The sequence below is a fragment of the Microcoleus sp. K4-B3 genome, assembly GCF_036704615.1.
In the GTDB taxonomy this organism is placed as follows: Bacteria; Cyanobacteriota; Cyanobacteriia; order Cyanobacteriales; family Microcoleaceae; genus Microcoleus.
In genome coordinates this window covers 1-56,333 of the sequence record NZ_JAUBSF010000029.1, presented here as the reverse complement: position 1 = coordinate 56,333, position 56,333 = coordinate 1, and the positions used below count along the sequence as shown (strand labels likewise).

Genomic DNA, 56,333 nt, shown 5'->3' with positions numbered 1-56,333 from the left:
GGACGCCGTATGCAAACTGGTCAAGGAATGGCGATCAGATAATCTGTCACTCCTCAAGCAAGGAAAATCTGAAAAAGATTTAGCAAGTGCGTTGCTGGAAGCCGTAGATGACGGATTGCTTGATGAATCGGAAGTGCCTGAAGAAATCCTGGCAGTCATGAAGCAAATGGGATTTGCCATTTACCGTCTCGCTTACCAAAAAGCAGATACCGTTATTTCAGGCGATCGAATGAAATCTCTCGCTCAGGAGAACGAAATTCTTCGGCAACAACTCAAGGATTATCCTCAAAATCAGTACGAGTTGAATTTTTACAAAGGGGAGTACGAACGCCAACGCGATGAACTGAGGGAAGCGTACATGAATCTGAACAAGCAACAATTGGCAGATTCTGAAGAATTTCGTCATCGGTTGGATTCCCTACAAGCCGATCGCAGCGAATTACAAGCAAAACTTACAGTTTCCGAACAACGTTTGCTGGAAGTTGCTGAATTTAAAACAGCAGCCCGCGATCGAATCTCTGAAATCTCTAAACTCAACGGTCAAATCGAAGCACGGGAACGTGAAGTTTCTAGCCTTCATGCTCAAATCCAAACTCTCCAAGCACAAGTTGGTGAGAAACAAGTTCTTGAATCTCAACTAGAACAAGTGAGAACTCAGCTAAGAGAAGCTTCAACAACAATCACTAACCTGCAAAGTCAACAGAAAGTTAGTGGCGCTTTACAAGTCGATCGAGTTTTAGATGATTCAGATGATGAGCTAGTCACTGATGCTCAGCTTATGGTGGAAAACGAAACACTCCATGCTGATTTGTCGGATGCTCTTAAAGAAATTGAAGATTTGAAAGCACGTCTCGCTGAAACTCAAGTCGCTCAATCTGAATTTCCCTCTGAATCTCAAGCTGAATTACTTCCTCAAATACTCCACGAACTACTCCCTGAAACGGTTTCAAACTTTGTTGACCCTCTTTTAAAACCCGTTAACTCTGACTCTGACCCTGCTATCTCTGACTCTAGTTCAGAACCAGTTGAGTCTGTTGAATCTGTTGAACCTTCAGCTAAGTCATTTGAACCTGTTTCCAGAAACAAAAGGCAAAAAGTTGCTGTGCCTCAATGAGTAACAGAAGCAGAAACAGAAACAGAAACAGAAACAGAAACAGAATAGAAACAAAAAGCTCAGTAACAGTTGCTGTTACTGTTACTGAGCTTAGAAGGGAGAATGGGTATTTTCAGAGATCTAATAAGTCTTGGGTGGGTAGCTCAAGACTTGTAGCAAAATTGGTGACTCAAAAGCTCGATTGCTGGGTAGAGAGTAATTAGCAATTGATAATTGGATTAAAGACATGATAGATCAAAAAAAAGAAATTCAGCTAATGTTATTGGCGCGATTTCCTTTGCTGTGGGTGGTAAGCCCGGAGGAAGAACCAGCAGAAGAAATCTTGTGCGAAGTAGTCAAAGCCGTTGAGGGGCAAATCTATTTCTGGGACTTTGCTCGTGGCTGGACAGATAATGGCACGGGCAAGGGAAACCCGATGCAAGCACTGGAGCGCATCAGTAAAGCGCCGCCAATGGAGCAAGTCACTGTATTTGTCATGAAGGATTTAGGGAGTTTAATAGCCCCCGGTGCCAATGGTCAGATAGCTATGAACCAACTAGCGATCGTCCGCGAACTGAAAAACCTGGCATTTCAAATTGCCCGCGACCGCCGCTGTCTCGTCATCCTCTCCGACCAACTCCGAATTCCCCAAGAGCTGTCTCAAGAAACGACTGTGGTAGATATCTCCTTACCAGGCATCGACGAGATATCAGAATTGCTCACTCGATTAGTCGAGCCCCCCGACCTCAAACTCAATGCCGAACAACGGCAGCAGTTTATCAAAGCTTGTCAGGGGCTGACCCGGTGCCGAATATCTCGCGTCCTTGCCAAATGTTTGGTACGTGGTAAACGAGGCAAAGTCGATAGTACCGCCCTAGCTGCGGTCATCGAGGAGAAACGCCAAACCATCCGCGAGACGGGCATCCTAGAATTTATCCCGCTTGAATCTGGGTTGGAAGTAGTCGGCGGACTCGAAATTCTCAAACAGTGGGTCAAATCTCGCTCGCGTTCCTTCACTGACCAAGCCCGCGAATATGGTTTACCAAACCCAAAAGGTGTCTTACTCGCTGGCATTCAGGGTACAGGCAAAAGTCTCCTCGCCAAGACGATCGCCACGGAATGGAAACTCCCCCTGCTGCGCCTCGATGTCGGTCGCGTGTTTGGCAGCATGGTCGGGGAAAGTGAAAACCGCATCCGGCAGGTAATTAAGCTAGTCGAGGCGATCGCACCATGCGTTTTATTCCTTGACGAAATTGATAAAGCCTTCGCCAACATCACCAGTGGCATGGATGGTGACTCCGGCACTTCCCAGCGAGTATTTGGAACGATACTCACTTGGATGCAAGAAAAAACTGCGCCGGTGTTTGTGGTCATGACCGCGAACCGCGCCGAAATCCTCCCCGCCGAGTTGATTCGGAAAGGCCGCATTGATGAGGTGTTTTGGGTGGACCTGCCGAATCTCACAGAGCGGGAAGCAATTTTCCGAGTTCACCTCACCCGCGTCCGACCCGATCGAGTCAAGTCAGGCGATTTCAATTTGAAGCTGCTGGCAGAGCAATCGAAAAATTTTTCTGGGGCTGAAATTGAGCAAGTTGTCTACGACGCGATGCAAAATGCGTTCAGCGCTGGGGTTGAGTTCAGCCAACAAGACTTACTCGGTGCGATCGTCGGTTGCGTCCCTCTGGCACGGATTGCCGAATCGCAAATTGACGATTTGAAAACTTGGGCAATTCGATCGGGTGCTAAATCCGCCAGCATTCCTGATGTTCAAATACAACCAAATTCATACTCTCGTCTTTCCCTTCTTCAGGTTGACGATAATTAATTATTGGATTTCTCTAGCTTTTTTAAAACTAGAGAAATTAGCAAGAAAGTTAGGAAAAAGTCACGTAATGCTTCGCTGTGGGGGGGTGATGTTTTGAATGTGGAATCAGATTATGGCAATGATGGATGCCGACACCCTCTTGCAGAACCTAAAACACTTTTGTGGTACTGAGCAATATTACAAGCACTGGCTTGGTCTTTGTTACACCGAGGGAGTCCAATACTTGGCTAAGAATACTCAATGCTTTTGGTTAATTGATGCGATCGCCTCTCATCAGCCAAAAGCTTTAAAAAATCAAAGGCTAAAAGAATTCCAACTCTGGTTCCTTCATGTTGGGAAAGAGCATGAATTCATCAAGCCCACAGGACACAATGCAGCGGTTTTGACCTGTTGGGAAGATTCACCCACCGCCTCAACGAAACCCGCTATTATTCAGCAGATACCTTTTACTGATTTTCCCTTGAAAGAAATCAAGCTTTATCTAAAAGAGAAAATCCTTCTGTTGCCTGACGAAAATTAAGCCTTAAAAGTCTGTCCCGTCTTCCCCTGCTGGACACTGGACAGACTTTCGCACTACATCATCCACACAAATTAGGAGCATCGCAATGACTTTGGACACAGGAATTACAAGAGAGGAACAACTTCGATCACTCCAAGCACAAGTTAACGAAATCTTTGCAGAAGCAATCAGTAACAAAATAACGTTGGAGGTTTTTGCTCTTGAGATTTGGGTAAATGCAGTAAAGCAGGAAGCACCTTATGTGGCGATCGCCTCGCGAATGATTAACTTAGCCACAGGCTTAGCTCAGGATGAAAACCTGGCATTTCTCCGGTTTTTGGCTAAAGAAACACTTGCCCAAAATGTGGCTAAAAGTCAGTGGGCAGTACAGTTAATTTATAACGGTTTAGTCATCAACAACCGTTCCTAACTTATTCCCGGTATAAAACGATGAAGCCTTGCCAAATCTGTAGTGGTCAACTTGTTTTTCTAGGCAAATTAGGATTACTAAAACATTTCCAATGCAGGCACTGTGGCATGAGTTTTTGCCAACATCCAAAAATTATCAGGGATGAGTTCGATGGCGCTATGCGCCCCGCAAGCTACGGATTATTTCTCTCAGATACTAAACATGGAACTGGCACAAACTAAGCAATGCAAAAACTGCCCCTGGAAAGAAGACAGAGATTTGAACACAATCCCTGGCTATAGCCGAGAAAATCATCAGAAACTCTATCAGACGATCGCCAACCCAGATATTGATTTCTCAGATGTCGTCTCCCAGCTCACAAACCCCATGCGAATCATGGCTTGCCATTACTCCACCGCCGACCTCGAACTCCCCTGCATTGGATGGATTTACAACCAACTTCGGAACAATAATCTAGCTCTGCGAATGAGACTAATCCGCTCATCTCAGATAAATAAACTTGAGATTGACGGCGCACAACGAGCAAGTTTTGCTGAAACTTTTGAAGATTAACCTCAATCCAAAATCCAAAGTGAAGCTAATAATGCTTCGCTTTGGAGGATTGACTTTTACTCTTATGAGGAAACCAAAATGTGTTTAGAAACTGAACAACTCACTGAACAAGCTACTGAAGCAGAAATCCGAGAATTCAAAGATGAAATCAAGAATATCGTGAACAGTGCCGGAAAACGGCGCTTGAGTATCAGAGAGTTTGCGATCGAAATTTGGGAAAATGTGCTCTTACAAGATGCCCATTATTTAGCATTTTCAAGCCTCTTATTGGAAAGCGCTACAGGTTTACCACTAGAAGTCTGTTTTACCAAAATTGAGGAAATGATGATAGCTAGTCTATTGGATGACTCAGAGACAACTCAGGCAGCTATAACTTTCATGGCTGATGGATTAGTGGAATATCAGAAACCTATCCCGAAAAACACTACTTAATACTTCGTTGTTGGTTGTTGATTTTAAAAATCAGGTGCCATTATGACTCAAAAACAAGCCTCACTTCCTCAAATCCCTACTGATGAAGAAGCGGAGCTAATTCAATCCAGAATTGATGAAATTTTTGAATTAGCCAAATCAAATATGTGGGATTTTGAACAGTTTGCTAAGAAAATTTTGGCGGGTTGTGTTGCTTGTGATTCTGGTTATGTCGTTATCGCAATTGACCTAATTAACACTGTCACAGGACTAAAAGGTGAATCTAATCACGCACTCCTTTTCTTTTTTGTGGATCAAGCCAACAAATTAGATATGGGAAGCATCAATAAAGCTCACCTCTTGTTTCAACATGGGTTACTTATCAAATCCATTCAGGCTGAGCAAGGAACTTTGTAGCTACTTTCAGTTAGGGAAGCTATTACCTGCTTTTCTAACCGTCTTAATCACAACATCTACTTATCAGGAGAAGGAAAGATATGACTTCACTTCCTCAAATTGAAGAAGAAATTCAAGAAAAAGCTCAAAAAATCCAAGAAGAAGTTGACAAAATTTTTCACCTAGCACGAGACAACAACTGGAATTTTAAACAGTTTGCTAAGAAGATTTTAGCGGGAGCCGTTGAATCTGATTTGGGATACTTCGCTATTGCAGCTCAACTTGTTCAGAATGTCACCGGATTAGAAGGCGAAAACGCAATTCAAATCCTTAAGTGTTTACTTGCCGATGTAGCCCAGTTAGATAGCGTGAAAATTGAACAGACGCAAACAATGTTTGTCTACGGACTAATCATCAACAAAATCAAAGCTCATCCAAAGTATCGACCATGAAAACTCTCAGAACTGAAAGCAAGATTGAGGGCGAAAGCAAGTATAAACCTGATGATAAGGTTGGGCAACTCAAACTCTCGATCGCCCAAAATCTAGTTCCAAAAATAGGGACAATTCCACGAAACAACTACAGAATCATTGTCCTTGATCCTCCGTGGTTTTTTGGACTAAGGGAACATCAGAAAACTCATCGAGGGCGGTGCAAGTACCCAGCGATGACCGAGAGACAGATTCTAGATTTGCCGATAGGAGAAATAGGAAATGACCATTCCTACATCCTTCTGTGGACAACCAACAATCACCAATTCTTAGCCTTCAAATGCCTCCTAGAGTGGGGCTACCAACATAAAAGTACGTTCACTTGGGAGAAAGTGACGATCGCCGGAAAACCCCACATGGGAATGGGGCATTATGGCCGCAACTGTACCGAGCACTTATTGGTAGGAACAAAGGGTAATGCTCCCAGCATGACTGCACTCGGAATGACCAATGTTCCTAACATCATCCGTGCCCGTCGTCGGGAGCATTCAAGGAAACCTGAAGAGTTTTGGGTGATTGCTAACACTCTCGCTGACAAATTAGAAAATTGCGAGAAACTTGGCAAACTCGATACACCTTCCAGAATTGAACTCTTTTCCCGTGAGCCACGCCTTTTCTGGGATTCCTGGGGGGCAGAAGCTGATTAATCAACTGTGGGAGAGGTAGCTCTCTCCCATTAGTGCTTCGCTTTGAGATGTTGATTGACTTTTCTGTAATTCACCGTTTTTAGCAATCAGGAGCCGTCCAGATGCGATTTTACGTTTTAGTTAACTCAACAGGAATTGAAGAGGTAGCAGCAACCGAGCTACCACAAATACCAGAAATTCAAAAGCTTGTAGGAATCCCAGGGGAAGAAGCGTTCTTTGAGGCGGTCTACCACTGTTATTCTGACCCGTCACTTGCTGTCTTGGTTGACGATGACTTCTTGCGGAAGGCTCATCAGCCAACTATGCTTACTCCAAAGCGCGTGATTCTTCAGGGACAAATTCTTGTTGTGGCGATCGATCCTCAGCAAGAAGATTTCTGTCTGTTGACTCAGCAGCAGGTAGAGTTGGTAAAACGAGAAACCAAACTCTATCAAGCAAATTCACGTTAACTATAGCAAAATCATGCCCCCAATCCTGGGGCGTGATGGCAACTAGAGAGAGCAGCTATCAAGGAAACAACAACCAAGAAAATGGATAACAATCTGTACCGAAGAATAATTCAGTATGCCAGGGTAATTGCTGGGGGGGATGAATTACCGTGGTCAGGGCTGTACACTTCCCGAAGTGTCTACAATATGCTTAAAAACTCTGAACCTCTTTACCCAGAAGACATAGGTACTCAATTAGACTTATCCGCCGAGTACGTTAATCAAATCATTTTGGCTTTGCAGAATGGTGGAATTGAAATTAAGTCAGTTCCGACAGAAACCATCAATGGTAGACCCAGAGTAAAATATACGATCGACACGTCTATGCTCTATTACGTTTTAGTTTCAGACCAAGGTTTGGAAGTTCGATTCTCCAAAAACCAAGTTTTACCTGATATTCAAAGACTTCTGGGTTTAGATATACAAGTGGAAAAAAAAGCCTTCTTAGAAATTACAGGACATCAGTTTATTGACAAGAGTTTGGTGATTTTAAGTAATGCTGGTGCGGAGGGTGAAGTAAATTTTGTCACTAAAAACGGACAAGAGTTGCGAGGTTTACTTGTGATTCTTGGGATGGACACAAATGAAAAGTTTTTCTTAATAAGTGCAACTCAAGTTAAATCCGTAATCCCTCAACTTCTTAGAAACTATGGCTGAAGTATCGTAGCTTGCGGGCGTGTATTAGCGCATCGGTAGTCAGTAGCTAGCATCAATTTTAGCGCATTTACGTAGAAGTTGCGCCCACAGCAAGTAAAGTAATAATTTCTTAGTCAGAGGTAACACCTATGTCCACACAAGAACCCACCGAATATGATGCGATACTCAGAAAGCTTTTAAATTCACCCAATATAGAAGTACAGATTGCTGGAATATCTGAAGCTCTCAAATATGGCGATACTGGTTTCGATTTGATAGTTGAGCTGCTTCAGAATGAATCGATCGACCCAACGGTGATATCTGTTGCTAGTATTTGCATCAGCAAGGCTTTGAGGGAAACTGTCATCACCAAAGACTTTGGCTGGTATCTTTTAGGTTATCCCCACTCAAATGACCCCAATGATACATTGTGGATTGCTTGCAACAAGCTCCTCGCTCGAATCAAAAACACCTACAATCAGGAATGGTTCTTCGGAGGCGATTCGCAAAGTATTTGGTTTTCGCCGGGGAATTGGAATGAAATAGATAAGAACGATATCAAATATCTCCCGTTAAATCCTTTGTTTACAATTTTGTCTGCTGAGAAACTTAGACGACAAATTATCCTAGAATTGGGACAAGATTACAACTACGCTTCTAATAGTTATGCTGAAGAAGTAACTCGTAGAAATATTCCGCAACCCTTGAAGGACAGAATTCTAAATCAAGGGCTTCATCGGAGTCTACTTCCTATTTTTGAAGAGCTTTTAGGTGTTTAATTAGCCACCGATAGCCCATTTGATTGCCCGTTTCGCGCTTTCTCCCCAGCAGCACCAGCGGGAGCAATACCCCGCTATGCTTCGCTTTTAGGGTGTGAGTTAGTTGAGAAAGCACACAAAATGGAAGATTATTTGGCGGAATGGACGATCGACCAGAAAACCTACAATTTAGCTTTAGCTTTTGCTTCAGAGCAAGCTGATTTGGAAAAAGGTCAACGAGTTTTCTATAATACGCTAACAGTGTGGGCGGTCAATCATCTCTTGGGATGGATAGAATTTGAAACCATTTTAGACAAAAATAAGAGTGAGAATCAGGTAATTCAAGGAGTTTTAGATGTTGGTAATTTGATGCTATCAGTAATCGGAAAAATTGAATGTTGTAGAATTGGTGAAAGAGAAACAGAGATTTCTGTTCCAGTCCAATACGATCGCATTGCCTATATCTTTGTCCAAATTCCTGAATCATTGGATAAAGTTAAACTTTTGGGCTTTTTCCCGGCTGCCGGCATCCACGGCGATACTGTAGAAATTTCCGTTGCCGACCTTCAGCCATTTGATAACTTGTCGGAGTATTTGGAACGCATTGAATTAGAAAGTGTGTAATTTTTTGCAAATGGGAAAGTAGTTAAATGCTGGCTACTTTCCTGCTACTCCTAACAGCACCCTTAAATGATATGAAAAATCAACTTGAGGAAATATCGATCGGACAACTAGCATCAGTTCTTTGTGTGGCAAGTACAATGTACAGCTCTGTACTTCGTGATTATAAGCATTTTCCGGTACTGCCCATTCTCCCCTATCCTCCCCACTCAGATTCAAAAGTAATAGGCTTTGATGACCTACATCTGCACTACGACTACCGTTTCTGGTGGGATGGACTGGCTGAAGAGGTTTTCAATGATTTGATCTATGAAAACCCTTCTGACTGGCCATCTCGCATCCAGCGGGCTGAGGACGTGATTGGTGAACCGTTCCTGAAAAAGATGGTTTGCGTTCGAGAGATGCCATTTCTGCATTCCTCCTACAGTTTCATTACTGCTTTGGAGGAAGCCTACAAAGACCACACGCTGACCAACGACATTTGTCCGCACCAGGGCTACAAAACTTTTCCAAGTCTCTTAGACGGATGCCAGAGGATATGTCCCGGACATGGACTCGGTTTCCGAGATGGCAAAGTCTGCAAACGCAGTCAATAAATTATTTGCGGGATAGGCGATCGCCACCGCCACCTCGCCACCTTCCGTATCATCTAGAATGCGATTGTTCAATGGCGACTCCAGGCGAACGCTACTGACCAAATAAATTGTCGGGGCGATCGAACAGCAAGGAGCGTGGCAGCTTTCCAATGATGCTGAAAGAGTAAAATTATCTTCAACTCAAGCGTTAATTGGGGCTGCGGAATTGTTGTTTTGCCCAATCTAACAGTTCGTCGTAGGTGGAATAAGCGCACAGTATCCGTGACTTATCGCCTTTTTTCCTTATGGCAATCACTTTGCCTCTTCTATTTTCATAACCAGGTTGTCCGGTTATTTCTTCTAACTCTAGCTCAAAGAATTTAAGGGCTTGAATAAATTGAGAAATTTTATTATCTTCCATTAGTTCATCCTCCGTCAATTTAACTTGTTTATTTTATCACTGCACCAATTATGAAAACGAAACTCATTCGCGTGTTTGAACAAACAAAATCCCTGGCTTTGACCGTTCTTGAATGATGTCGCGAAAGCTCGCCCCCCGATTAGAGCAAAACGAACCGGGGAGCGTGGAAGCTTCAAGGAGGCTGTCAGAGTCAAGCAGGATTAGCCCAAGCAAAACCAGAGCTGATGTACGTGCAACAGTCGGGTATACACCCAAGTGTCAGAAACAAGCTTTGGTGTATACCCAACAAACTTTAATCGTCCTTTTCCTTCAAAGTCTTATTCTTTGGTAAATCGTCCTTTTCCTTCAAAGTTTTATTCTTTGGTAAATCGTCCTTTTCCTGTGGGATGTTGAAAGTGAAGTTGAAAGTAAAGTTGAAAACTCGAGAGTTTTTTTCGTCGGGCTCCAACTTAGTCTTCTGTGGGTTCAAGCGAGCAGCAATCCAAGGAACAAGAACTTGGTCCGTCATGTTAATCAACAAAATCAGGAATGGCATCAGACTCGGATAGATCAAATCTAGGTTGGGCAGACCAGGGAGAGTAGGAGTTTGTTGATGGGGCTGCTCTGTGTGACAAATAGAAGGATTCTCCTGAATCTGTGAATCAGGAGTTGTAGTCGGTAAAGAGTTGGGCTTCATAAACTAAACCTCGTTTGTGGTGTCCGGCCGGTAAAAAAGACTGAGTAACTTGGCGCAAAAGCAAAAGGGGTCACAACCAAATATGGCTTTTGCGCTGAGACGACAGTCTTATTGGTATGATTCAGTCTTTTCTAAGCTCGACTACAGAATCCGGATTGATCGCACCACGGTAAAAAACTAGAGTTCGTTTAGCTGTAATCAAGTGCAGCAAAGAGCCGAGAGCGATCTGTCGATAATCTTGTTAGAGGGGTTGCCTGACGGTCATCAGCCTGAAAACGATCGTGCTTGAGTTCTCTCGCCAATTCTGCCAATTACCCCGCAGCAAGCCTCCGGGCATGATCGCAAGAGCGAGAGTCAGTGGTAGTAGCGCGTTCTTCGGATTACCGCAAACATAAAAAATGATGCACGCAAAACTTCGGGTATAGACCAAGAAAAGGTATACACCAAAGAGTGACAACTGAGTCTAAGCGTTCGGGTTAAGGCTGACTTTTGCTTTTCTTCCAAAGTTTGACCAATTGTCGGAAATTCTCATTCTCATCGTCTGTCAGCAGTGCTTTAACCGCTTCCTTAACTCCCAATCGATGCACTTGGCAATAGACATCATGGGCTGCTGCGGGGTCATTGTCCGCGATTGCTTCGAGTGCAGATTCAACCAGTTCTAGTTCGTTTTCGTTGAGATGTGAGTCAGCAGCAGATTCTAAAACTAAATAACGCCTGTCAAGGAATTTTGGAATTGAAAAACCCCAATAGTTACCGAGTGCAATTAGCCCGGTTCCTCACCCCCCGGAATTCTCCAAGGATCGATGCCGTTTTCTCTGAGTGAACGCTCAAAGTAGTCGCGCTCGGCTCTGGCTTCATCGTCAACCTAGAACGCTTCTCTGATATTTTGTTCTAGCTCAAGAACTCGTTGGCTCAGAAGGTCGTTTCGTTCAGTTTCGGTGCGGGTAACGCCGAAAGCTTCGTCAAACCGACGTTCGAGAGATTCGGTAAGCAGCGCCCACGAAAGGAGAAACGCCTTACGATCTCCCTTGTAGGCACGAGTTAGCCAGTAGGCAGTAACCTCGTTGCCCCAGCTCCGACTCAACTTCAACTGGCTCCGGGGTGTAATCCGTATATGCCTCTCCCAGTAAAGCTTTAGAACCATTCGAGTTCAAAAAACGTAATGCGTAAACCGGAGGCTCATCAATTGTTTCCGCCGCCTGTGTCTGGCTCATCCGATAACTGCCATATGGCAGCATAAACCCATCGACTGTGAGAGAACCTATTTGCACGAGGCTCGAACGGCTCTAACTGATTCGGTCATATTTTCTCCCGTGTTTGACCTTTACTCGAACACTTGCTGATTGTTGTCGCGGGCTTCTTGTGTTGTGCCAACGCTTTCGCAAACCGCTGCGGAGTTTTAACCATTCGTTACATGATATTATCGTGTAAATCCAAACGATTCTTTCTCCCTAGTTTACCATAAGATATAAGGTGAGCTAGGGACAGTTATGTTGGTAATAAAAAGACGTTCTATCGATAAATTTGTAAAACCTGTGAAAGCACGCGAGTTTTGTAGGCTGTGGTTCAATGCCGATGCCCAGATGGAAGCTACTAGGGGCTATAGAGCGGAATGCGTTCGCTTGTTGAGTCGTATCCTAGCCGTGCAAACAGAGACTATTTCGAGTAAATGGGGAAGCGGCATTGATTTCGAGAAAATGCCTGAACAGTACGAACGAACCCTCGCTTATGCCAATTCTCTTCGTTCTATCCTTGACGCAGCGGGCAACAATCCCGAACTCTCCAACATCATTGCCGAGCGCCTCAAACAATCGCAGTAGTAATTCACCGGAAAGTAATACCAGATAGTATACGGTAAATTCCTTGACCGACCACAACGCAGGTTTTAGTGTTGGAATGACGCCCTGGTGCAGTGGTGCAAACACTTTTCCCAGGACTTCTCCCATTCGCTGATAACACCAGCTACCAAGGAGCAACCTTATGTTCGCAGATTACGGGCAGCCATCGCAACCCGCCCGACCAAGCTTTGTAGAAATACCCAATCCCCGCGTCACGACCACAATGGGACGCATGGAAGTGACCGACGTTCGCCCTGAAACTGTCACTGGTCGCCTGCTGGATGACCAAAATAATTTGCTACAGGAAGACGGACAGCCAGTTTACATCTGCGTTCGGAAACACGAGATTGTGTGTCCCACCGAACGAGCCAACATGATGAGTTGGTGGGAACTGAGGGAACAAGCGGTTGCGGGACACACAGCGCCCCGAAAATATTCCCTCGAATCCTTGATTAATCGCTTGGATGGACTCAATTTAGATGAACTCTACGCTTTACGAACCTTCGTCAGTTTGGAAGCCGACCCGTTTCAAGCGTATTCGGGTAGCGTCAACAGCGACTTATCCCACTTGCAGGCTTGGTTCCCGACAGTGCGAGTTCTTGAGCGTGTCGAACAAAACCAACTAGCAAGCGCGTTGTGCTGGCGAATAGCTAGCAACTCCAACGCATCAAGCGCACCCACACCAGGCGACGGGAGGGACGATCGATAGCGATAGTTTTTTTCATCAACACACCAGTGAGGCATGACTATGACCAACGGCAATGGGTCTAACGGCGTGTCGCCTAACGGTGATACGCCCCAACCCGATCCAATACAAAAGTTAACGGAATACGTCGAATCTGTGGAGATTTCTCTGGAAATCCAGGAAGATAAAACAGATGTCATTGAAGATCAGGTGGCAAATCTGACTGAGCAGATAACCGAGTTAAAACAAGAAATAAAAGACATATATGGAGATGAAGAGGACTGGGAACGTATGTCAAAGACTTGACGGGCTTATCATACGCCGTCAGGCTAAAAACCGATTGCAACTGTCTAAGCTGGAGCGAACCAAGCGCTTGCGAGATGAAGCTGCTTTGACCCGACCTTTTAGAAAGTCTCCCCTGCTAGACTTCGTTGAAGACTTGGTACACCGTCCGCCGAACCATGAACAGATGCGCCAGCTTAAGGAATTGCTCTTAGAAGAACAGAAGGCGATCGCTAAACTCATTGCCTTAGTTGACCAGCACCTAGAGTAGTGGTCTGCCGTTCTCGTCGAAACAGCCCAGCCACACCCGCTGCTGGGCAAGTTTTGTTTTTTGTGGATGAGGGGCAAGAGCATTCGGGAATTCTTGATTTTGCTTGGCAAACACGCTGCTTGGATTAGCTGTAAATGGGCAGAGTTTTCGGTTATCCTGCCAGAATTAAGTGAGTGGAAATGAGAGTTTCTGAAACAGCTATTCCAACCAGAAACTCCTGTAAAGCATTCCAGAAAGCGACAGACTGGTATCATGCCCTTGAGTTAACCTTTAGAAACATTGGGGAATAGCATGAAATTTGAGTAAAAGTCAAGCACTCCATTACCAAGAAATACGGTATTCGCCATTGCTTTTATTCCTCTCAATGATGCAATAATAGAACGGCAGAGATAGGGAATCTGCGATTATGGAACTAACAAAGTACAGTTGGTGGGGCGAATCCAACGAACCACCACCGCACCTGAAAACTAAAAAGCAACTGGGTGAGCTTGGTTTATCCCCTCTGAAACCTTCAGGCGTTATCGAAACGCGAAAATATGACGTGTTCCTCTACGATATCCATAATCCTGAATGTTGTCGCCCTAAAAGAACGCCATCTCCCAAGCAGTTGGAAACCCTGGCTGCCAACCGTCTCAAAGCCAAAATCAAGCGGGATTATCGAGAATGGTATCGCGAAGTAGGTTTCATAGAAAAAGATAGAGTGAGTGCTGTTCTTTGGGCAAGAGAACAATTAACTCAGAACGATTGGGTGATTCTGGATACTGAAACAACGGGGTTAGATGATGCGGAAATTGTAGAGATAGCAATTATCGATCGTCTCGGTGAAATATTGCTGGATAGGCTCATAAAACCCACAATTTCCATACCCGTAGAAGTAACAGAGATTCACGGCATTAGGGATGCAATGGTAGCCGATGCTCCTACCTTTCCTGAAGTCTATCCTCGCATTGATGCAGCTCTTAAAGATAAACGAGTGTTAATCTACAATTCTGCTTTCGATATCAAAATTTTAAATTACTGCTGCAAATTGCACGGTTTGCCAATTCTAAAATTTAAAGAACGCTCAGACTGCCTCATGGAATGGGCAGCACAGTGGGGAGGAGATTGGAGCTACTATTACGAAGATTATAAGTATTTTCCCCTGCCTGGTGGAGGACACCGAGCGTTAGCAGATTGCATGGCCGCTTTTGAGCTTATTAAACGAATGGCAGCGGATTCGGATCAAATCAATTGCCCCGTGCCGATTCCTCAGAAAAATTCATGATATCCCAATCAATGCCATCATCAGGGAACAGGGATAATTGCCCAGGCGATACGTTGGACTGACCGCGGTTGTGATAGGACAGGTGACACGCGGTACACAGAGCGATTAAGTTTTCAGGGCGGTTGTCCTCCGGTATCCGGTTGCGATGGTGCACCGCCAAAGTTAAAGCACACCGTTCAGATTTGGTTAAGCCGCTTTGTTTGCCGGGTCGGAGCTTACCGGGTCGGAGGCATTGTTGATGGCACTTAGCACAACGCCAGCCTGCGTTTTCTTTCACCGAGAGCGCAATCTGTTGCCAATTGTCGGGATACCTTTTGGGTTTAGGCATAGCTTGTTTCTCTGCAAATAGGGCGATCGCTTTTGCTGTTACCGACTTAATCCAGTTTAGAGAGCTGCGAATCCCCTAAAGATGCCGCTGCTATAGGTTTCCAAGTTTGCTTCAATCCATTGAGCGGTTTCGAGATATCCCAAAGCTACGGCTTGAAGTCGAACAGTGTTTGCATGGAACATATTGGTCGTGTTTGCTTCTCGAACTGCATTAATGCCTTCCAGGATGCGTTCTGGGATTTGAATCGGTTCCTCTGACTCTAGGGAACTAGGCTGTTTTCCCAAGAAACCGAGATATTCCTTTACCCGCAGCTCGAAGTTAGCCTCAGCTTCTCCTAAATTAGTGAAGTATCGGCCGTAGTAGAACCCACCATCCTGAGCATTGTAAAAGTGCGTTACCCATTCTTCATCCTTGCGCCATTCTCTGAGAGTAATGTAACCTGGGGCTTGCCCGCCGTCGCCGGGAATGGGATGTGATTTTAATATGGAGGGGCTTTGAGCGTTCATAAACAATTTGTGTGGGGTGAACTAGGAGAATTTGTAGTCGATCGGCTTGGGCAACTTGAAAACTAAGTAGCAACTGTCGCAGGGGTGTAGAACTTGTTGTGGGTGCATCGCTATTCTTTCATCGGATTAGCTAAGCACGAGGTTTGAGAAATTGTAAAAGTTCGTCTCCATGTTTTCCAATCGGGTTATAGCCAATTGGTAGCCAAAAGTAATCCGAACCCCAATAATCGCCGTCAAAATCTTTGAGCCACCAATCGTCATCTACACCGCCCAAACAAATCTTTTCTACGTTGAAGTAAAGCTTAATTCGTTGAAAATTATTAGCCATCGGTTGAACCATCAATCAAAAAGCTGGGGGGTACTCACCAGCAGGTTGCCAGTTACTATTAATTAGCCTACCCGTTCTTGCTGCACAGTAGTTCCTGTCCAAAAAAGAGCGGCGCTTGGGTTCTGAATTACCCGTCTGCTGTATCAGCGTTTCGCGTAACGGGTGGTGGCTGCTAATCAAAAACTCGTTCCTGGTACTAAGCCTTTCGAGATAGCGTTTATGGGGGAGCTGGTCGAATTTACCGCCCACCCCGCGATTGCAGCTAACGCAAGCTAGCACGAGATTCCAGATGCCGTCAATGGGATGAGCGATGTTGTCGTTAATGAGAACGCGGGGGAAAAAGTGGTCTACATCCGTTAAATCGGTCGCACTGCTGATAATCGAAATATCGCCAAAGCAGTAGAAACACTTACCTTTTTGATAGCCATTTAAAGCACCGCGACACGAGGTAATGTTGACACGGCGAGCGCGACTCTGAGTAAATAGCAGGCTTTCGTCGAGGTCGCAACCAATGGAGATTAGGTTGCGGGATACTTTCAACTCCCATGCCGTTTCCACCAACCGCCACCGCGCGTCAACCTCTTGGGGTAAGTTCTGCCCCTGGTTTCCTTCCAACATCCCAAATAACTCATCGGTCAGAGCGATCGCTTTAGCACCCCGGCTTTCACTGCTGAAGAAACGCACAGGTGTCTCCGCTTTATTGACGTTGTGAAACGCATCAATTACGCAACTGAAGCCAAGCTTGACTGTTACCTCAACTAACTGCTCCTTGCTGATAATGCCTGCGTTAAAATCCTGGCAAGTTCTTAAATATTTGCTGGACGGCGATGTGGTTTGCTTTGGAACTAGGCTCAAGTGTTCGCAAAGGTTCCGTGCAAATGGCTCTGCCAACTCCTCCAAGGTGATGATGCTTTTACCACCGGGCGCTAGCTCCAACAACGACTGAGCTAGCGCAAACTTGTACGAGGCGACGTTCTTGCCAAAGAGAATGATGCCCCGCCAATAATCTTCTATTGATGGTGCATCTCCCCAAAACTGTGACATACGCGCCTTGACAATAGTTCGTAAACTAACTACACTAGCTAGCAGGTTATCAAAAAGGCGATCGCCCGAGTCCGGTCAAAGTCAAGAGCGATCGCCCTGTACCCAAAGCAAGTTCGGATACAAGTATGAAAGCACAGATTTACGTCAACAGGCACATCACTGCCGCCAATAAAAAAGCTAGCAAGCTGAGGGGAACCTTGGTGGACGAGCGGGCCATCAGCATCAACACTTACTTGGGGTCGGTCTATGCCAAGCGGGTAGAGTTCACAGGCGGCTGCGTGTTGGTTCAGGATGCGAGCAAAGCTCGGTGTTCGGGAGCGACTATTTGGATTGAAGCTGCATTCGAGAGTTTGGTGATAGACGGGGTAGCAGCAGACCGATCGATGTTCAAAAAGGAGGGAAGATGACAGTCATTCAGACAATCCAACAATCAAAGCGTATTTAAAAATACCTGCATCCCGCGCAAGTTGAAATCGACAGTTTCTTCACTAGCAAGATATTAGATATGTTCAAAGGCAAAGAATACATGACCGGGCGGCAGCAAGTCCTTGTTGCAGAATTCGAGGCTGAAATTGAATCGGAGTACGCACTTTGTATAGCTCAGCTCCAAAAAGCCAAGCAAGCGATTGAATCGGGTACGACAGGCTTAACCGAACAAGAGCAAAACTTAGCCAATTCCGAAATTGACGCGCTCCGCAAGTATTGGCACGAGCGGTTAGAAGCTCTCATCAATCTTGCATCCTGGAGAGCGCCACAATTGCTCCAACAATTAAACGAAAAATATCTTCAGGATATTCATTGACGCACCTTTGTGCAACGGCAATCTATTCATCACCTAAACCAATAACTCGGAGCCTAGCATCATGTATCACGAATTAGTCGAAAGACTCGCGCTTATACTAGCCAAAACGGAGGGATGGGAAATTGAAGATATTCATGGCAACAATCCGAGAATGAAAGTGTATTTAAAAATGGCGGCAGCCTGCTTGGGTGAAATAGACAATTATCTCGAAGAACAAGCGGTTGAATTCGCAGATTTAGAAGTTAATGCAAGGTATGAGATGCCTCACGCTTTAGACCAACAGTAATGAGTTTATATTAGTGCAATTAATCCTAGTTACACTAATCTAAATAACCCAATAGCTTCACAGGTAAAAATGTTCACTCTACTTCCCCAAGCGGAAAAAATCAAAACGCTTAGAAAATAATGCTGTATTTAGTTCAACTCAAATTAGAGGGCAAAACTTTTTTTTCTTATCGCAATTCAAATGGTGTATGGATACAGTGTCTCTCTTTTTCCGAAGCTACTCCATTCAAAACACACAAAGGGGCTTGGGATGCACTCAAGCGAGTTCACAAATATTGCAATGAATCTGGGTATGACTCATTGCAGAAAGCAGGCTATGAAATAGACGTGATTGCACTAACTGAAGCTGAGGTTCAAAGTCACATCTCTGAAGAGGAGCAAAGAAGGCGAACTTACATTGTTGAAGATAATAAAAGGAAAATTTACCTATACGGACGCGAAGCTGAAAAGCAAGTGATGGAATTTTTCCTATCATCTTCTATCGGTACCCCAGTCAGGATTTACAAAAGGTTCTCATTTGATTGGGAGTTGGCAGAAATTACTAATATCAATTCAGATCGCTTTGAGGTCAAGGGTATTGAATTTGAATTACTTACAGGTAAAAATCCTGAGTTTTTAGCTTTACCTCCTGATGATGAGGTGAGCGAAGCTATTATCTCTCAGCAATTGCTAGAAGATTTTACAGCAAACTACTGGAAATGGAATCTGACCCCGGAACAGCAAATTACTATTGCTAAAATCCTCGCAACCTCTTTCGTAAATTCCTAACACTCCCTCAATTTAATAGTCAAAACAGAAACAACAAAGAGCAACAAAATGAATCAACCCAATCAATACGATACGGTACTCGGTGGCAATAGCCTTGGGCCACCCCCAGGAAGCGCGGTTATGGGAATAGCTAACAGATACTCGGAACCAGAACACCGCCAATTTTGCTTGGACATGGCAGCAGCTCAGTTGCCAGTCACTCATTATGATGGTCGCTTCTTTTGGTCGGGCCCATCTGCGATAGTGGATGACCTCCAAGATGTTCTCGGCGCAACTAAAGTCAAGTGCGTTTGGGATGAGCTGGATTCTCGGTTTGTGGTGTATCCCAGAGCCTACAGCAGCGAGGCGATCGCTCTAATGCGAAGTTTAGATGAGGCAGACATTCTCAGCATTTACTTTTTTGTGAAAGCAGGAACGCAGCCACACAAAAGACTGGCAGAGAATTGCTTGAAAACTATCCATTCAGAATTGGGTTTAAAGGTGGAAATTTTAAAACTTATTACAAGGGAGGGTGTTTCATGACTAAATACGTTCAATAATTCAGACATTTACTCAAGGTTTAAATGCCTTGCAGGTAGAATCATTACAACCAAAATGAGGAAAACAATCAATGAAAGTACCAGTCACTTGGGAAGATGCCCAAAGCTTGCCCATCCCTGCGGATGATGAATTAGAACTCGTAGCAGGGTTAACAATGCAAGAGCAAAACTTAAGTGCCAAATACTTTGCTAAACTTATTCACAGTTAATCACCGAGAGGAAGTTTCATGTTTGCTGTCAAGCGGGCGCTAAAATTAAATAACAAGGAAGCGACGTTGATGGCAAAACACGCAGGATTCCGGCGTGTAGTATTTAACTTTGGGTTAAGTTTGCGGACTCAAATGTATAGTGAAGGGCAATTCACGGACTCAAGGATACTCACTGAAGTCAGAAAAGTTCTCACCAATCATGTCAAGAAACAGCCTGAATTCGCTTGGATGAACCAATTGTCTAGCCGAGTTTACCAAAATGCTTTGATTGACTTGAAGGATGCGTTTAGTCGATATCGTTCTGGAAAAGCAGGTCATCCGAAATTCGCTAGTCGTCGAGACGGTCAATCTTTTTCAGTTGATTCGTCTAACGGCAAAGTTTTGCTAAATGCTGGCAGAACTATTAAGATTCCTACATTGGGAACTTTTCGACTTGTTGAACCATTAGAATGCGCTTACGTGTCTCAAACTTTTACGATTTCAAAAGAAGGAAATCGGTGGTTTGTTTCTTTCTGCATTGATGCAGAACGTCTCCCGGTTCAGCAGTCTGAAGGTTCTGTAGGAATTGACATCGGCATCAAGTCATTTGCTACACTGTCAACCCAGCAGGTTTTTGATGCACCAAAACCGTTGAAGCAAGCGAAAACCAAGCTTGCTACCTTGCAGCGCAAAGCATCTAAACAGGTAAAAGGCTCTCGAAACCAGCGTAAAACCTACAAGAAAATTAGCCGACTCCACGCACGGATAGCTCGCATTCGCTTAGATTTCCTCCACAAGTTGACCACTTATTTAGCTAAAACTTTTAAGCTAATTAAGATTGAAAATTTAAACGTCAAAGGAATGATGGCGAATCATAAGTTAGCTGGAGCAATATCTGACCTTGGGTTTTACGAATTTAAACGTCAACTCGATTATAAGTGCCAAATGTATGGAGCTAATTTGGTACTGGTAGACCAGTGGTTTCCTAGTACCAAAACTTGCTCGAATTGTGGCAACAAAAAAGATATGCCACTAAGCGTTCGGACTTTCGACTGTCCTGCTTGTGGCATATCTTTGGATCGGGATTTTAACGCAAGTTTGAATATTTTAAATTGGGAACCCTCGGCTTGAGGGGAATAGCCTACTTATCTTGGGATTAGCCGTCTACCCAACAGCGTAGGAAGTGAACTCGAATTGTGTCTAAAAATGAGTTTAGACAAGTTTAGATAAGTTTCACGAAGCAGGTGTACAGAGTATACCGAGATAGAGGAGGAAGAGCTCTTTTTGATGGCTCTTGTTACTATTTTGCACGCCAAGCCGGTTTCAGAATTCCTGAAGAAAAGTTTCCAGAGTTTTTGGAGTTCTGTAAAGCCAAATGGACGCTCATAATCCAGTACCTAGAAACCGAGTATCGAGTCCGCTAGTCGGTTAAGTTGCAACACAATTAAGCTTTAAGTAGGCGCTATCTAAAGCTTGGTTGCCACATAGTAGAGAAGAACACAGATTATGTTTGTAGCTCAATCCATCAGACAACCCGACCAGTTTTACTACGCCCATACTTTGTCGAGTGCTAAACGCTGGAAAACGCGCAGGGGTGCTGACAAAGCTGTTGCTTAATACCCCAACGGTTACGTAGTAATCGCAGAAGCAGAAATAGGTTCGCCTGAACATCAAGAGCTGTTTCTGATAGCTCGCACCCAAGTAGAAAAAGCAGCAGAACAGGCTTATCGGAATCATAGTTCCGAGGCTTTCTCACCCGAATACCCTGACACTTATTTTGAAGAATTGGCGGTGCGGGCTTGGGAACGCTATCAGCAGCAGCGGTTGCAGGAGGCTGCGAGTTGAGCTTGTACGCCACCACATTCAAAAAGGATGTCCAAGTGCGCTACCCTCGATAAATTAGTAGAAAATACTTTTTGCGTTAAAGGGCAGATAAATGACAATAAACAAGCCTCTTCTGGAAACTTTGCAGTCCATTATTGCTACAAAAGAGTTCAGGCTTGTTAATGCAGACAGCGCTCGGTGGAATATTACCGATGCAAAAGGAGTTATTTATGCGACAGTTGCCGAACGACTTTACGGCGGTTGGGAATATACTTTAGCTGAATCACTCGAACTATCAACACTGGACTGGATTGAAAAGCAAATAGATTTAGTGCTTTCGAGCGGCTTCTTCATTCGCGTTACGCAAGGAAGAAGCAACAAAATGTACTACGTTATTCGTTTTGGTACTAAAGAGAGTTACTTCTATGTTACAGAATTAACTAATGGCTTTAAACTTGACCTTAGCAACGAGATACAAAATGCCAAGCAATTCAAAACATCTGACAGTGCCTTGAAATTTATGTCGTGATATGTGACACCCGGAATTCGTGGCGCTAATGTTTATAATCAATATGAGGTTGCCATCGTAAAAATAGAACAAAGGAAAAAAAATGCCTAAAAATTCCTGGACATCCGAAAAGTTAGAACAATTCCTAGTTCCTAATGGGTCAATTCAATTGAACTATCAATGTATGGCGATCGTTCAGCAGCGGTTGCAGGAGGCTGCGAGTTGAGCTTGTACGCCATCAGATTCAAAAAGGATAGCAAAGTGCGCTATGCCACCGAAACGCAGGGAAATCCCGAATACAACGCCATTGATTCGGCTACTTTGGAAGGAGCAAAGAAATGGAAAACGGAACGGGGTGCTAAAAAGTATCTTGAATCTCATGTTTTGGTGGGGCGGCAAGGTGAAAAAATCCAAGCCCGGTGGACTGAGATCGAAGTTGTGGAAATCTCAGCGCAGCAACAATGGCATACCAATAATCCAAGCGTTATCAAAGAAGCCAAAGCTAAGTACGATAGCAAGCGCCCCGTGTACTCGTTTCGCCCCAAGCCTGAGATTCTAGAATGGTTAGAGAAGGAGCGATGTGAGGATGAAAGTGATGCCGATTTGCTCAACCGGAAGCTGGGAAAGTTGATGAATCTGGAACAACAATCAGGAGGAGATTGTGGACGTTGAAACAATTAAGGCAACATTACTGTCAGAAATCGAACAATTAGAGGAATCGTTGCAGATAATTGCGCGCCGGGTCAAAGAAGGCAAGGCAATAGGTTCGCACACGAATGTGGATGCTTCCAAAGTTAACAATTTGATTGGCAAATATCAATTGTTGGTGGCGATGTCAAACAAAGTAACCGAAGTAACCGAACAACAAAGCGATGAACAATCCAACTGAAACTACCGATATAGAGCAATTCAAAGGATACTTGCAAGATTTAGTTGCTGTCATGAAAAAAGTACCCGGCAGAACGAATTGGAAGTACCGGGGCTTTGAGGAATTGGTTTTAGAGTGCGGAAGGGTGATGGAACCCAAACCGCTACCCAAAAACATCAAACAAGGTCAACCGAGATTGTGCTACGCCAACTGCCAGCGCTTACTCTTAAAAAACCGCAGCCTCACTTACGTGGAGGGTTATGCAATGGCGCAAGGCGTGTCTATCCCGCTGCATCATTCTTGGCTGCTCGATGCCAACGGATACGTCATCGACCCGACTTGGGAAACTCCCGGCTGCTGTTATTTGGGCATTCCCCTGGCGACATCGTGGGTAAAATCAATTTGGGATTCTCGAAAGCAGAAGGGGTACAGTGATGAATTGAGCATTTTGCAGGGGAATCATCTCGAAGATTTTTCGATTTTCAAACAAGGATTTCCGGCAGAGGCTCTTGCTTAACTTTCCATTACTTAAAGACCATGCCCATCAACTCTAATTATCAATCCACAAAAGAGGAAATTAGGAATGACTAATTACATCAACACTATGGAGCTGGACGAACTAACTCACGATTTTTTATCCAGTTTGCCTTCTCACACGCACATGAGTTGGACGGAGTGGCAGAAAGAAGCAGAAGCCTACGGGTTGAATGAGAATGAGATTGCTGAATTACAGCAGTACCTTGAGGTAAACAAGCAGCTCACATCCCCTATGAGATTTGCGGGTCGGCAGTGGTGGCTGACTAAACAGGAAATCGAACACGTCGAACTAATCAAGCAGTATTTTCCTAGCAATTGGGAAGATGAAGTTTTAGATAGGATGCAACGAGGCGATTTGGGGTACTTAAACAAAGATTGGCGGTTAAAAGAAAGGAAGCAAACTAAGCGAGTTAAACAACAATAACAGGCGCAGCATAAAAGATGGTTGAAGGGGGTGGATTCAATGAATATCGCAGACGCAGCTAAAGAATTTGCAATTGCCCAACACGGCACTCAAAAATACGGCGATCGTCCCTACTCGTACCATCTAGCTCAAGTATCTCAATTGCTGGCTGAATTCGGGTATGCAGGCGATGAAGCGATTGCAGCAGCAGGATGGCTCCACGATACGCTAGAAGATACGCCAACAACTTATGAGATGCTTGTGTCTGAATTTGGGGAAGAAACGACCGATATTGTGTGGGCTGTAACCAGTGAGCCGGGGGGAAATAGAGTCGATCGCTTTCGTAAAACTGCCTTAAAAATTCAGTCCAACAAAAAAGCTTTGATTGTTAAATTGGCTGATAGAATCGCTAACACCGAAGCTAGCCTCCAAAGCAATCCCAAGCTCTATAAAATGTACGTCAAAGAGTTTCCCCTATTCAAAGAACTGCTGTACAATCCCCAAGATGTCGAACTAATGCCCTTGTGGAATCGATTGGAAAGCTCGAACAAGTAAACTCAATAGAACAGGAAATTTACCGTGAATACCCTCACCAAAACCGTCTCAGGAGAGCAGATAAAGCGCTACTTAGAAAGTGTAGTTGCAGCAATCGAAGTACCGCTCGCCAGAGCAAATTGGAAGTATCAACGCTATGAAGAATTAGTCCTAGACTGCGGCTTCATTATGGAACCCCAGGCGCTACCCGAAACGATCGAATGTGGCGCACCGAAGTTTGGTTACTGGAATTGCCAACAGTTAGCATTTGCCGATAACAGCCTCACCTACGTCGAAGGATACGCCCTTCATGCCGATGTTGGATTTCCAATTAGCCATGCTTGGTTGCTCACACCCGATGGATACGCTATCGACCCAACTTGGGATTCTCCCGGTTGCTATTTTGGAGTTCCGCTCTCTACAGCATGGGTAGAGTCTGTTTTAGCAACCCGCACTCGCATGGATAATCTCAGCATATTTGATGGCAATTATATCGAGAAATTCTCGCTGCTCAAAGATGGATTGCCGATTGATGCTTTTGCTAACTTATTGCGGTGAACTCAACGCTGCGGATTATCTATCGCTTGCATCGTTCCTTTGATTGTTCCACAGCAATTGTACGAGCAGTTGCAAGTGTTCGAGTTCGGGCTCGAAGCCACAAGCCTCTTCCCAAGCCTCGGTTAAAGCTGCCCATCCTTCGGGAGTGTCCGGTTTTTGGCGCATTAGGGCGATGAAGTTGGTGGCGGTGCGCGCTTTTGCCGGGTCAATCCCCAACCTCACCAGTTGCAGCTCGAATGGGGGATGGCTGCTGTTGGCGAGGATGTCAGCGTAGTCGGTGTCCAGCAAATCGATTTGTTCGAGCGGCGAGTCAGTCATTTTCTGTATTCCATATTTCTTAGTGCCTCACCATCATTTCACGCTTGTCTGACTCTTGAGCGATCGCCAAGTGAGAGCACACAAAATAGACAGCAGCAGAAACTCGCTTGACGAGCGCACACAGTCCCGGCGCCCCCTGGGTTTTTTAGTTGGTGATTCCTGGGATGACGAGTGTTGGTGAGGAAACTTGAAAACCAGTGGCTACACAACTTCGCTATTTCGCTTGCCTGACTGGGAGTAGCGATGGGGTACGTATTTCTTTACACTGCGTTCTCGAACAGTGTGTATTTTGGCTTTACCTATTCACTTGCACACTAAGTTTAACGAGAAATATAAGTAGAAATCATCAAAAAGTTCTCTTTTAGAAAACTGCCTTTAACTACAGCTATGTTAATCACAAAATCCTAATATTTTAAATGCTTTAGCTTCCCAAGCTTCGTAGGACTCTGGACAAGTCAGGAGAATATGAACTCCCCGATTTAGAATATCTTCTAGCGAGGTATTTAACGGAATCTCCTGAATTTGACTATTTTCCGGTAACGGGACTTCATAGCGCTGCGAATCTGGTAAAAAATTCTGAATATTATCAATAGCTACTTTTACTATAAGGTCTAATAGAGCCTCTGAACAGATAAAGTTGAAATCATATTCTTGGGGATAAGCTTTTTTGTAGTTCTCCCAGGCGCAACCTATTGTAATTACACTCTGTTCGTTTTGTTGGTTAGGAGTCAGTGCTTTATAGCAAGCATATACTCGTGCTGACAAAGGCGGATGTTCGTCCCCCAAATCAACATCGAAGGGCTTGTGGCCCGACCGAAGTCCCATATCGACACATGAGATGTAGTGAGCTGCTCCACAAGCAAAAGTGCCGAAAATGTCACAGAAAATTTCATTCAATCTGTCTGTATTCCAATACTGCACTGCTTGGTCAATTTGTTGATTCCGTTCAATTTTTCGCTCAGGAGTTATTCGTCCAGACTTCTGGCGCAACTCATTGAAGTGTAAGTAAACTAAGATACCGAGATTTTCAGCTATTTCGTGAAATTTCTGAAAAACATCATGTCCCAGCTCATGATAGAGCCCAGGCATTTCTAATAGTGAAACTGCCTGTTGTGGTGGTGCAGTAATTAGTGGAGCCTCTGGTGGAGTTGGAAGAATAGCGAGTGGACCCTCCAGGTTTACAGCGATATCCTTGATCCAAAAAAGACCACATCGCTCTGCGCTTAAGAGGAGAAGTTTTCTTAAAGCTAAGTCAGCTTCGCTTTCCTTCTGAAGTGCTGGTAAGTAATGATAGTTAATGATAAAAGTAGAAAATTCAATGTCATGAATAATCGGAAGTGCTCTAGGAAGCAGCCTTGAATGACCAATTTCTACAATCGACTGAAGGCGTTTGTGAAGAGTCTGTGCCTGTTCTAGCTGCCCTTGGAGATAATTTACCAACCATTGATGTTCTACTTTTTTACTTCCAAGAGTCTGAAGCTCTTTATTAAGTCGAAATAAAACGACTGCGTATTCAGCGGTCTTGGCTTTGAGATACTCCAAATTTGCCATAGCTTAACGGAAATAAAGGCGCTGGAGGTCTTCAGCAAATTGGCTATCTAAAAGTGAGAGAATGTCTTCTAGAATTGGCATATCTGCATCTCTTAGTTGCTCGGAAGCTTGTAATCTGTTAGCAAGCTTTTTAAGATCCTGCTGCCAGTCTTCCAGAGGCTTCTTGTGATTCTTAATCCGATAGACAAGCACCTGAATATCTGTTGGAATGGCTTGACCTTCTCCCAGTACCGCTTCCAGACGATTGACAAAATTGTGAAGGATATGCCGGCTGCTCAATACATCTTCATCTGAAAAACCCAGGTCAACAGTTTTACCCAGGGCTTCAGCCTCTAGCGCCAGTAGAGCTGAGTTTAGTTCGCGGAGCAGTTGCTGCTCGCGATCGAGATGTCCAGATACGAACCCTAATTTGCTCATAAGTTCGCTTCCTCCTTATTAAGGATTGTATCATCTAAATTATCAGATTCAATTTCTTGTAACTCTTCTTCATCTTCCTCCTCAATTTGCGGGCGGAACGTTTCGCGCAGAGCTTGATCCGTCCACCGGATGGTTACTGGAAGTGCAATCTCGATATTTGGCGCGTTCCAATTTAGGTGTGTAAGATAATACGCATCTTCTGCAATATCTTGGAGGTTAAAATTACCAATGGTTTCCACAACTTCCAAGAGTAAATTGCTGGCTGTTTTACCACGCGAACTATCCCATGTTCCAGGTCTACCCGTAGTGGTTAGGATAATCCTTTGCGAATCTAAAATCAAGTAAGTCCCAAACAGCGTATTTTGCAGGAATTCTCGGCTATTTTCCTCTACCACAGTAAACAAACGCACAGGTAAGTGACTCTTACGAATTTCTACGACGGCACAGCGAAAATCTTCTGGTAAAATATCCTCCTTTTTTAGACGTGCTACTGTTTCTTGGAGCGCTAAGCTTTCACTAGGCCACCACCGACCATCCCGATGAATAATAATGCTTTTAATTTGATGACCATCTTGAACGATAGACCGAATAGTTTCCTCAAGACGCTTGCGTAACTCTGGCTTCTTGATAGCTTCGTGCATTCGCCCTCTTACGGTAGAGTTCCCGAAGTGTTGCTGGATTAGCCTTCCACCTGTTCCGTAGAGAAAATGATATCCAACTTTGCCAAACAGCAAATCGATACCAATGTGCAAATCGTGATGTAACGGATCTGCTATAACCCAGGGTTGGATACCAGCTTCAGTTGATACCGCTAGAGCTAGATTCTGTAACTGACTCGCAGCCAGTTGAGAATTGTGTTTCCTTGCAATGTTCCAAACTACTCTTTCAGTCACGCATTGGGACAGAACGGGGCTGAGGGCTTCCTTCAATTCACCATGTACGGTTTCTAAGAACTGATCCCATAGAACAATAATTGCTAAAGATTTAGAATTGCTCGATCGTACCTCTGCCAACATACGAAGCAATGAGCTTCCCCTACGTTCGTGGCGCCCAATTTGATACGCTCGTTGCTGGACAATCTGAGGAGATTGTCCTGTCTGTTGTTTAATTTCATCCTGTAAGTCTCGCACAAAAGTCTCGCGAGTGTCCCTCTCAAGTATTTGTGGATATAACAGAATTAAGTTAGGAATCGGCTCATTGTGGTATGCTCCATTTCTATAAAGTGTTGATAGCTTACTTGATGCCCAACCCATAATCCGCTTATCGAAGAGCTGATTTGTCTTAGGAGGAACTGAACCATTAGGAAATGGCTTATGAATTTCACCCTTTCCAAGTTCTAAGCGCGGAGGAATAAAAATGGTTCTTTCTTTTTTTAAGTAAGACTGCTGAATGGAAACTGATATATCTTCATATTTCACGTCAGACAGTTCGTTAAGGAAGGTTGAGATAGTATTGACTCGTTCGTCTGGAGCCATCTGAGAACGAATTGAGCATTTCCGAATTCCTTCATATTCGGTTGTGAAAATAGGAAAAAGACGCGAAATAGGTACTGCTATAGATGTTTCTTTTGCCCGATCTTGTACAAGAATTGCTGCTTCCTTGGGATGAACGGTGATATTTGGATAGCGGGAACAATAGTATTCGTATATAGTTTTTTCTGGCAAATCAAAAGTATACTCATTGATAGTTTTTTCTGTATTTCCTGTATAACGACACGGAATTTTTACAGCATTATTATCACGTAAAAAATAAGCCCTTTCATCAGCTCGAATGGTTAAATCCAGGTGTTTTTGTAAAATATTCTGCTTTTCCTCCTCCGTATACTCTTGTAGAGATTTTTTGCTAACGTATTTCGTTCGTATATCAGCAGCCAAGTGAATCCCGCCATCTTGCAATAAAACAATACCAAATTTTAGTCCGCGGTAAGCATTAATAATATCTCTTTCTACTCCTTCGTTCTCAGGAACTTGACGAAAAAATAATGTCCAATCAGACCGCCAAAATTTATCTTCAAAAGCCTGAAAAATATCTGTAAAAGGTCTTTCCAACATTCGACAGACCAGCTCTCTCTCACTTCCAACAGCCTCTTCAATGGTTACTTCAAAGGTTTTATCTGTCACTTCAATATGATAAACCTTATCAGGCACATCTGTGATTTCCACAGTATGGCCTACAGAAGGGCTACTTCCATCAGGAATTAAAAATCCAGTTCCATCAAAACGTGTCGTAGGATAAACTGGGCAGCGCAATTCTTCACGCCATAATCTATCAGCCCACCGTTGGATTCTGATAGATTTATTATTATCTTGCGGTACTTGCTCTAGCACTTTCAATAGACGAAAGCGGTAACGTGTCTTTTCAAGACCTAGTAAGGGATATAGTGTTGCTGCAAGGTGTCTATTTGGTTCTATTTTATTCATACTTCAAGCACTCTTTGGCAAAGTTTTTTAAACTGGCATTGCTGACAAATTCTAACAGAGTTAGCAAAATCAAAATCTTCTAAGCTAAATTTTATTTCACCATCATTATTGCTAAATCGCTGAACGTAAGCAATACTACGACGTATGGAGGAAAGCGTATATTCCCGTTGTTCTAGATCCATTTTAAATGTCTCATGCTTTACCGGATCGCTTCCAAAATAAACTACGTGAGCCTTAATACTTTCTAAAGGATACTCTAAAGTCAAGTGAGGCCAAAGTTGGTACACACTTACTTGGAATTCCGCTTGCGAATTTCGTCCTGATAGTATTGATGAAGAGTTCCCTGTTTTCCAATCGAAAATCGTGAATTTTTTATCGGGAGTAACCAAGGCGAGATCTACTTTAGCTATGACTTGGACATTATCAATTACAAAACCTGGTGCGTGAGAACCGTAAATATTAGGTTCAATCCAGATTTGCTTTGCACTTTGAACTGCTTTTGTAAGTTCGGTCTGTTCTACCCAAGCAGTAAATCGGTTAACTAATGCTTCGAGAAACTGGAGTATTACCTGAGAGTTTTTAGCTGAAAGTTCCAGGTCATATTCATGCTCAAACAGTGCTAATCCACCAGCCTTGTCAATTAACTGAGGAGTCTCGCGAAAACTTCTACTCTCAGAAAAAGCCCATTCTTTTTCTATCTTATTTTTTAAACTCCTAAGCCATGTTTTAGATAGCAAAGAGTCTCTCCGTAGAATACGTTTGAGGGAGTTAGCAACTACAGAATGGAAAATATTTCCCTGCCACATAGGGATATTTGTTAGCTTTTTTAAAAAGGCTATTTCCTTGAGTGTAGTATCTCGGCTGTTAATTCTAGCAGGTGCAAGATAGTCGAAGTAATATTGTCGTTCACAAGTATTCAGGACTTGAGCACGACTAACCGACCAGTTATTTTTCAATTTTTATACCCCCTTTTTTAATCAATAGCTCTTGTGTTAATGAATAGTACGGTTACTTCCTACTGTTTCTTACTGTACACTGCTGCGACCATCGCCTCAAACCGAATCATCCATCCACCCGCAAGCCGAACAATCCCAATGAACCGGGGGCGTTTCATACTGGGGGAACGGGCGTTCACACCGGGGACATCGGCCGGTAAACAGTGGGTGCGTGTCCAAAAGTTCTAATTGTTGCTCTCGTGTCCACCGTTGCCGGGGTTGCAGAATCAATTCGCCGTTGTAATAGGTCGCGCCCTCGGGTTCCCACAGTTCCTCCGGTTCGGCGTTAGGGTTTTCTCGAAAGTCAATGCAAGTATTAGTGTTAGGGCCTGTGGGATGCACGGCACAGATGAGGTATGGGTTGCGGCCGTAGAGGAGACAGCGATCGCACTCAGGGAGTTTGGGCATGGGGCGTGTTGAGGTTTTTGGTCTGGGTTTAGTTTCCCAAAAATTGAGGTGTTGGTGGCGATCGCGGAACCATGATTGCAATCTTCGAGATTTCACAACAAATCCCCTCTGATTGTTTGCAGTCTAAATTCCCTAGTACAGCTCGGCGTAAATACACAGACTATTAGACCGCCAAGACTTTACCCTTATATGTCCACTTAAAAGGCTTTGCCATTGTTTGATTAAAGTAGTTAATAAAATTGAGGATGCGATTTTTCAGATCGTACTGACTGGTGAAACTTGCTATGCTTGAGTAATTTCCGCACTAAAATGCTGAACCAAATCTCTATTTGATTAAGCCACGAAGAATGTTTTGGCGTGTAGTGGAAAACAATTTGATGTGTTGGGTCACTTAAAAAAACAGCACGAGATTTCATGGATTGAAGTATGCCGCTTTTTCCCTTAATACCGAGGTCGATATCTAAGCCTTCTTTTTCTGCGACCAAACGCACCAATGATTCAGATTGGTGAGTATTCAGACAATCCATAATCAGATGCCATTTTTGGGCATCGGGGTCAGTTTCAATGATGTGACGAATATTCAGTACAAAATCGGATTCTTTTCTCGAATCTCCGCAAGTTGGCTCGATAATCTTACCATTCGCAATATTGAAATTCGCTATCAAGGTCTGCGTGCCATGACGAATATATTCAAACTCTCGAATTGCAACTTTTGCGGGTCGCATTGGTAAGTCTTTTTCGAGACGCTCAATGGCTTGAATTCCTGTCATCTCATCAACCGATATAGTGTGTTCTCCATTTTGACTGCGTTCAATCGCAGTCAGATATAAGCCTGTAATATCTTTAACTTTTGCATCAAATTCTTCATCCACAGGGGGGGGTTAACCAGTAGCGCGAGGCGTGTGGTTTAAGTTCTGCTTCTTCTAATAATCTGCCAACATGGCGGACTGATATACTTTCAATAATGCCTTGTTTCATGATTTCCTCCGCCAGTTCTCTCGCCGTCCAATGACTTATTGGTCGTCCATAATCGGACGGTGAGGAACAGGCAAGTGCAAATAACTCAGTTACTTGTTCCATGGTAAATTTTACTGGTGCGCCAACACGCTCTTGATCTTGCAATCTTTGCAAAATCGATAAGTCTTTTCCCTCGCTTTCCAACCATCGGTTTCGCCATAAGCGAGCCATCTGTCGGTTAATCTCTAGGCTTCGGGCTATTTCACGATGGTTTTGACCATCTGATGCCATGAGAATTATTTTGGCTCGTAGCACTAGCTGTTGGGGCGTTTTGTGTTTGTCGATCAACTTCTGAAGTTGATGACGCTCGCCATCGCTTAAATTTAATATTTTAGGCATTAATAAGGCCATCTCTGACTCCTCGATCACCCACCTAAACGGGTCTCAGCTAACTATGTTATTCTACCACAAATATAGTCTGTGTACTTACGCCGAGCTGTACTAGCCTTCAGCATCTGCAAAGTGGAAAAATTCAAATGCTTCAAATTGGTAGACGATTGGCTCGTGTTTTAGTAGGCAGTTCTAAGACTTTCCTTTCTCTACAAAAGTAAGTTGAAGGGTAGGATGCGGTACACTTTACTTTCTCAACATAGGTCGTACCTGTAATCTCTAGAAGTTCTAATTAGAACCGCTATAAATAGGGTTCCGAACAGGACTCTACTGCTCTTTTTACTGCTCGGTCTGTTCACGGGTTAATAACAAAGCTTTTTGGATGGCTGCTTTTCCTTCTTCCGTTCTGTCTACAGCATTGAGTACAAATCCCAGGTTATAGTAAGCTGCCGCATAGCTTGGATCGAGTTCGATCGCTTCTTCAAATGCTGTAATTGCTGCATCAAATCGACCTTGATTACCAAGTAATTGTCCGAGGTATTGATATACAACAGCCGAATAGGGTGCCAGTTCTGTGGCGCACTGAAGTACGGTGATAGCATCTTCGTATCTGCCCTGCTTATTCAAAGCAATACCTAAATGGTAATGTGCAGCAGCAGATTGAGGAGCAACCTGAATTGCCTGTTGAAAATTAGTAATTGCCTCGCCGTATCTCTCTAGATTTACAAGTACCATACCAAGACCAACAAAAGCCTGTGGTTGGCTCGAATCAATCTCGATCGCTTTTTGATAGACTGTCATAGCCTCGGAAAATCTTTGCCACTCGGCTAGTGTGGCAGCCATATTCAGGTAAGCTGCTGAATAATTAGGTGCAATCCTAATAGCGTTTTGGTAGGCCCAGATAGCTTTCTCACCTTGACCTTGATAATCCAAAGCCATTCCTAGCTTGAGGTAGACATACGCATTATCAGGATCGTGCTTCAGAAAACGCCTCCATATTGACTCAGCCTCAACATATTCACCAGCTTGCTGTGCTAAATCTCCGGCTTGAAATAGTTTTTCCAAATCCATAAATTTTCTCCCCCATGCAAAAGACCAATAACAGCATCAAGGTGGTGAGGGTCGTAGGGTTCAATTTGCATTCCCAGATGAACTCCTGTTAACTCTGAAAGCTTATGAGAGCATACTACAATACTCTACAATGTCAGATAGCTGGGCTTTGAATGCTTACAGATTTACTACTTTCGCTGATTAACTAGCAATGACCCCAGTGTGGGAGGCACCATCTTAAGGCGTTGAGGAGGGTTTGATGACCAAAACAGGATTAGGCATTCAAGAATTACTGTATTGTGAGCGATCGCAAATTCTAGCAATTGCCCAAAAGCACGGAGCCTATAATGTGCGCGTATTCGGTTCGGTAGCGCGGGGGGAAGCGACCCCAGAAAGCGATATTGATTTGTTAGTGGATTACGATTTAGAAAAAATCACGCCTTGGTTTCCAGGTGGACTATTGCTTGATTTAGAACAACTGCTCAATCGCAAGGTCGATATCGCCACAGTAGATATGTTGAAAGAACGCATTCGGGAGCGCGTTTTGCAGGAAGCTGTACCACTATGAGGCGAGAAGCGGAACGGCTGCAAGATATATTAGATGCAATAGCCGCAATTGAGCGATATGCAAGTCAAGGCAGGCAGGCATTTGATAATCAAGAATTAATCCAAATTTGGATTGTTCATCACCTGCAGATTATTGGAGAAGCAACAAATGCGTTATCGTCCGAGTTGACTAGCCGATATTCGTCCGTGCCTTGGGCGCAAATTGTAGCGTTTAGGAATCTTGTAGTGCATGAATATTTCAGAGTATCGCTAAACCTAGTTTGGGTGATCGTACAGAATAATTTACCTCCGTTGAAGGTAACAGTACAACAGATTTTACAGGAGTTGCTAGATACGTGAGTTCAGCAGCGTTTCTGGCAGCAGCGTTTTTCCTAAGAGTTTCTGATGACCGTAAAAGCGCCCCCTGGTCTAGGGACTTCAATGCCCCTGGACTCACGATTGGGTATTCTGCTCGTCGTGTACATCGACTGCATTTACGGGAAGCCTTGTAAGCGTTACTGAATTCGCTGCGGGTTCAGGACAGTTGTACGTGGTTTTTCGCTCGGCTTTCCCAAATAAAGAATACCGAGACAAGCTGACAATCTTGGTAGGGTGTGTGGACATGGCTGCCGGGAGAGCGACAATTAACCAGGTTCTTGATTTAAACCAATACTACAGCCACTTTGAAATCCCCCGCGTGGGTATCTGAATTGCGCTAGAAGTGAGAAGGGATGTACCCAGAGACGAATCTTGTTATGCGATTCTTTTTCAAGAATCGATGAAAAAATATTATTCAGGCTGTGTCTTCTCTAAATGATATAAGTGAGGGGCGATCGCGCTTTTTGACAATTTGGGACGTAAGGGCGATCGCGCTTTTTCAGCTTCAAGTATTGCGATTAGCTGTTGCCTTCGTGATGTACTGGATAATCACATCAAAATCCTTACGGATTTCTGCCAATTGTTTTACCCAAGTATTAGAAGCATAAATCACTTCCTCTTCCTTCTGGCGAGCGGCTGCAATTTTCTTCTCAATCTCTCCGTAAACCTGTTGCTCAAATTCAAATAGCTGTATTTCAATTTGATTTTCCAAGTCTATTGCTATTGATTGAAATTGACTCGTAATATCGCGACGAACATCAGACATTTGCCTTTCTCGCTCATGTTCTTGTCGCATTTGTAAAATCTCTACTCCTACCGAAACAAGTGCTACAGCCGGCCCCAGGAATTTAGCAGCATTGCCGATATTTTTGGCCATACCAACCGCCTGCCAAGGCTTAAACTTAAAGCCGACAAATTTTCCCACAGCTAAAACACCTTGATGTAGACTGCCTCCCACTACATCTATAGAACGTAGAAAGCCTTGTTGAGCAGCGGTTTCTACAAAACCCCTCGATGCCAAAGTGGTCAGCTTCACCCCAGCCGTCTCACCGATGCCTTTAAGCCAGTTAACTTGGCTTTTTAATCGCTCCACATCCATACCAGCCTCCAGATTTTGGGCTGATATATTTTGATTTTTATCTAGGCAAGCAACAAAACTCTTGACGAGATCACCTTCTAGAACTTTTTTAACCTCCTGCTGAATATCGTCAACTGCTACATTAACAGCTTCTTGCAGTTTGGTTTCTGCTTTCTCATAATGCTTCTGCACGTTGAGTTCAGTTTGTTTATTAAGCCTTTCAAAGTTCGGATCGCTACCTACTGCTGCGGCAAGAGTGTTACCTTCGCTAGCAACTCCTGAAGACATCTCCAGGGCTATATTTTTAACCTTGGTTCGCAGGCGATCGCGCTCTTTACGCACTGTGCGAGATAACCGTGTCAGCACTTCAAAAAAAGCAGAATCTTCGCTAGAGTTGCGAGTAAAGCTCAACTGAGCTTCATCAACGCAGCTTAGAGCAATTCGGACGGGTGTATCAAAACGAGCCAGGGAGCCACGACGCTCTACAAACTGATTGAGAGCCTCAATAAAAGTTGGAAAGCGGCTGATTTCCGTCAGGAAATCATCTTTGCCGTCAATGCCTTCACAGTAGTCTTTGGCATCAATAAAGCCGATAGGAAATTCATCAAGACTGTAAGGCTTCAGTGCATCGGCAAGACTTTGGCGGTAGTTGACAATCTTTTGCTCTTCTTCTCCTGCTTCATCAGACATTTTATTGATAACCAGCATCATTTTCCAGCGATAGCCTTTTTCATAGGCTAACTTTTTGAAATTCTCTGCTGTCAGTGAGTCAAAGAGCATATAGGTGAGGCAGAAAACCAGCAAGTCAGATTTGTTAATCGCCTCATAAGTAATCTCATCGTGATCTTGGCGGTCTGTAAAAAGTCCAGGCGTATCAATTAGCTTGATGCCGTTCCAGTCATAATTGGTAGTTTTATCAGTAGCAATATCAGCATCAATGCGGATATCGCGCCGCCCTGTCATGCCAGAAATGATGGTTGATTTACCTGCACTGTACTGCCCCACAAAAGCTACGCCGAGAATCCCCTGCTCTTGATACTCTTTTAATTCATCGTCCACTTTTTGGCGGATAGCTGTTAGTTCGGCTGTGTTTCCCTGATCCAGTAAGCTCTCAAATTTTACTAGCGTTTTCGTGAAATATCCAGCAACATCAGCAGCTTTAAATTTCGGGTGGTTCTGAGTCATGGTACTTTAGTTTTTTTTGGGAAGATTCGAGATTGCTAAATGAAATATCCTCTTGAAGGATGTGTTTAATATCCTCTAGGGATTTTTTTAGTCGTTGAACTTTAGATTTTGTGACAATCTTCATGCTACGTCCGAAATCTCTTTCGACTCTAGCAATGGTGTGGTTGATGCACTTATCGGTTAGAGTTTCCTGTTGTTCAGTAGACCAGTCAATGATTCGCTTTGCATAAGCACGATTTAGATAATTTGCTGTCCCTGATAACTTCTTTTTTGCTTCTTCAAGCTGAGTCGCGATCGCTTCTAGCCCTGTAATCAATTCTTCAAAATAGATGTTGATGTTCGTGGTTACGGAATCAGAATACTTACCAAATTCCCTGTGAGCCTGCTGTAGAGTCTTTTGCCTCTGAGTGTTGAGCTGACTTTTTAATGAAGTTGAGATATTTATAACAGCCTCGCGTCGCTTTTCATCTTTGGATTTAAAAAGTCCTGTCATCATGCTAACAACAGTAGTTCCTATCCCTATAAAAATCCCAACAGGAGCGGCTACGAATAACGCTATAATAGTTCCTGCTATCCCTAGAATGCCTCCACCAATTCGCACAAAATCTCGAAAATTGTTTGAATCCTGCTCAGGAAAGTTGAAATCGCTACTACCAAGCTCAGATATTAGCTGTAATTCATTTCCTATTTCCTCCAGAACTTCCTGAATTTCCTTATTGAATTTTTGGCTAGTCTCTTCATAAGCTATCTTTAAGCGTTTCTCAAATCGAAGTGCTTTTAACTTTGTTTCCCATCCCAGCTTCATGGCAACTTCGTTACAGTTCCAATGATCTTCTGCAAAAGATGGAACAGCTTCTATAGCCTCTTGAAAAATCCTCTCGATTTTTTGCAGTAAAGAGTCTTTAGCATCCTTAGCTGTTTTTCGGATGTCCTTTTGGATTCCCTCGCGCTCATTTTTCAAAGTTTCTGTCAATTTTTCATAGACTAAAGCTTGTTTATTTACCCACTTATAAGGCTTATCGATTTCGCCTACGGTAGAACCGAGCAGAGTTTGAGAGCGACGAATTACCCCATGATCGACGAGAGATAGACGGATTGAACCTAGAAACTTCTGCATCCGACTTGCCTGAAAAAGCTCCTGTTTCTTCTTTGCGTGTTCTGGTTCGCGGGAAAGCTGCGCCGCCAACAGCATCACAGGAACAATATCGAAATAGTCATTAGCATAATGCTCACGAGCGTAGCGACGGATACGTTCAATGTGTCCGCCTAGACCACTTTGACCATCCATTTCAAACAGTTTATCGGGGTTTTTTAAGAAATCCTCCAACCGATGAGAGTGCCGTAGGTTCTTCTTGACATTCAGTAGAATAATTAATGGCTTGGCTTTTTCCTTTAATAGCCGCAAGAAAGCAAACTCACTCTCTTGGATACTCTCATTTGTCACCACATAACAAATCACATCTGACTCGTCGATAATACTTTTAGCAATTTGTTCATCACTTTGGCCACCCGGAGCACCAATCCCAGGAGTATCAATGATGCGGATATTCTTCCACTCGTACACCCGATTAAACCGAGTTGTGCGCTGCTTTCCTACACCTATCGCATCCCATCCATCATCTGTAACTATGGCGTGAAGAGTGCTTTTGCCAGCCTTAGTCTTGCCCATAAATGTGATGCTGAAATGATTGAGAGCGCGTTCCTTGGCCCGAAGCGACTCGCGCACAATTTCCATTTCTTTGATAATTTCGGCACTTAGAGCATTTCTAGTATCCTCAAGTTGCTTGGCGACTTCCTTAGCAGTGGTAGCTTGACCTTTACCGCTTGTTTTATGTTTGATGTCTTCGATAGCCACTTGAATATTTGTTTCCAAGTTGGAAAGGGCTGATAGAGCTGTTAGAAGTGCCGATTTTGCAAATTTATAATCTTCATCAGCGATGACTGCACACTGACGAATCGCCTCATCATATTCTGGCCCAGTTAACAGGATTTCCCGACGTATTTGCTCAACTTTTTGCTCACTCCCAGTGAGCTTTGCTACATTATCCACTAATGCGCGTGAAAGGAGAGAATCAGCCCCTGCAAGGAAACGCGCACCGATAGAGGGTTTCTGTTGTTGGTTGTGTTCGCCTATGAATCGGGTATCAGCGAAGGCTCCTGCTTCTACAAGCTGCCGCTGTACTTCTCCCGTTGGCCAGTTCCAAATCCCTGCTACTTGTTCCGCCATCTGGCGTTCTAATGCTGAACAGAAACCGTCAACATAGGCGATCGCCAACATTTGGGACATAGCCTCACTTTGCTCACCGGGTGACACTTTTGGAGCTAAATCCTCTACAGAAAGCTGGTTTTCCTCTTGAGCCAGAATTTTTTCCATCTCAGCGAGAGTGCGTTGAGAAGCGCCGATCTGCGTTGCTAGTTCGCGTAGTGCTTTCGACTCTTCATTGTGAATCTGCTGATCCGCACAGACCATGTGTGTGACTAATAAGAATGGGTAGTCGAGGTGTTCGGTGATTCTTGAGCTTAGGTCAGACATCTTAACTTACTCAATATTTGGATTGGTCACTGATTAAGGCAATAGACTGGCACTCCCGACAGATGTTAGGGCCAAAAAAACGATTTTAAATGCTTCTTCCCATTTCCTAGATTTTGCGTTTCCTTGTATAACACCTAACTGAATTATTTTTTAGCTTGTTGTTGGTTTATTTATCTGTTTGTTGTCATAAATTCTTTCCTAAATACCAAGCTTGTCAAGCCAGATAAAGTCATATTTAACAGCTTTTTTCCATCCCCACTCGACATAAAAAGTCAATTTTAGCTGGTTTCTACCAAAAAAGTCATATTTACAGCAATCTTAAATGATTTATGAGATAATAACCAGAATCCCTACATAATTTCTCTATGTTAGAAGAGTTAACGGAATTTATTCAATCTAATTCCGCTCCCCGCGAGTGGAAAGGAGGTCAGTAACTGTGAACCAGTGCGGATTTCCAATCCCATCTGTACAACTCCCCTGCCACACCTGCAGATCGCAACCGCTTCAAGCTGCTGTGGTGTAAATACTGCGCCCGACCTCAGAATAAGATTCATAAACGTGCTGGTAAACCTCTTGACATTTGCGCTGATACACTTCGGTTGAGTAGCTTTCGGGCAATTGGTCTAAAGCTTCCTCGATCGCCATTTTACTTTAACGGCTGCCTTGGTTTGCTGTCGCCTGCGCCAATCTAACACTAATTTTTCTTGCTTTAGGGTTGACAAAAGCTCTTTTGCTAATTTCTGTAATAGCGACAATACTCAAATCAATTTCAAGGTTGAATCAGCTTGGCAAGGCTTAACCATAGACCCAGCTAGGGTTTGAGAGATTTTGTTCTATTATACTCTGCGGCTTAGTGACAGAAGAGGGGTAAGTAAGTTGTCACCAATGCCCCCCGGAGGCGATCGCATCCACCTCAACATCACTCAGCACTTTGGGTTCCATCTCATACAAATCAGTCAGAATAAGCTTGACATTGGGAAACGCAAAATACTCCGTCAGCTTACCGATGCGATAATTAAAAGCTTTGTATCGGTGCTTGAAGTACAGTTCCACATTCCCCCGGTGTTCCCACAATCCCAGCAAATTGACAGTCACATCCGAGTAATGCGCTTTCACATCCCGCTGCACTTCGGCGATTCGTTCCTCGATCGTTCGAGTTGTTACCCCAATTTTATAGAAGTAGTGACCGTCCGCTTTTACTTCAAGGAAATAGAGCGAGTTCACCAGAATCCGACGAAGCTGCGCTCGATAAATCAGCAAATCAGCCCGCCGTTCTTCCAAACAAGATAAACCCGCAGATAAAGCAATCTCTACAGAACCTTCCAACGAAGCCAGCTCCGACACCAGCAAAGGTTCTTGGACTTGGTTAAACAGCGCCAGGGGAAGCGCACCCACTGGGATTTTACCCAAGTCGGTAAACTGATAAGAGCGATCGCCCTCCGAATCCAGTAATCCTTTCAACTGCCACCGAAAGTTTACCAAGTCTTTGGGAATGGCGTAATTTTGTGCGCCGTACTCTTTCCACAGCACTTTCAATTGCTCCAATTCTTCACCCTTAAGTTGGATGTTGAAGTTGTCATAGAGAGGCAGCGCGGGAAACGCTTTGGTTTTAATCCGCTGCGACACGGGCTTGCAAGTTTCCTCAGTGTGCGCGAAGTGATGTTCTTTCACCGAACCCTTTTTTGCTGTGAGTCCGCCACCGCAGTAGAGGCAAGTTAGCTGAGTTTTTCCGCGCGCAACCTCATCAATGCTCGTCAGTTCGCCACTGAGAGCAACGCCAAATTTTAGCCACATTGTCAACAATTCTCCTTTGAGCAGGTTTTTGGAGATGCACCCGCTCCACATAATTGAGGATTTTAACAAGCTGCTGCGGTGTAAATACGGAGTCCTGGCTCAGAATAACATTCGTAGACGTGCTGGTAAACCTGTTGGCATTTGCGCTGATACGTTTCGGTTGAGTAGCTTTCGGGCAGTTGGTCTAAAGCTTCCTCGATCGCCACTTTAACTGCCGCACTTCTCAATTCATCGACTAGGGCGGCTTTCGATTGTACGGGAGTGTCGCCTTCTGGCGACATAGCCACCGGATACAAAACCGTAAATTCTAGGGCTTTTTGCAAGTCGCGGAAAACGCCGATATAGTCTACAATCAGCCCGTTGACTTTATTCCCAAACACACGATTTGCCCTGGCGATTGTAGACAGTTTGCGGATATGGTGGGTGACGCTGACAAAATTGCTCTATTTCTTCCTTGGGGATTGTGATTGGTAACGTTCTAAGTTCACTCATTTTTTCTCTCCAGCGACACCACTAGATTAAACTTTGTTTTCAGGTCTGAGACATTTCCTTGTCACATATTCCCGAAAATCCTTACTATAAAGCTTTCCGTTCGTTTCCCAATACTTCGCTACTCCTGGATACTCCAGTTTAATTTTCAGGTAATTAGACCAACCTTCCCATAAAACTTCATCTAATAAATTGTTTTTATATTGATAATGGAGATTTTCATAGAAATTAAAAATGCTACAAACAAGTTCCCTAAACCTTAGCGCTTCATCTTTTTCTAGCGCTTCAGGCTCGTCACAGCCTAGCCGATAGATGCGTGCTGCTTCTGAGTCTTGGCTAATCCGGGCTTCTATTTCTGCATACACACTAATAATTGATTGATAAGTAGCTCCTTTTATAGCTTTCGTACTAGCTCGAACCTGTATAGCCACATAGATGAGAGATACAATAACTCCAACCGCCTGAATAATTCCAGAAATGTCATCTATAGATAGTGAAAAATTGCCTGTAGTCATATAGTTTCTGATTTCATTCTCCTTATTTCCTGCAATGCCTTATCTCTAAAAGTTTGGTTCTAAAATCATTGCTACATTCTCAGCAATTGTTTCCTCTAACCCTCGCGCCTCAACATTCAAAATCTCCAATTCCTCATTCAACTCCTCCAACCGTGCGGCAAAATCAAAATCCTCCGCTTCCTTGCGTTCCGCTACCCCCACATAACGCCCAGGATTGAGACTCCATCCCTGCGCCTCAATCTCAGCCAATGTTGTTATTTTACACAGCCCCGCCACATCCCGATAAACCTTGTCTGGGAAAGTCTCAGTCAGCATTTCGGAACCACCAACCGTCAACTCTGCCTTTTCCTCTCGGTACAGCCGCACAATATTTGAGATAAACTCAACCTGTGCTTCGCTAAACTCCCGATGGGCCCGATCGACCTGACGGTAAATATGCCGCGCATCAATAAACAATACTTTATCCTCGCGAGGAGTTTTCAGCTTCCGCCTGTCGAAAAACCACAGCGTACAGGGTAGCGTCACCGTATAAAAGAAATTAGAACCGATCGCAATCATCACATCCACCGCCCTTTTTTCAATCAACTGGCGGCGAATCTCCAACTCTGAACCCCGCGCATCCGACGCTGAGTTTGCCATCACAAACCCCGCCCGTCCCTTCGGATTCAAAGCCGTATAAAATAACTGAATCCAGAGATAATTAGCATTGTCAGTTGTCGGCGCACCAAAGGGATAATGAGGGTCGCCCTTAATCTTCTCTCTATCCACCCCATTAACATTAAACGGCGGATTCGCCATCACAAAATCAAATTCACCGACGCTGTTGTGAATATCTTGATAATAAGTGTTACCTTCCCGGATATTTCGCAAACCAGAAACCCCGTGAACTGCCAAGTTCATCTGACAGAGTTTCACAGTTCCGTCTACCTTTTCCTGACCGTAAACACTAATTACTTGATTGGGGTCAAATCCTAACTTATTGCGAACCCGAATCGCACTCTGCACCAGCATTCCCCCAGCACCACAAGCCGGGTCTAAAATTCGCCCGTAACTCGGCTCTATTACATCGACTATCAGCTTTACCAGTGAAATTGGAGTAAAAAACTCTCCGCCTTTCTGCCCTTCTTTTTGAGCAAAATTTCCTAGGAAATACTGATAAATTTCCCCAAACGCATCCTCAGTAATATTGTTTCGGGGAATCCGATTTAAGATTTTCAACACCCGCAAAATCGGTTTTTCCAAGCTGTTGTAATTTCTAGGCAAAGCGCCGCCAAGTTCCTCATTCTCATCTGCGATCGCCTTCATCGCCGCATTAATCGCCCCGCCAATATCCTCAGCTTCCGGGCGATCTATTAAATAATCAAAACGGGCCGTTTCCGGTAAATAAAGCGCGCAAGAGTGCCTGGTAATCTGTCTTACCCACCGTGCGCCGCCTGCTGCTTCCCGCTGCAATTTCCTGTGAAACCAAGCCAAACTTATAGTCAGCGTACAGCAGAAAAACCAACCCCAAAACGGGGACAGAATATTCCGAAGGCTTGAGTTTAGAATTAGCCCGCTCGTTCATCGGCTGCTTCCCAAAGGCGTTTTTCGAGTTCGGTGTAGAAGGCTTGCATCTTCGCGTTAAATTCCCACGTCCTTGATTGATTCTCTAGTCTTCGGCAACAAACAGCACCGCCTCGTACAAGCTCTTATTTTACGCGAGATCGTCCGAATGACGAATAATTGTAACCAACTCAGGATTGAGAGCTTCAGGCGCAGGTTCAAGCGATCGTCACCAATCGGGAATTTCTTCAGGCTCCGAGTCTGATAGGCCTTGTGACAGTTGCTCTCTTGGTAACGGCATAGCAGGCAATTCATCCTGTACGCGAGGAAATACCTCTTTCCCCGCGTAGGAAAGCATGGAAAGTGAAGCGATCGCTCCTTTGACTTGATCCGGCTTCACCTCTAAGTAGCGCTGTAACTGTTCGAGGTTACTGTGGCCGCTGATTTCTTGAATAATCCGCAGCGGAATGCCGGCGTTGCTCATCTGAGTCAGGGCGGTGCGACGGAAGCTGTGGGTGGATGCTCCCTCGATGTCGGCGCGCTCGAACGCTTCTCTCAAAATCCGATCCGCTGAGTTGGGGTGCAAATGCTTCCAGTGGTGTTTCGGGTAGCGGCCGGGGAATAAATAAGTCTGACCCGCGTTGGGTTTCCAAGATGTTAGGAGACTTCGCAAATCTTCAATGACCGGAATCGTTCGGGTTTGGAGTTTTCCTTTGGTGTTGCGCTTGCGGAAGTTGATTGTAGGTCGGACTGTACCTCTGGCAGTGTAAATATCGATGACTTCTAAGGAACAAGCTTCAGCAATCCGACAAGCGGTGTAGAGACAAACTCCGAACAGCGTGCGATCGCGTGAGGTTTGCAAACCTTCGTTGAACAAAAGCTCGATTTCCTGTTGCGTGAATATCTTGGCCTGCCCGTGTCCCTCTATCTTCATCTTGGTAAACTCGACCCTATTATACCACAGAGTTTGCCGCAAATACTGCATTGCTGCATCGATCGGGGGTATTTCTTAACGTGGTAGTTCAGCTCACGATGGCTAGAATACACAGCATCCGTCGCTGGGTTGACGACGGGACTGGACAAAATTAGCCCGTTTCTTCGTTGACTGTCATACAACGCGATCGCACAAATTTGTTTGGTAAGCACGATTATGCTTTGCTTGGGCTGCTGTGGGGTAATGCTTTGAGACGAAACAACGGGGGTTGCGACCAACAAGCCGTTACCGAAATGCTTGATGGATGTTTTGAGTATTTTTACTGGCTTGTATCAGTAATTCGTTAATTAGGGGCGTGTTTTTGCCTGCCACCAAGTCTCTAATTTTGTGGCGATGACGCTGTAACGCCGCTCGGGAGAAGGAATTGGAGTTTACAAATTAGGTGTTGTTGGGCTGGGATTCATTCAAGTGGTATCGACGTACAATCAGCTACCGATACGGTGAGACTTATCAAACAAGCTCAATCGGTGAGAAAAGGTTCACCCCAAGCGTTGATATTCCGCAGCCGTGCGGTGAAGGGGACAAAGCTCAAAACCGAAGCAATGGAGTTGTGTCACTCAAATGAGTGTCACTCAAATGAGTGACTAGGCGATTTACCTTGTCTTGCTCATAATGAGATCGAGGGTACAAAATAGCTCACAAATCCTAAGTATTACTAAGCAATAACGCCTTAAGGGGCGACAAATGTACCCAAAAAGATCCAAAAGCTACGCATTCATTTTTATGCCTTAACTGGCAAGGAAAAGCACTATGGAACCGAAGTATATGCGTGAGAATCGCTACTCTTATCTCACAACAGCTTGGCGACAACCCTTAACCGTAGACTATCAAGCAGAAACTCCAGAAACCATATTTGAGCGGAAAGTACAGCAGTCGTTTCTGGAAGGACACAAATATTTACATCAGGAAGAATTTGGGCTGGCATTAGATGTGTTTCGGGAAGTGCAAGCGTTGATTCTCAAAACAGTGCATCCTCAACTACCTATTAATCCCTGGAAGTCCCTGCCTTTTGTCACCATTGATGCTGCGTTCGTCGATGCTTTTGTTATCAAAGCAGGTGATATCCTGAATAAAACCCCGGCGATCAAGTATCAGTTTCCGGCATCGCTGATCAGTGAGCAATCGATTTTGCCTGCTGCAATCCAGAAACAACTGGAACCTGTAGTTAATAGTGGGCTGCAAGTCACATCGTTTCATCAAGCTGTTTCAGAAAAATTGGCGCAATCTTTGCTTGCAGTGGATGAAAGCGAATGGACAGTTGCACTTAAAGGCTATGAAGTTGCCTTACAGTTGATACCCCAAGATGCGATCGCGTTTCGGGCAGCGTTATTGCATGACATGGCAATTTTCAATGAAAAAGCGAATAACAAAGAGCTTGCGATCAGGAATGCAGAACTAAGCACTAAATTATTTACTGAAGCAAAGCTACCTGAAGGACAATTTCAAGCCCTAAGCACCAGCGCAAAAATCTATGCCCGTGCAGGACAGCAAGATAAAGCAGATGCAGCATTGAAAAGTGCTAAGACATTGAGTGATCGGTTCAATTTAGATCCTGTGGTGTCGTCTAGACGAGAACTAGAGTTAGTTCCGATTAATCGAACTCTAGAACGATTACCGAATCGTTTAGATCGGGTTTCAATTCCGTCAACTTTGCCGAGTCAGATTACACCAAGGGTTGGAAATATAGTAGCGTCTACGGCTGTTCAATCGTTCACCGATCGAGTCAGCGAAATCCCAGCTAATGCGTTGGTGTTGATGGCACCGGAATATCTTAAGTTGAACACTGCTACGAAATCGCTGACTATCCAAGGAGAAACGACAGCAACTGCGATCGCGTTAAATGCAAACGCCACGGTCAGTGTTAGAAACTTCCATCAACTATTGGCAACAACAACGGACTTGGAACTGCTAACGGGATTTGATAGAAATCCGGCACAAATGGTAGCGTACTTGCCACATATGTACTTTTTTGTGATCCCGATGGCAATCGGGGATTGCTTAATGGGACTGGGCAATTTGTCGGAAGCAGAACAGCAATATCTTAGCGTCTTGCCTTATCCGTTCATCAACCGGGAATACGAAATTGTCAAACTCTGGACACGATTGGCTGAGGTTTGTCTCGACATGGGCGATGCTGCTTACCGACGGGCAAAAGATAATGTGGCAGCCTTTGCAGAAGCAAAACAACTTTACGAAAAAATTGTTCAAAGCAACAACACACTGGATTCCAACTCATCCTTGTACAAGGATGTGAAGTTTGCAGCAGTCAAGAACCGCATCACAAACTTCCTGGGGGCTAAAAATCCGGTTACTCACAACGACAATCCGGTGCTGCTCATCAAAGTAATGGAAGCTCGCACTAAGCTGAATCAAATAAATGCGGGCTTAAATTTCTTTGGCTTTGCACCCAATTATGTACCACCGTTTAGTTTTGAATATTTGCAAACGACGGCTCGATATTTTTCGCAACAAGCCTCCCAGATTGAGCAACGCTATATCCAGTACAAGAGTACGGCTGAAAATGAAACATTGCGACGCGAACAGTTAGATCAACAGGCAGATGTGGCTGGTCAGTCAGTAATTTTGGAACAGCGCGGTGTGGCTGAAGCACAAGCAGGCATTAACGTTGCTAACGCAAGTTTGAACTATGCTGAAACTCAGCGATTAGGCGCGATCGACGCAAAAAACGATTTTAATAGCGTCCGTTGGGAACTGCTGGAACTTTCTGAAGCTGAGGCTTGGGCGAATGCGTCCAGCGTGGATCGAGATGAACAAGTTAAACTTACCTGGAACGGTAATTACTATAGCTCTTCCAAGGAGCGCCGTAATGTGGTGCTTAAGGAGCTTGCTTATCAGCGCACTCGCATTTCCCATGACTTAGAAGCGGACAAACTGCAACGAGCGATCGATTCGGCAACAGCATATAAGGGAATTGCCCAGGCACAGATTGCCCAGGCACAGGCACGTAAAGCGATCGCGGAACAACGAGTCCAAATTGCCCAACTTCAGCAACGTCATGCCGAAGAAAATCGGGATTACCTGGACATGAAAGAATTCAGCTCGCGACTCTGGTTTGAACTGGCACGGCAAGCACGGAAACTGAGCCAACGATATCTGGATATGGCGACAGAAATTGCGTTTCTGATGGAACGCGCTTACAACGCAGAAACCGAGCGAAACATTCACGTGATTCGCTACGACTACAGCCGTACTTCATCGGGAAACTTGATGGGTGCAGATATTCTGCTAGCTGACGTTGATTACTTTACCCTGGATCACGTCACCACCACCAAACACAAAAAGGCTCCAGTCAAGAAAACGATTAGCCTTGCTGATGCCTTTCCAATGGCATTTCAACACCTCAAAACCAAAGGACGCTGCTTCTTCCAAACAGAACTGAGCGACTTTGATCTAGAGCATCCTGGACTTTTCCTATGTAAGCTGCGGAACGTGGAATTACTGTTTGTGGGAATTACGCGGGCAACATCGATCGCGGGTACGCTTCGCAACGTTGGGGTGTCGAAATTCCGATTAGAAAGTGGCACTTTGGCAACTCGGCTCTATCCATCTGATGTGATGCCGTTGTCACAGTATGATATTCGTCAAGATGCCCTCGCTTTCCGATTTAATCCGAACGATTTGCGCTTATTTGAGAACAATGGCATCGATACGCTTTGGCAATTAAGTTTGCCACTGGATGCGAATGACTTTGATTACAGCGAAATTCTCGATGTGCAATTAGTTCTTTATTACGATGGCTTCTTTAGTCCGTCGCTAGAAAGTAGCGTTAAAGCTGCGCTGCCCAAATCGGATACCGCATCTCGTGCTTTTTCGATGCGGCTCATGTTCCCGGATGAGTTGTTCTACTTGAAGAATCAGGGCGATGCAGAATTGGTTTTTGATGCAGGAATGTTTCCTCGCAATCAAACTAAGTTAATGCGAAGGGTTGTAACGCTCAAGGTAACAGGCGAACCAGCAGTAACAGCAGGGTTAACCCTACAGCTAACATCTAAAGAATTGGGTAGCACATTGGCTGTAAAAACGGATGCAAACGGAGAAACCAATTCAGCTGCACCAGGGAATCTATTGAAAGGCTTAGAAAATCGCTCAATGTTCGATCAGTGGACTGTGAAAATTACCGCAACGGATAATCCTAAGTTGGTCAAAGACGGTGGTCTCAATCTCAAAGGAATTGCGGACATTCTAATCTTCTTTGAGTACCGCTTTGATTATCGGTAAATTCGCTCTCTGAGATTGCACACACAAAGAGCCCTGACTTTAAAAATAAGTCGGGGATCTAGAAAATGACTTATTTCCAGCATTAAGGAACAAAAACTATGGCACAATCAACGGCAAAATCAGGCATGACATCACCGCCCGCAGGAACGGGAAATGTTCCTGGTTTAGGAGAATCTTTCAGCATTAACTTGAATACTGGACAAGGCGTCTATTCCTACAAATTACCGCTACCCGATGGTGTTGTAGGTCATACTCCGCAACTGACTTTGGAATATTCTCATGGAAGCGGGTTAAGTGAATTTGGCTTAGGTTGGCGCATGACGCGACGTAGTATTGCCCGTCGTTTGGATTTTGGCGTTCCCGATGTCGGAGTTACAGAACGATGGATGGATTCGGGCAATGAGCTTGTGTCTGTCGGAGAGAATCGATTTGCTGCCAAAGTTGAAACGCTTTTTACTCGCTACACTCGTGAAACAGAAGGCTGGAAAATCGAAGAACGTAACGGCATGGTGCATTGGTTAGGCATTACACCAGAAACTCGTATTGCTGATCCAGTCCATCTCGATCGAGTGCAGCAATGGTTGCTAACGCAATCGCTCGATTCGTCCGGAAACACGATCAAATACACATACCAGCACGATCGCGGCATTGCTTATCTTGCCAGTATTCGCTACGGTGCCTATGCGATTCAATTCGTTTATGGTGATCGCCCGGATGTTCGTTCAGAGGGTCGCATGGGCTTTGTGCGGCAACAACAGAAACGGTGTCAGCGCGTCGAACTCTACCTCGATCCGGCTGAAGAAAGTCAACGGCTTTTACGGACATGGACATTCAGCTATCAACTCGATCCTTTGAGTGGCATCTCGTTGCTGAACGCGATTCAAATGACTTCCCACGGTTTAGCTGCCGACGGTTCCGAGGATGTGGTACGTCCGCCCGCCACGTTTAAGTATTCTTCGTTTGAGCCGCAACACTACCGCTTAGACTGGATGACCGCTCCAGAAGGAACACCACCCCCACCGTTAAGCGATCCAGATGTTGCACTGGTGACGCTGGATAATGCGCCGTTACCGGGAATTTTGCAGGCTGTGAACGGACAGCAATACTACTGGCGAAATCGGGGCGATCGCGCTTGGACACATCCGACTCGGTTAGCCAGCACGCCACAGCTCGGATCGTTTGCCCGTGCCGGAGTTGCGCTGATTGATATCGATGCGTCAGGAACTGCGGATCTCGTCATGGCTGGCAGTTCTTCCCAACACGGCTATTATGCCAACCACGGACGAGCGGGATGGCAAGAATTTGTCTTCTATCCCCGTGGTAAACGCACGGCTCCAGCGTGGAATTCTGGACGGTTGAGATTAACTGACAGCGATGGAGATGGTCGGATTGATGCGATGAGCAGTGCAAATCGTTCCTTTGCCGTGTGGCTCAATCAAGCCGAACAAGGTTGGGCAGAACCGTTATTAGCACCCAAAGGGACTGGAGACGATCGCCCTGATGTCGATTTAGACGATCCCACAGTCTTTCTGGCTGACATGACTGGAGACGGTTTACAAGATTTAGTGCGAGTGCGATCAGGACGGGTAGAATATTGGCAGAGTTTGGGACGGGGACGATTTAGTGATCGCACTATCATGACAAACAGTCCACGCTTACGTGATGCTTTTCGCAATCCCGATCAACTGTTTCTCATCGATATCAACGGCGATGGTTGTGCCGATTTAATTTATGTGACGGCACTGAATATTGAGATTTTCATTAACCAAAACGGACAAACGTTTGCTAATCCAATTGTGATTGATCTAATTCCTGCTCCGATTCCGGGTACTATTCGCGCTATTGATATGAATGGTCGCGGCAGTGGCGGATTACTCTGGAATAGTAGCCGTAATAATCGCATTGCCTATGTGTATCTCGATTTTGTTCCGGTAAATCCTCCTTATCTGCTTACCCAGGTTGAAAATGGCTCTGGATTAATTTCACAAATTGATTATCGTCCCGCGATCGAAGATTTTCTTATCGATCGAAATGCTGGGCAACTGTGGCAAACGAATTTTCCATTTCCCTTATTGGTGGTTGCTCGAACTCACGAGCGCGATCAGGTTTCTGGGCAAGTAGTTGAAACGCGGTACTGCTATCATGAAGCGCATTACGAGATGCACTCGCGGCAGTTCCAGGGATTCCGACGGACAGAACGGATCGAGATTGGAGACGAAAGCCGTGCGGATACGTTAACTGTATTTCATTATTTGATGGCACAAGAACGGCTACCAGGAAATGGTAGAGAATATGCGGCGTTAAACGGGAAATTGAGACGGACTGAAGTTTACAGTTTAGACAATTCGCCACTTGCCACTCGACCGCTTCGGATTGAAGAAACTGATTATGGATTGCAGCATTTAGTGGATGAAATCGCCACAGAAGCGCGTGTTTTTATGTTCGCAAGTTCTCATCGCAGTGAAGATATCGAACGGACGGATGATGTACGCGGTGAAGAAAAAATTTATCGCTACGATGCTGTTGGGAATGTGATCGAAGAACGACATCGAGGCTACGGACAACGCGCTGGAGTCCCTCAACCCGAACGGTTACGCATTACGCAAATTGACTATGCCACTTCAACCGCTTGGTTAGTGGATAAGCCTTCCCATATTGTGGTGCGCGACGGTAATAACAAACTGTTGACCGAAACCCATCGCTACTACGACGGTGAAAACTTTGTAGGGTTGCCTTTGGGACAAGTCAAACGTGGTTTGCTGAGTCGAGAAATTCGGTTAATCTTACCCGAAGCAGAATTTCAAGCGCACTATACCGCAATGGATCGAGCCGCCTTAGGTTACTTTGCCCAAACCGATGCCGATGGAACTCCTGCAATTTTCGTCAATACCGAGCGTCATGCTTACGATACACGAGGTTTGAAACACAGCGATCGAGATGCGTTAGGTAACGACACCCGTTATGAGTACGATGCAGATGGACTGTTCCGCACAAAATTGATCGATGGCTTGGGCGAAACTCGGTTTGAGTACGATCGCGCCATTGGACAACCGAATGTCATCACGTACAGCGACGGTTCTCAAACCCACATGACTTATGATGCTCAAGGCAGAATTCGGATCGTTACGCTACCCACAGAATCACCCGAAAAACCCTCTCGCCTCTTTACCTATGATGACAGCTCGATTCCAAACACTCGTACCGTTCGTTTCCGTCAATCTGCCGACACAGAAGTATTCTCTTTAGCCATCACTTACTTCGACGGCTACGGAAAAGAGTTTCAACAACGCATTCAAGTGGATGATAAAAAGTATCTCGTTTCTGCATTGAATGTAAAAAATCCTTGGGGACACACCAAACAAGAATACGCACCAACGTATTCAAGTAATGGAGAATTTTCACTTCCGTCTACAGCAGATAAATTGCAGCGTCAATTCTTCTTTGATGCCAGAGGACGAGCGATTAAAACAATTAACTACAACGGTGGAGTTTCAACAGCAAGCTATGCTCCATTTGAAGTAATTACGGCTGATGCTAACGATAACGACAATTCTCCAGACAACATTGCCAGAGGTCAATTCAACACACCAAAACGAGAAATTTTTGATGTCTTTCGCTATCGCACTCAAACCATTGAAACCATTTCAGCAAGCGAAGCGATAACAACAACCTATCGTTCTGGTGTATTGGGCGAACTGCTGGAAGTTCAAACAAGTCAGGGTTCATTGGCAACCTATGAATACGATCGCTTAGGTAACCGCTTAGTGATTCACCACCGCGAAGCAGGCGATCGCCGCACTTGGTACGATGCCCGCTCCAAAGCCGTCCGCACCCTCGATGCCAATGGGAATGACATTCGTGCAACTCTCGATCGCCAAGGACGACTCAAGCAACTGAAAGTCGGTGATACCGTTCTTGAATCCTACGCTTATGATGATCTAACTCGAAATGCATTAGGTCGGTTAGCGGAAGTGACCTATCAGGGCGGAAGTCAAGCTTTCAACTATGATCCATCCGGTCGCTTAGTGCGCCATGACTATCGCTTCGAGGGCATCAACACGCCGCAAACTGTCACCTATGACTACGATGTCTTGGGACGAGAAATAGCTGTAACCTACACCGATGGCACCAAAGTTAGCAAAGAACTCACTCCCAACGGTTGGATCAAAGCGATTCCGAGCATTTTGCAGCAAATCGAATACAATCCCGCAGGTGTGCCGACGAAACTTGTTTACGCCAATGGAGTTGTTACCGACTTAACTTATACCGAAGGAGCAGCGCGGGTAAAAACTCAAACCACGATCGCGCCTTTGGGTCAGGTGATGGAACAAGTCACCTATGACTATGACCTATTTGGATTACTCCTGCAAAGTCAGGATGCTGCATTAGGAGGGGTGGGTGATCGGGCTTACCGCTACGATCCATTAAACCAAGTTCGCTCAGTCACCATGCCTGAAAACGGCACAACAGTCACTCAAACCTATGATTACATTGATCACTACAATCTGACTCGATTTGACGAAACCGGATCGACCTTCCACTACGACGATCCACTGCATCCTGATCGCATCATGGGCATTAAGCCAACCGCTAACGATCGCGTTAATCTCACGTATGATGCCAACGGAAATCTTCTGTCTCTTCCCAACAAAACGTTCCGCTATAACTTCAAAAACGAATTAGAGCGGTTTGAATCTACCGATGGACTTACCGCAGAATACCGTTACGATCATCAAGGACAACGCATCAGCAAAACAGTCAACAATGGACACGGACTCACAACGCGCACTTTCTTCTTAGGTAAATCAGCCGAAATTAGCACAGGACAAATCGTTTACTTTGTGAATTTAGGACATTTGCGCGTGGGTATGATCATCGATGGCACACCGACTTTTGTACATGGCGATCCTCAAGGAAATTCCGCCTTCTTTTCTAACGCATCCGCGACGAAAATTGCTGCGATTGCCTACCGACCCTTTGGCAATCTCGTTTCGAGTATCGGAAACGTTGATCGACGCACCTACGGCATTCATCCCTTTGATGTCGAATCTGGGTTGTACTATATGCACCGTCGCTACTATGCTCCAGAAATAGGACGGTTTCTTACTCCAGATCCGATCGCGATTTATCAGCCTAAAGAATACATGGCAACGCCAAAAGCCCTCCATCCTTATATCTATGTTGGCAATGACCCGCTCAATAATATTGATCCAACAGGATTATCGTTCTGGAGTGTTGTTGGTGCTATTGTCGGTGTCATTGTCGCTGTTGTGGTTGCTGCGTTAGTTGTGGCAACAGGTGGCTTACTCGGCGTTGTCTTAGGGATTGCCTTAGCGATCGGCATTACCACTGTTAGTTACATTGTCGCCGACGCTACGGCTGGAACGGCTTTTGGTGAGTTTATGCGCGGTTTTATGATTGGCATGAATGCAGGTCTAAACGCGATTATTGCTACTGCGCTATTTGGTCCGGTTGTTGGCGTTGCGCTGGGTGTAATTAATTTCTTAGCAGCCTTTGATACGATCGCCAATAGCAGCGTTTATCAAGGCATTTTAGGTTGGTCGAGTTGGCTGATGCCGATGTCTTGGCTGGCAACGGCTGTAGGTCTAATCTTCTTCGTCTTAAATGTCATTCCCGCTATCTTCACTCTCAATCAAGTCGATGCAGTCAAAATTAATAGCTTGTCAATCGATTGGGGAACTGGAACAATTGTAATGGAAGGTGGATGGTTATTCTTACCAGGATTCTCGGGCGGATTTAACTTAGGCAACTTCGCTTATGTGACACCTGGAAGTAGTGTCGTTAATCACGAAACAGGTCATTCGCTAAGTAATGCCGCATTTGGAAGCATCTTCCACTTCATTGGCGCGATCGATGAAAATGCCATTCGTTCTAATCCCAGCGATGCTTATGCAGAGAGAATTGCAGAAAGTCATGATCCTACTACTACCGATCCAGATATTATCCCGATTTGGGTTTAGTCTGAACTTCCCCACGGGGTAAGTTCTGTTTAAGCATTTATGTGAATTACCACGCTTGCTGTGGGTATTCCGACGAAGAAAGCTAAAAACATCCAATGCACTATATAGAACCCATTTAACATCTTGAGGGCGATCACTCATAGTAGGCGATCGTCCCCTGCATTTTAGAGAGTCGGCGCTCACTTTCGCTGATCGAAGAAAGCTGAAACTATTAGACATCTCCAATAATTCCAATCCCTTCCCCCGCTTGGTTTCGGGAGTTGAGCCCCTTTAAGGGCTCAACTCCCGAAACCAACGATTCAATAAGGGTTTCAACGGTTTGTCAACAAGAAATACCCAATTTTATGACCTAATTTTTACTATTTCTTTTCGGCTTTTATGGACTTTTACTGATACATGACGAGTGCACCGATCCGCCATCGTATTAATCCACATACTACCAAAATTACTGGCTCGTAATTTTTCCGTTTTAACCGAAATCTTTCTGATGCTACTCGAAATATCTTTAGCAATCTAATTAAGTGCTCTACAAAAATTCTTTTTTGAGCCTTTGATTTATTCTCTCTCTTTTGAGCCTGAGTCAGGGGTCGCTCGCGAGGTTTTTTATGAGGAGTGTTAATCAATGGTTCTCCTACATAAGCTTTATCCCCTTGAAATCTTTGTGACGATTTTAATGACAATCTTTGGTCTCTCCAAATTTTTATGTCTGCCGTTGCTCCGGTTTCTCCAACTACTACATCAACGATTTCTTTGCCAGATGGCATGACTATTACTTGGTTCTTTTTAGTATGCCTTTTCTGCTTACCTGAGTAATTATTTTTCTGCTCCCGATCATCTGTAGGTCTTTCTATCGGTTGCTCATAGCTATCTACTATCAACTCAAATTCGGTCAAAATTTCCAAGACCCATTCCAAATCCGAATTATTTTTTTTTACTTGTTCTAACAATGAAGCAGGCAATAACTCTCTCAATATTTTCAACCAGCGGTGAAAAATATAATTAGCGGTTGATTCGCCAATTCCAAATTGTACTCCCAGAATTTGAAAGGTAGGCAGGTGATGCAGGTATACTAATGTCAAAAGAATTTGGTCTGCGATCGTTAGTTTAGGGGGGCGACCGCTGCCTGGTTTAATGATACGGATTTTCTGACTTTCTTGATGTTGTTTCTGACGGTCATACAGATTTTCTGCATTAATAATTAGTTCCATTAGTTGGTCATAGTCTATACCCAACACTCTTTGAGTCTCGGATGGATGTTTTTCAATATATTCTCGGAGCTGACTCATATTTTTTAGGTAAACTTCCATTATAATGTAAGAGCGATCGACCAACTATTTCTTTTTGGGAGATGTCTATTTATCACAACGAGTTGTTTGGAAGCATTCTTTCTGAAAAATATCATTTAATTTAGAGCAGTTTACGCAAACTATTTGATCGCCCACCTGCTGCTCATCCCCTCCCCAACATCCTCATTAAGAAATCCATACCTATCGGTGCAGTAATGCAGTAAGTGCGACTCGTTGTCGTAGAATCAGTGGCTAAAACCACAAAATAACACGGTTCACAGCCATTAAAGGCGGTAAAACTCTTAAGAGTATTCCAACGAAAAAATGATCCAAAATTTCACTCACTTCGACAAAAGATTTCAACGAACCATTTAGTCAAAGTTGGCAA

The 56,333-nt window shown here is 44.5% G+C and carries 64 protein-coding genes (1 of these 64 running past the window's edge); 39 read left to right on the top strand and 25 right to left on the bottom strand.

The features are described 5' to 3' along the window. The 14 genes from QUA78_RS15025 to QUA78_RS14960 all read left to right on the top strand — a co-directional run. A protein-coding gene (locus QUA78_RS15025) for a hypothetical protein (protein WP_333301044.1) crosses the window boundary here: on the top strand, positions 1 to 1,114 show its 3' portion. Its footprint begins 206 nt before the window's first position; the window shows 1,114 of its 1,320 coding nt (coding positions 207-1,320); the start codon falls outside the window, past its left edge; its stop codon occupies positions 1,112 to 1,114. A gap of 226 nt (positions 1,115 to 1,340) precedes the next feature. Then, positions 1,341 to 2,918 (top strand): AAA family ATPase, encoded by a 1,578-nt coding sequence (locus tag QUA78_RS15020; RefSeq protein ID WP_333301042.1) that lies wholly within the window; start codon positions 1,341 to 1,343, stop codon positions 2,916 to 2,918. 118 nt (positions 2,919 to 3,036) lie between these two features. Continuing rightward, the gene (locus QUA78_RS15015) at positions 3,037 to 3,438 is read left to right on the top strand and encodes a DUF6876 family protein (RefSeq protein ID WP_333398882.1); all 402 of its coding nucleotides are present in this window, start codon (positions 3,037 to 3,039) and stop codon (positions 3,436 to 3,438) included. Between the two features lie 85 nt (positions 3,439 to 3,523). Beyond that, positions 3,524 to 3,847, top strand: coding sequence for a hypothetical protein (locus tag QUA78_RS15010; protein WP_333301038.1), 324 nt, complete (start codon positions 3,524 to 3,526; stop codon positions 3,845 to 3,847). A 141-nt stretch (positions 3,848 to 3,988) separates the two neighbouring features. Further along, positions 3,989 to 4,399, top strand: a complete 411-nt coding sequence (locus QUA78_RS15005) for a DUF6283 family protein (protein ID WP_333301037.1) — start codon at positions 3,989 to 3,991, stop codon at positions 4,397 to 4,399. A gap of 78 nt (positions 4,400 to 4,477) precedes the next feature. Beyond that, positions 4,478 to 4,831, top strand: a complete 354-nt coding sequence (locus QUA78_RS15000; protein WP_333301035.1) for a hypothetical protein — start codon at positions 4,478 to 4,480, stop codon at positions 4,829 to 4,831. 42 nt (positions 4,832 to 4,873) lie between these two features. After that, entirely contained in the window at positions 4,874 to 5,227 is a 354-nt protein-coding gene (locus tag QUA78_RS14995) for a hypothetical protein (RefSeq protein ID WP_333301033.1), read from the top strand. An 80-nt stretch (positions 5,228 to 5,307) separates the two neighbouring features. After that, positions 5,308 to 5,658, top strand: coding sequence for a hypothetical protein (locus QUA78_RS14990; RefSeq protein ID WP_333301031.1), 351 nt, complete (start codon positions 5,308 to 5,310; stop codon positions 5,656 to 5,658). Further along, the gene (locus QUA78_RS14985) at positions 5,655 to 6,344 is read left to right on the top strand and encodes an MT-A70 family methyltransferase (protein WP_333301029.1); all 690 of its coding nucleotides are present in this window, start codon (positions 5,655 to 5,657) and stop codon (positions 6,342 to 6,344) included. The genes QUA78_RS14990 and QUA78_RS14985 overlap by 4 nt, the downstream gene beginning before the upstream one ends. Positions 6,345 to 6,445: 101 nt before the next feature. Continuing rightward, positions 6,446 to 6,793: a hypothetical protein gene (locus QUA78_RS14980; protein WP_333301028.1), complete on the top strand. Its 348-nt coding sequence runs from the start codon at positions 6,446 to 6,448 to the stop codon at positions 6,791 to 6,793. A gap of 186 nt (positions 6,794 to 6,979) precedes the next feature. Then, entirely contained in the window at positions 6,980 to 7,489 is a 510-nt protein-coding gene (locus QUA78_RS14975) for a hypothetical protein (RefSeq protein ID WP_333301026.1), read from the top strand. 128 nt (positions 7,490 to 7,617) lie between these two features. Beyond that, positions 7,618 to 8,247, top strand: coding sequence for a hypothetical protein (locus QUA78_RS14970; RefSeq protein WP_333301024.1), 630 nt, complete (start codon positions 7,618 to 7,620; stop codon positions 8,245 to 8,247). 120 nt (positions 8,248 to 8,367) lie between these two features. Next, entirely contained in the window at positions 8,368 to 8,850 is a 483-nt protein-coding gene (locus tag QUA78_RS14965) for a DUF1822 family protein (protein WP_333301022.1), read from the top strand. Between the two features lie 26 nt (positions 8,851 to 8,876). Next, on the top strand, positions 8,877 to 9,443 hold the full coding sequence (locus QUA78_RS14960) for a hypothetical protein (protein ID WP_333301021.1): 567 nt from the start codon (positions 8,877 to 8,879) through the stop codon (positions 9,441 to 9,443). A gap of 187 nt (positions 9,444 to 9,630) precedes the next feature. Here QUA78_RS14960 and QUA78_RS14955 read toward each other — a convergent pair whose 3' ends face one another. From QUA78_RS14955 to QUA78_RS14945, 3 genes are all read right to left on the bottom strand, one after another. Further along, positions 9,631 to 9,843 (bottom strand): hypothetical protein, encoded by a 213-nt coding sequence (locus QUA78_RS14955; RefSeq protein ID WP_333301019.1) that lies wholly within the window; start codon positions 9,841 to 9,843, stop codon positions 9,631 to 9,633. A gap of 292 nt (positions 9,844 to 10,135) precedes the next feature. Next, positions 10,136 to 10,519: a hypothetical protein gene (locus QUA78_RS14950; RefSeq protein ID WP_333301018.1), complete on the bottom strand. Its 384-nt coding sequence runs from the start codon at positions 10,517 to 10,519 to the stop codon at positions 10,136 to 10,138. Positions 10,520 to 11,384: 865 nt separating this feature from the next. Next, positions 11,385 to 11,603 (bottom strand): hypothetical protein, encoded by a 219-nt coding sequence (locus QUA78_RS14945; protein ID WP_333301016.1) that lies wholly within the window; start codon positions 11,601 to 11,603, stop codon positions 11,385 to 11,387. A 451-nt stretch (positions 11,604 to 12,054) separates the two neighbouring features. Here QUA78_RS14945 and QUA78_RS14940 point away from each other — a divergent pair, with 451 nt between their 5' ends. The 5 genes from QUA78_RS14940 to QUA78_RS14920 all read left to right on the top strand — a co-directional run bounded on the left by QUA78_RS14940 (position 12,055) and on the right by QUA78_RS14920 (position 14,859). Further along, positions 12,055 to 12,339: a hypothetical protein gene (locus QUA78_RS14940; RefSeq protein ID WP_333301014.1), complete on the top strand. Its 285-nt coding sequence runs from the start codon at positions 12,055 to 12,057 to the stop codon at positions 12,337 to 12,339. A gap of 160 nt (positions 12,340 to 12,499) precedes the next feature. After that, positions 12,500 to 13,066 carry a hypothetical protein gene (locus QUA78_RS14935; RefSeq protein ID WP_333301012.1) on the top strand — a complete coding sequence of 189 codons (567 nt, stop codon included), beginning with the start codon at positions 12,500 to 12,502 and terminating at the stop codon, positions 13,064 to 13,066. 39 nt (positions 13,067 to 13,105) lie between these two features. Further along, positions 13,106 to 13,348 carry a hypothetical protein gene (locus tag QUA78_RS14930; protein ID WP_333301010.1) on the top strand — a complete coding sequence of 81 codons (243 nt, stop codon included), beginning with the start codon at positions 13,106 to 13,108 and terminating at the stop codon, positions 13,346 to 13,348. 34 nt (positions 13,349 to 13,382) lie between these two features. Continuing rightward, positions 13,383 to 13,595 carry a hypothetical protein gene (locus tag QUA78_RS14925; protein ID WP_333301009.1) on the top strand — a complete coding sequence of 71 codons (213 nt, stop codon included), beginning with the start codon at positions 13,383 to 13,385 and terminating at the stop codon, positions 13,593 to 13,595. A gap of 406 nt (positions 13,596 to 14,001) precedes the next feature. Next, positions 14,002 to 14,859 (top strand): 3'-5' exonuclease, encoded by an 858-nt coding sequence (locus tag QUA78_RS14920; protein WP_333301007.1) that lies wholly within the window; start codon positions 14,002 to 14,004, stop codon positions 14,857 to 14,859. On the opposite strand, the gene QUA78_RS14915 is transcribed toward QUA78_RS14920, so the two are convergent. From QUA78_RS14915 to QUA78_RS14900, 4 genes are all read right to left on the bottom strand, one after another. Then, on the bottom strand, positions 14,822 to 15,187 hold the full coding sequence (locus QUA78_RS14915) for an HNH endonuclease (protein ID WP_333301006.1): 366 nt from the start codon (positions 15,185 to 15,187) through the stop codon (positions 14,822 to 14,824). The two genes, QUA78_RS14920 and QUA78_RS14915, sit on opposite strands and share 38 nt — an antisense overlap. Positions 15,188 to 15,243: 56 nt before the next feature. Continuing rightward, on the bottom strand, positions 15,244 to 15,693 hold the full coding sequence (locus QUA78_RS14910) for a DUF5049 domain-containing protein (RefSeq protein ID WP_333301004.1): 450 nt from the start codon (positions 15,691 to 15,693) through the stop codon (positions 15,244 to 15,246). Between the two features lie 130 nt (positions 15,694 to 15,823). Further along, on the bottom strand, positions 15,824 to 16,021 hold the full coding sequence (locus tag QUA78_RS14905) for a hypothetical protein (protein WP_333210086.1): 198 nt from the start codon (positions 16,019 to 16,021) through the stop codon (positions 15,824 to 15,826). Between the two features lie 15 nt (positions 16,022 to 16,036). Then, positions 16,037 to 17,065 carry a hypothetical protein gene (locus tag QUA78_RS14900; protein WP_333301003.1) on the bottom strand — a complete coding sequence of 343 codons (1,029 nt, stop codon included), beginning with the start codon at positions 17,063 to 17,065 and terminating at the stop codon, positions 16,037 to 16,039. Positions 17,066 to 17,190: 125 nt separating this feature from the next. On the opposite strand from QUA78_RS14900, the gene QUA78_RS14895 reads away from it, so the two are divergent. The 15 genes from QUA78_RS14895 (at position 17,191) to QUA78_RS14825 (ending at position 24,879) form a co-directional block, all read left to right on the top strand. Then, entirely contained in the window at positions 17,191 to 17,472 is a 282-nt protein-coding gene (locus QUA78_RS14895; protein WP_333301001.1) for a hypothetical protein, read from the top strand. Positions 17,473 to 17,570: 98 nt separating this feature from the next. Beyond that, positions 17,571 to 17,867: a hypothetical protein gene (locus QUA78_RS14890; protein ID WP_333300999.1), complete on the top strand. Its 297-nt coding sequence runs from the start codon at positions 17,571 to 17,573 to the stop codon at positions 17,865 to 17,867. A 61-nt stretch (positions 17,868 to 17,928) separates the two neighbouring features. Continuing rightward, positions 17,929 to 18,153: a hypothetical protein gene (locus QUA78_RS14885; RefSeq protein WP_333300997.1), complete on the top strand. Its 225-nt coding sequence runs from the start codon at positions 17,929 to 17,931 to the stop codon at positions 18,151 to 18,153. A 119-nt stretch (positions 18,154 to 18,272) separates the two neighbouring features. Further along, on the top strand, positions 18,273 to 18,920 hold the full coding sequence (locus QUA78_RS14880) for a hypothetical protein (RefSeq protein WP_333300996.1): 648 nt from the start codon (positions 18,273 to 18,275) through the stop codon (positions 18,918 to 18,920). 48 nt (positions 18,921 to 18,968) lie between these two features. Next, positions 18,969 to 19,442 carry a hypothetical protein gene (locus QUA78_RS14875; protein ID WP_333300994.1) on the top strand — a complete coding sequence of 158 codons (474 nt, stop codon included), beginning with the start codon at positions 18,969 to 18,971 and terminating at the stop codon, positions 19,440 to 19,442. A gap of 88 nt (positions 19,443 to 19,530) precedes the next feature. Continuing rightward, positions 19,531 to 19,668 (top strand): hypothetical protein, encoded by a 138-nt coding sequence (locus QUA78_RS14870; protein ID WP_333300992.1) that lies wholly within the window; start codon positions 19,531 to 19,533, stop codon positions 19,666 to 19,668. A gap of 18 nt (positions 19,669 to 19,686) precedes the next feature. Next, a complete protein-coding gene (locus QUA78_RS14865; protein WP_333300990.1) occupies positions 19,687 to 20,778 on the top strand; it encodes an RNA-guided endonuclease TnpB family protein in 1,092 nt (363 codons plus the stop codon). An 805-nt stretch (positions 20,779 to 21,583) separates the two neighbouring features. Continuing rightward, positions 21,584 to 22,000, top strand: coding sequence for a hypothetical protein (locus tag QUA78_RS14860; RefSeq protein WP_333300988.1), 417 nt, complete (start codon positions 21,584 to 21,586; stop codon positions 21,998 to 22,000). Positions 22,001 to 22,082: 82 nt separating this feature from the next. Beyond that, complete coding sequence (locus tag QUA78_RS14855; RefSeq protein ID WP_333300987.1) at positions 22,083 to 22,205, top strand: hypothetical protein; 123 nt, start codon at positions 22,083 to 22,085, stop codon at positions 22,203 to 22,205. Then, the gene (locus QUA78_RS14850) at positions 22,160 to 22,651 is read left to right on the top strand and encodes a hypothetical protein (protein WP_333300985.1); all 492 of its coding nucleotides are present in this window, start codon (positions 22,160 to 22,162) and stop codon (positions 22,649 to 22,651) included. The genes QUA78_RS14855 and QUA78_RS14850 overlap by 46 nt, the downstream gene beginning before the upstream one ends. Next, positions 22,641 to 22,868, top strand: coding sequence for a hypothetical protein (locus tag QUA78_RS14845; protein ID WP_333300983.1), 228 nt, complete (start codon positions 22,641 to 22,643; stop codon positions 22,866 to 22,868). The genes QUA78_RS14850 and QUA78_RS14845 overlap by 11 nt, the downstream gene beginning before the upstream one ends. Further along, on the top strand, positions 22,852 to 23,364 hold the full coding sequence (locus tag QUA78_RS14840) for a hypothetical protein (RefSeq protein WP_333300982.1): 513 nt from the start codon (positions 22,852 to 22,854) through the stop codon (positions 23,362 to 23,364). The genes QUA78_RS14845 and QUA78_RS14840 overlap by 17 nt, the downstream gene beginning before the upstream one ends. 66 nt (positions 23,365 to 23,430) lie before the next feature. Further along, complete coding sequence (locus tag QUA78_RS14835) at positions 23,431 to 23,808, top strand: hypothetical protein (protein ID WP_333300980.1); 378 nt, start codon at positions 23,431 to 23,433, stop codon at positions 23,806 to 23,808. 39 nt (positions 23,809 to 23,847) lie between these two features. Next, positions 23,848 to 24,342, top strand: coding sequence for an HD domain-containing protein (locus tag QUA78_RS14830; RefSeq protein ID WP_333300979.1), 495 nt, complete (start codon positions 23,848 to 23,850; stop codon positions 24,340 to 24,342). 24 nt (positions 24,343 to 24,366) lie between these two features. Then, positions 24,367 to 24,879, top strand: coding sequence for a hypothetical protein (locus tag QUA78_RS14825; protein ID WP_333300977.1), 513 nt, complete (start codon positions 24,367 to 24,369; stop codon positions 24,877 to 24,879). Between the two features lie 15 nt (positions 24,880 to 24,894). Here QUA78_RS14825 and QUA78_RS14820 read toward each other — a convergent pair whose 3' ends face one another. From QUA78_RS14820 to QUA78_RS14780, 9 genes are all read right to left on the bottom strand, one after another. Continuing rightward, positions 24,895 to 25,197: a DUF4129 domain-containing protein gene (locus tag QUA78_RS14820; protein ID WP_333300976.1), complete on the bottom strand. Its 303-nt coding sequence runs from the start codon at positions 25,195 to 25,197 to the stop codon at positions 24,895 to 24,897. Positions 25,198 to 25,587: 390 nt separating this feature from the next. Beyond that, positions 25,588 to 26,748, bottom strand: a complete 1,161-nt coding sequence (locus QUA78_RS14815; protein WP_333300974.1) for a hypothetical protein — start codon at positions 26,746 to 26,748, stop codon at positions 25,588 to 25,590. Positions 26,749 to 26,751: 3 nt separating this feature from the next. Continuing rightward, entirely contained in the window at positions 26,752 to 27,165 is a 414-nt protein-coding gene (locus tag QUA78_RS14810; RefSeq protein WP_333300973.1) for a hypothetical protein, read from the bottom strand. Further along, on the bottom strand, positions 27,162 to 29,585 hold the full coding sequence (locus tag QUA78_RS14805) for a hypothetical protein (protein ID WP_333300971.1): 2,424 nt from the start codon (positions 29,583 to 29,585) through the stop codon (positions 27,162 to 27,164). Before QUA78_RS14805 ends, QUA78_RS14810 begins: the two co-directional genes overlap by 4 nt. Further along, entirely contained in the window at positions 29,582 to 30,541 is a 960-nt protein-coding gene (locus tag QUA78_RS14800; RefSeq protein ID WP_333300969.1) for a PD-(D/E)XK nuclease family protein, read from the bottom strand. Before QUA78_RS14800 ends, QUA78_RS14805 begins: the two co-directional genes overlap by 4 nt. Before the next feature lie 96 nt (positions 30,542 to 30,637). Beyond that, positions 30,638 to 31,084: a hypothetical protein gene (locus QUA78_RS14795; RefSeq protein ID WP_333300967.1), complete on the bottom strand. Its 447-nt coding sequence runs from the start codon at positions 31,082 to 31,084 to the stop codon at positions 30,638 to 30,640. A 134-nt stretch (positions 31,085 to 31,218) separates the two neighbouring features. Next, entirely contained in the window at positions 31,219 to 31,860 is a 642-nt protein-coding gene (locus tag QUA78_RS14790; RefSeq protein WP_333300965.1) for a transposase, read from the bottom strand. After that, the gene (locus QUA78_RS14785) at positions 31,853 to 32,356 is read right to left on the bottom strand and encodes a helix-turn-helix domain-containing protein (RefSeq protein WP_333300963.1); all 504 of its coding nucleotides are present in this window, start codon (positions 32,354 to 32,356) and stop codon (positions 31,853 to 31,855) included. Before QUA78_RS14785 ends, QUA78_RS14790 begins: the two co-directional genes overlap by 8 nt. Before the next feature lie 318 nt (positions 32,357 to 32,674). Then, positions 32,675 to 33,406, bottom strand: coding sequence for a tetratricopeptide repeat protein (locus tag QUA78_RS14780; protein WP_333300961.1), 732 nt, complete (start codon positions 33,404 to 33,406; stop codon positions 32,675 to 32,677). Positions 33,407 to 33,644: 238 nt separating this feature from the next. Between QUA78_RS14780 and QUA78_RS14775 the strand changes: the two genes are divergently transcribed. Both QUA78_RS14775 and QUA78_RS14770 read left to right on the top strand, forming a co-directional pair. Then, positions 33,645 to 33,953 (top strand): nucleotidyltransferase domain-containing protein, encoded by a 309-nt coding sequence (locus tag QUA78_RS14775; protein ID WP_333201268.1) that lies wholly within the window; start codon positions 33,645 to 33,647, stop codon positions 33,951 to 33,953. Further along, entirely contained in the window at positions 33,950 to 34,291 is a 342-nt protein-coding gene (locus QUA78_RS14770; protein WP_333300959.1) for a HepT-like ribonuclease domain-containing protein, read from the top strand. Before QUA78_RS14775 ends, QUA78_RS14770 begins: the two co-directional genes overlap by 4 nt. Positions 34,292 to 34,814: 523 nt before the next feature. Here QUA78_RS14770 and QUA78_RS14765 read toward each other — a convergent pair. The 8 genes from QUA78_RS14765 to QUA78_RS14730 form a co-directional block, all read right to left on the bottom strand. Continuing rightward, positions 34,815 to 36,572: a GTPase gene (locus QUA78_RS14765; RefSeq protein WP_333300957.1), complete on the bottom strand. Its 1,758-nt coding sequence runs from the start codon at positions 36,570 to 36,572 to the stop codon at positions 34,815 to 34,817. Further along, positions 36,547 to 39,105, bottom strand: a complete 2,559-nt coding sequence (locus QUA78_RS14760) for a GTPase (RefSeq protein ID WP_333300955.1) — start codon at positions 39,103 to 39,105, stop codon at positions 36,547 to 36,549. The genes QUA78_RS14765 and QUA78_RS14760 overlap by 26 nt, the downstream gene beginning before the upstream one ends. 504 nt (positions 39,106 to 39,609) lie before the next feature. After that, positions 39,610 to 39,750 carry a hypothetical protein gene (locus QUA78_RS14755; RefSeq protein ID WP_333300953.1) on the bottom strand — a complete coding sequence of 47 codons (141 nt, stop codon included), beginning with the start codon at positions 39,748 to 39,750 and terminating at the stop codon, positions 39,610 to 39,612. A 234-nt stretch (positions 39,751 to 39,984) separates the two neighbouring features. Further along, positions 39,985 to 40,899: a GIY-YIG nuclease family protein gene (locus QUA78_RS14750; RefSeq protein ID WP_333300951.1), complete on the bottom strand. Its 915-nt coding sequence runs from the start codon at positions 40,897 to 40,899 to the stop codon at positions 39,985 to 39,987. A 62-nt stretch (positions 40,900 to 40,961) separates the two neighbouring features. Next, on the bottom strand, positions 40,962 to 41,279 hold the full coding sequence (locus QUA78_RS14745; RefSeq protein ID WP_333300949.1) for a hypothetical protein: 318 nt from the start codon (positions 41,277 to 41,279) through the stop codon (positions 40,962 to 40,964). Positions 41,280 to 41,417: 138 nt separating this feature from the next. Then, positions 41,418 to 41,903, bottom strand: coding sequence for a hypothetical protein (locus QUA78_RS14740; RefSeq protein ID WP_333300947.1), 486 nt, complete (start codon positions 41,901 to 41,903; stop codon positions 41,418 to 41,420). A 45-nt stretch (positions 41,904 to 41,948) separates the two neighbouring features. Then, entirely contained in the window at positions 41,949 to 43,376 is a 1,428-nt protein-coding gene (locus QUA78_RS14735; protein WP_333398881.1) for a class I SAM-dependent DNA methyltransferase, read from the bottom strand. Between the two features lie 298 nt (positions 43,377 to 43,674). After that, a complete protein-coding gene (locus tag QUA78_RS14730; protein WP_333398880.1) occupies positions 43,675 to 44,379 on the bottom strand; it encodes a site-specific integrase in 705 nt (234 codons plus the stop codon). A 167-nt stretch (positions 44,380 to 44,546) separates the two neighbouring features. Between QUA78_RS14730 and QUA78_RS14725 the strand changes: the two genes are divergently transcribed. From QUA78_RS14725 to QUA78_RS14715, 3 genes are all read left to right on the top strand, one after another. Then, positions 44,547 to 44,726 carry a hypothetical protein gene (locus QUA78_RS14725; RefSeq protein ID WP_333305410.1) on the top strand — a complete coding sequence of 60 codons (180 nt, stop codon included), beginning with the start codon at positions 44,547 to 44,549 and terminating at the stop codon, positions 44,724 to 44,726. Between the two features lie 463 nt (positions 44,727 to 45,189). Next, positions 45,190 to 48,678 (top strand): Tc toxin subunit A-related protein, encoded by a 3,489-nt coding sequence (locus QUA78_RS14720; RefSeq protein WP_333305412.1) that lies wholly within the window; start codon positions 45,190 to 45,192, stop codon positions 48,676 to 48,678. A 98-nt stretch (positions 48,679 to 48,776) separates the two neighbouring features. Then, positions 48,777 to 54,659, top strand: coding sequence for a toxin TcdB middle/N-terminal domain-containing protein (locus tag QUA78_RS14715; protein WP_333305414.1), 5,883 nt, complete (start codon positions 48,777 to 48,779; stop codon positions 54,657 to 54,659). A gap of 386 nt (positions 54,660 to 55,045) precedes the next feature. Here QUA78_RS14715 and QUA78_RS14710 read toward each other — a convergent pair whose 3' ends face one another. Continuing rightward, complete coding sequence (locus QUA78_RS14710; RefSeq protein ID WP_333305415.1) at positions 55,046 to 55,966, bottom strand: transposase family protein; 921 nt, start codon at positions 55,964 to 55,966, stop codon at positions 55,046 to 55,048. Positions 55,967 to 56,333: the final 367 nt, after the last annotated feature.

What these genes read in the sequence shown, in the direction of transcription:
- QUA78_RS14780 (WP_333300961.1), bottom strand. Translation starts at nt 33,406, where the DNA reads ATGGATTTGGAAAAACTATTTCAAGCCGGAGATTTAGCACAGCAAGCT.
- QUA78_RS15005 (WP_333301037.1), top strand. Translation starts at nt 3,989, where the DNA reads ATGAGTTCGATGGCGCTATGCGCCCCGCAAGCTACGGATTATTTCTCT.
- QUA78_RS14950 (WP_333301018.1), bottom strand. Translation starts at nt 10,519, where the DNA reads ATGAAGCCCAACTCTTTACCGACTACAACTCCTGATTCACAGATTCAG.
- QUA78_RS14740 (WP_333300947.1), bottom strand. Translation starts at nt 41,903, where the DNA reads ATGACTACAGGCAATTTTTCACTATCTATAGATGACATTTCTGGAATT.
- QUA78_RS14895 (WP_333301001.1), top strand. Translation starts at nt 17,191, where the DNA reads ATGAAAGCACAGATTTACGTCAACAGGCACATCACTGCCGCCAATAAA.
- QUA78_RS14865 (WP_333300990.1), top strand. Translation starts at nt 19,687, where the DNA reads ATGTTTGCTGTCAAGCGGGCGCTAAAATTAAATAACAAGGAAGCGACG.
- QUA78_RS14910 (WP_333301004.1), bottom strand. Translation starts at nt 15,693, where the DNA reads ATGAACGCTCAAAGCCCCTCCATATTAAAATCACATCCCATTCCCGGC.
- QUA78_RS14880 (WP_333300996.1), top strand. Translation starts at nt 18,273, where the DNA reads ATGCTGTATTTAGTTCAACTCAAATTAGAGGGCAAAACTTTTTTTTCT.
- QUA78_RS14830 (WP_333300979.1), top strand. Translation starts at nt 23,848, where the DNA reads ATGAATATCGCAGACGCAGCTAAAGAATTTGCAATTGCCCAACACGGC.
- QUA78_RS14730 (WP_333398880.1), bottom strand. Translation starts at nt 44,379, where the DNA reads ATGAAGATAGAGGGACACGGGCAGGCCAAGATATTCACGCAACAGGAA.
- QUA78_RS14710 (WP_333305415.1), bottom strand. Translation starts at nt 55,966, where the DNA reads ATGGAAGTTTACCTAAAAAATATGAGTCAGCTCCGAGAATATATTGAA.
- QUA78_RS14775 (WP_333201268.1), top strand. Translation starts at nt 33,645, where the DNA reads ATGACCAAAACAGGATTAGGCATTCAAGAATTACTGTATTGTGAGCGA.
- QUA78_RS14995 (WP_333301033.1), top strand. Translation starts at nt 4,874, where the DNA reads ATGACTCAAAAACAAGCCTCACTTCCTCAAATCCCTACTGATGAAGAA.
- QUA78_RS14990 (WP_333301031.1), top strand. Translation starts at nt 5,308, where the DNA reads ATGACTTCACTTCCTCAAATTGAAGAAGAAATTCAAGAAAAAGCTCAA.
- QUA78_RS14855 (WP_333300987.1), top strand. Translation starts at nt 22,083, where the DNA reads ATGCCTAAAAATTCCTGGACATCCGAAAAGTTAGAACAATTCCTAGTT.
- QUA78_RS14810 (WP_333300973.1), bottom strand. Translation starts at nt 27,165, where the DNA reads ATGAGCAAATTAGGGTTCGTATCTGGACATCTCGATCGCGAGCAGCAA.
- QUA78_RS14805 (WP_333300971.1), bottom strand. Translation starts at nt 29,585, where the DNA reads ATGAATAAAATAGAACCAAATAGACACCTTGCAGCAACACTATATCCC.
- QUA78_RS14785 (WP_333300963.1), bottom strand. Translation starts at nt 32,356, where the DNA reads ATGGCCTTATTAATGCCTAAAATATTAAATTTAAGCGATGGCGAGCGT.
- QUA78_RS15010 (WP_333301038.1), top strand. Translation starts at nt 3,524, where the DNA reads ATGACTTTGGACACAGGAATTACAAGAGAGGAACAACTTCGATCACTC.
- QUA78_RS15000 (WP_333301035.1), top strand. Translation starts at nt 4,478, where the DNA reads ATGTGTTTAGAAACTGAACAACTCACTGAACAAGCTACTGAAGCAGAA.
- QUA78_RS14755 (WP_333300953.1), bottom strand. Translation starts at nt 39,750, where the DNA reads ATGGCGATCGAGGAAGCTTTAGACCAATTGCCCGAAAGCTACTCAACC.
- QUA78_RS14850 (WP_333300985.1), top strand. Translation starts at nt 22,160, where the DNA reads ATGTATGGCGATCGTTCAGCAGCGGTTGCAGGAGGCTGCGAGTTGAGC.
- QUA78_RS14890 (WP_333300999.1), top strand. Translation starts at nt 17,571, where the DNA reads ATGTTCAAAGGCAAAGAATACATGACCGGGCGGCAGCAAGTCCTTGTT.
- QUA78_RS14970 (WP_333301024.1), top strand. Translation starts at nt 7,618, where the DNA reads ATGTCCACACAAGAACCCACCGAATATGATGCGATACTCAGAAAGCTT.
- QUA78_RS14820 (WP_333300976.1), bottom strand. Translation starts at nt 25,197, where the DNA reads ATGACTGACTCGCCGCTCGAACAAATCGATTTGCTGGACACCGACTAC.
- QUA78_RS14720 (WP_333305412.1), top strand. Translation starts at nt 45,190, where the DNA reads ATGGAACCGAAGTATATGCGTGAGAATCGCTACTCTTATCTCACAACA.
- QUA78_RS14870 (WP_333300992.1), top strand. Translation starts at nt 19,531, where the DNA reads ATGAAAGTACCAGTCACTTGGGAAGATGCCCAAAGCTTGCCCATCCCT.
- QUA78_RS14905 (WP_333210086.1), bottom strand. Translation starts at nt 16,021, where the DNA reads ATGGCTAATAATTTTCAACGAATTAAGCTTTACTTCAACGTAGAAAAG.
- QUA78_RS14930 (WP_333301010.1), top strand. Translation starts at nt 13,106, where the DNA reads ATGACCAACGGCAATGGGTCTAACGGCGTGTCGCCTAACGGTGATACG.
- QUA78_RS14900 (WP_333301003.1), bottom strand. Translation starts at nt 17,065, where the DNA reads ATGTCACAGTTTTGGGGAGATGCACCATCAATAGAAGATTATTGGCGG.
- QUA78_RS14935 (WP_333301012.1), top strand. Translation starts at nt 12,500, where the DNA reads ATGTTCGCAGATTACGGGCAGCCATCGCAACCCGCCCGACCAAGCTTT.
- QUA78_RS14975 (WP_333301026.1), top strand. Translation starts at nt 6,980, where the DNA reads ATGCTTAAAAACTCTGAACCTCTTTACCCAGAAGACATAGGTACTCAA.
- QUA78_RS14765 (WP_333300957.1), bottom strand. Translation starts at nt 36,572, where the DNA reads ATGACTCAGAACCACCCGAAATTTAAAGCTGCTGATGTTGCTGGATAT.
- QUA78_RS14770 (WP_333300959.1), top strand. Translation starts at nt 33,950, where the DNA reads ATGAGGCGAGAAGCGGAACGGCTGCAAGATATATTAGATGCAATAGCC.
- QUA78_RS14985 (WP_333301029.1), top strand. Translation starts at nt 5,655, where the DNA reads ATGAAAACTCTCAGAACTGAAAGCAAGATTGAGGGCGAAAGCAAGTAT.
- QUA78_RS14965 (WP_333301022.1), top strand. Translation starts at nt 8,368, where the DNA reads ATGGAAGATTATTTGGCGGAATGGACGATCGACCAGAAAACCTACAAT.
- QUA78_RS14860 (WP_333300988.1), top strand. Translation starts at nt 21,584, where the DNA reads ATGACAATAAACAAGCCTCTTCTGGAAACTTTGCAGTCCATTATTGCT.
- QUA78_RS14760 (WP_333300955.1), bottom strand. Translation starts at nt 39,105, where the DNA reads ATGTCTGACCTAAGCTCAAGAATCACCGAACACCTCGACTACCCATTC.
- QUA78_RS14960 (WP_333301021.1), top strand. Translation starts at nt 8,877, where the DNA reads ATGCTGGCTACTTTCCTGCTACTCCTAACAGCACCCTTAAATGATATG.
- QUA78_RS14885 (WP_333300997.1), top strand. Translation starts at nt 17,929, where the DNA reads ATGTATCACGAATTAGTCGAAAGACTCGCGCTTATACTAGCCAAAACG.
- QUA78_RS14840 (WP_333300982.1), top strand. Translation starts at nt 22,852, where the DNA reads ATGAACAATCCAACTGAAACTACCGATATAGAGCAATTCAAAGGATAC.
- QUA78_RS14955 (WP_333301019.1), bottom strand. Translation starts at nt 9,843, where the DNA reads ATGGAAGATAATAAAATTTCTCAATTTATTCAAGCCCTTAAATTCTTT.
- QUA78_RS14715 (WP_333305414.1), top strand. Translation starts at nt 48,777, where the DNA reads ATGGCACAATCAACGGCAAAATCAGGCATGACATCACCGCCCGCAGGA.
- QUA78_RS14980 (WP_333301028.1), top strand. Translation starts at nt 6,446, where the DNA reads ATGCGATTTTACGTTTTAGTTAACTCAACAGGAATTGAAGAGGTAGCA.
- QUA78_RS14815 (WP_333300974.1), bottom strand. Translation starts at nt 26,748, where the DNA reads ATGGCAAATTTGGAGTATCTCAAAGCCAAGACCGCTGAATACGCAGTC.
- QUA78_RS15020 (WP_333301042.1), top strand. Translation starts at nt 1,341, where the DNA reads ATGATAGATCAAAAAAAAGAAATTCAGCTAATGTTATTGGCGCGATTT.
- QUA78_RS14750 (WP_333300951.1), bottom strand. Translation starts at nt 40,899, where the DNA reads ATGTGGCTAAAATTTGGCGTTGCTCTCAGTGGCGAACTGACGAGCATT.
- QUA78_RS15015 (WP_333398882.1), top strand. Translation starts at nt 3,037, where the DNA reads ATGATGGATGCCGACACCCTCTTGCAGAACCTAAAACACTTTTGTGGT.
- QUA78_RS14920 (WP_333301007.1), top strand. Translation starts at nt 14,002, where the DNA reads ATGGAACTAACAAAGTACAGTTGGTGGGGCGAATCCAACGAACCACCA.
- QUA78_RS14835 (WP_333300980.1), top strand. Translation starts at nt 23,431, where the DNA reads ATGACTAATTACATCAACACTATGGAGCTGGACGAACTAACTCACGAT.
- QUA78_RS14875 (WP_333300994.1), top strand. Translation starts at nt 18,969, where the DNA reads ATGAATCAACCCAATCAATACGATACGGTACTCGGTGGCAATAGCCTT.
- QUA78_RS14915 (WP_333301006.1), bottom strand. Translation starts at nt 15,187, where the DNA reads ATGCCTAAACCCAAAAGGTATCCCGACAATTGGCAACAGATTGCGCTC.